General features: G+C 35.1%; 55 protein-coding genes and 2 tRNA genes (2 of these 57 only partly in view). 22 read left to right on the top strand and 35 right to left on the bottom strand.

The genetic code is table 11. The annotated features are described in order from the left end of the window. Positions 1-1,080, top strand: partial view of a BamG family beta-barrel-assembly machinery protein gene (gene bamG / locus OZP12_RS19940; RefSeq protein ID WP_281226842.1) — the 3' portion only. It extends 159 nt beyond the left edge of the window; 1,080 of the gene's 1,239 nt are visible here — the last part of the coding sequence; its start codon lies off the left edge, out of view; its stop codon occupies positions 1,078-1,080. Position 1,081: 1 nt separating this feature from the next. Here the strand turns inward: bamG and murI are convergent, their stop codons facing one another. The 8 genes from murI to OZP12_RS19900 all read right to left on the bottom strand — a co-directional run bounded on the left by murI (position 1,082) and on the right by OZP12_RS19900 (position 9,626). Continuing rightward, positions 1,082-1,858 (bottom strand): glutamate racemase, encoded by a 777-nt coding sequence (gene murI / locus OZP12_RS19935; protein ID WP_281226841.1) that lies wholly within the window; start codon positions 1,856-1,858, stop codon positions 1,082-1,084. Positions 1,859-1,967: 109 nt separating this feature from the next. Further along, on the bottom strand, positions 1,968-2,468 hold the full coding sequence (locus OZP12_RS19930) for an OmpH/Skp family outer membrane protein (protein ID WP_281226840.1): 501 nt from the start codon (positions 2,466-2,468) through the stop codon (positions 1,968-1,970). A 40-nt stretch (positions 2,469-2,508) separates the two neighbouring features. Continuing rightward, entirely contained in the window at positions 2,509-3,726 is a 1,218-nt protein-coding gene (locus tag OZP12_RS19925) for an OmpH/Skp family outer membrane protein (protein ID WP_349293562.1), read from the bottom strand. Between the two features lie 46 nt (positions 3,727-3,772). Then, the gene (locus tag OZP12_RS19920; protein ID WP_432419533.1) at positions 3,773-6,517 is read right to left on the bottom strand and encodes a BamA/OMP85 family outer membrane protein; all 2,745 of its coding nucleotides are present in this window, start codon (positions 6,515-6,517) and stop codon (positions 3,773-3,775) included. Next, a complete protein-coding gene (uppS, locus tag OZP12_RS19915) occupies positions 6,450-7,187 on the bottom strand; it encodes an undecaprenyl pyrophosphate synthase (RefSeq protein WP_281226837.1) in 738 nt (245 codons plus the stop codon). Before uppS ends, OZP12_RS19920 begins: the two co-directional genes overlap by 68 nt. Positions 7,188-7,194: 7 nt before the next feature. Continuing rightward, positions 7,195-7,872, bottom strand: a complete 678-nt coding sequence (gene porG / locus OZP12_RS19910) for a type IX secretion system protein PorG (protein WP_281226836.1) — start codon at positions 7,870-7,872, stop codon at positions 7,195-7,197. Between the two features lie 147 nt (positions 7,873-8,019). Next, positions 8,020-8,904 carry an NAD kinase gene (locus tag OZP12_RS19905; RefSeq protein WP_281226835.1) on the bottom strand — a complete coding sequence of 295 codons (885 nt, stop codon included), beginning with the start codon at positions 8,902-8,904 and terminating at the stop codon, positions 8,020-8,022. A gap of 62 nt (positions 8,905-8,966) precedes the next feature. Next, positions 8,967-9,626, bottom strand: a complete 660-nt coding sequence (locus OZP12_RS19900; RefSeq protein ID WP_281226833.1) for a CBS domain-containing protein — start codon at positions 9,624-9,626, stop codon at positions 8,967-8,969. A gap of 114 nt (positions 9,627-9,740) precedes the next feature. On the opposite strand from OZP12_RS19900, the gene OZP12_RS19895 reads away from it, so the two are divergent. The 5 genes from OZP12_RS19895 to OZP12_RS19875 all read left to right on the top strand — a co-directional run bounded on the left by OZP12_RS19895 (position 9,741) and on the right by OZP12_RS19875 (position 13,018). After that, positions 9,741-10,454: a pyridoxine 5'-phosphate synthase gene (locus tag OZP12_RS19895; protein WP_281226832.1), complete on the top strand. Its 714-nt coding sequence runs from the start codon at positions 9,741-9,743 to the stop codon at positions 10,452-10,454. 79 nt (positions 10,455-10,533) lie between these two features. Continuing rightward, positions 10,534-11,295 carry an alpha/beta fold hydrolase gene (locus OZP12_RS19890; RefSeq protein WP_281226830.1) on the top strand — a complete coding sequence of 254 codons (762 nt, stop codon included), beginning with the start codon at positions 10,534-10,536 and terminating at the stop codon, positions 11,293-11,295. Between the two features lie 55 nt (positions 11,296-11,350). Further along, the gene (locus tag OZP12_RS19885; RefSeq protein WP_281226829.1) at positions 11,351-11,695 is read left to right on the top strand and encodes a phage holin family protein; all 345 of its coding nucleotides are present in this window, start codon (positions 11,351-11,353) and stop codon (positions 11,693-11,695) included. 26 nt (positions 11,696-11,721) lie between these two features. Beyond that, positions 11,722-12,075: a heavy metal-binding domain-containing protein gene (locus OZP12_RS19880; protein ID WP_281226828.1), complete on the top strand. Its 354-nt coding sequence runs from the start codon at positions 11,722-11,724 to the stop codon at positions 12,073-12,075. 121 nt (positions 12,076-12,196) lie between these two features. Further along, positions 12,197-13,018: an MOSC domain-containing protein gene (locus tag OZP12_RS19875; RefSeq protein WP_281226827.1), complete on the top strand. Its 822-nt coding sequence runs from the start codon at positions 12,197-12,199 to the stop codon at positions 13,016-13,018. Positions 13,019-13,073: 55 nt separating this feature from the next. Here the strand turns inward: OZP12_RS19875 and OZP12_RS19870 are convergent, their stop codons facing one another. The 7 genes from OZP12_RS19870 to OZP12_RS19840 all read right to left on the bottom strand — a co-directional run bounded on the left by OZP12_RS19870 (position 13,074) and on the right by OZP12_RS19840 (position 21,084). After that, a complete protein-coding gene (locus OZP12_RS19870) occupies positions 13,074-13,604 on the bottom strand; it encodes an SRPBCC family protein (RefSeq protein WP_281226826.1) in 531 nt (176 codons plus the stop codon). A 114-nt stretch (positions 13,605-13,718) separates the two neighbouring features. Then, a complete protein-coding gene (locus OZP12_RS19865; RefSeq protein ID WP_281226825.1) occupies positions 13,719-14,159 on the bottom strand; it encodes a VOC family protein in 441 nt (146 codons plus the stop codon). 95 nt (positions 14,160-14,254) lie between these two features. Further along, a complete protein-coding gene (locus OZP12_RS19860) occupies positions 14,255-14,659 on the bottom strand; it encodes an SRPBCC family protein (RefSeq protein WP_281226824.1) in 405 nt (134 codons plus the stop codon). 147 nt (positions 14,660-14,806) lie between these two features. Next, positions 14,807-16,039, bottom strand: a complete 1,233-nt coding sequence (gene clpX, locus OZP12_RS19855) for an ATP-dependent Clp protease ATP-binding subunit ClpX (protein WP_281226823.1) — start codon at positions 16,037-16,039, stop codon at positions 14,807-14,809. Positions 16,040-16,128: 89 nt separating this feature from the next. Beyond that, complete coding sequence (gene clpP / locus OZP12_RS19850) at positions 16,129-16,800, bottom strand: ATP-dependent Clp endopeptidase proteolytic subunit ClpP (protein ID WP_281229098.1); 672 nt, start codon at positions 16,798-16,800, stop codon at positions 16,129-16,131. A 231-nt stretch (positions 16,801-17,031) separates the two neighbouring features. Continuing rightward, the gene (locus OZP12_RS19845; RefSeq protein WP_281226822.1) at positions 17,032-18,357 is read right to left on the bottom strand and encodes a trigger factor; all 1,326 of its coding nucleotides are present in this window, start codon (positions 18,355-18,357) and stop codon (positions 17,032-17,034) included. 183 nt (positions 18,358-18,540) lie between these two features. Beyond that, the gene (locus OZP12_RS19840) at positions 18,541-21,084 is read right to left on the bottom strand and encodes a PAS domain-containing sensor histidine kinase (protein WP_281226821.1); all 2,544 of its coding nucleotides are present in this window, start codon (positions 21,082-21,084) and stop codon (positions 18,541-18,543) included. Positions 21,085-21,356: 272 nt separating this feature from the next. Here OZP12_RS19840 and OZP12_RS19835 point away from each other — a divergent pair, with 272 nt between their 5' ends. Continuing rightward, positions 21,357-22,061, top strand: coding sequence for a type ISP restriction/modification enzyme (locus OZP12_RS19835; protein WP_281226820.1), 705 nt, complete (start codon positions 21,357-21,359; stop codon positions 22,059-22,061). A 15-nt stretch (positions 22,062-22,076) separates the two neighbouring features. Here OZP12_RS19835 and OZP12_RS19830 read toward each other — a convergent pair whose 3' ends face one another. Next, positions 22,077-23,591, bottom strand: a complete 1,515-nt coding sequence (locus tag OZP12_RS19830; protein WP_281226819.1) for a GH3 auxin-responsive promoter family protein — start codon at positions 23,589-23,591, stop codon at positions 22,077-22,079. 311 nt (positions 23,592-23,902) lie between these two features. Between OZP12_RS19830 and OZP12_RS19825 the strand changes: the two genes are divergently transcribed. After that, positions 23,903-24,697 (top strand): DUF2797 domain-containing protein, encoded by a 795-nt coding sequence (locus OZP12_RS19825; RefSeq protein WP_281226818.1) that lies wholly within the window; start codon positions 23,903-23,905, stop codon positions 24,695-24,697. A 94-nt stretch (positions 24,698-24,791) separates the two neighbouring features. Here the strand turns inward: OZP12_RS19825 and OZP12_RS19820 are convergent, their stop codons facing one another. From OZP12_RS19820 to sppA, 3 genes are all read right to left on the bottom strand, one after another. Then, positions 24,792-25,244 carry an Hsp20/alpha crystallin family protein gene (locus OZP12_RS19820; protein ID WP_281226817.1) on the bottom strand — a complete coding sequence of 151 codons (453 nt, stop codon included), beginning with the start codon at positions 25,242-25,244 and terminating at the stop codon, positions 24,792-24,794. 454 nt (positions 25,245-25,698) lie between these two features. Next, positions 25,699-28,320: an AsmA family protein gene (locus OZP12_RS19815; RefSeq protein WP_281226816.1), complete on the bottom strand. Its 2,622-nt coding sequence runs from the start codon at positions 28,318-28,320 to the stop codon at positions 25,699-25,701. Positions 28,321-28,532: 212 nt separating this feature from the next. Then, positions 28,533-30,287 carry a signal peptide peptidase SppA gene (gene sppA, locus OZP12_RS19810; protein ID WP_281226815.1) on the bottom strand — a complete coding sequence of 585 codons (1,755 nt, stop codon included), beginning with the start codon at positions 30,285-30,287 and terminating at the stop codon, positions 28,533-28,535. Positions 30,288-30,412: 125 nt separating this feature from the next. On the opposite strand from sppA, the gene folK reads away from it, so the two are divergent. Then, positions 30,413-31,546 carry a 2-amino-4-hydroxy-6-hydroxymethyldihydropteridine diphosphokinase gene (gene folK, locus OZP12_RS19805; protein ID WP_281226814.1) on the top strand — a complete coding sequence of 378 codons (1,134 nt, stop codon included), beginning with the start codon at positions 30,413-30,415 and terminating at the stop codon, positions 31,544-31,546. A gap of 2 nt (positions 31,547-31,548) precedes the next feature. On the opposite strand, the gene OZP12_RS19800 is transcribed toward folK, so the two are convergent. The 3 genes from OZP12_RS19800 to OZP12_RS19790 form a co-directional block, all read right to left on the bottom strand. Then, the gene (locus tag OZP12_RS19800; protein ID WP_281226812.1) at positions 31,549-33,690 is read right to left on the bottom strand and encodes a T9SS type B sorting domain-containing protein; all 2,142 of its coding nucleotides are present in this window, start codon (positions 33,688-33,690) and stop codon (positions 31,549-31,551) included. A gap of 69 nt (positions 33,691-33,759) precedes the next feature. After that, positions 33,760-34,290: an RNA methyltransferase gene (locus OZP12_RS19795; RefSeq protein ID WP_281226811.1), complete on the bottom strand. Its 531-nt coding sequence runs from the start codon at positions 34,288-34,290 to the stop codon at positions 33,760-33,762. Positions 34,291-34,367: 77 nt separating this feature from the next. Continuing rightward, positions 34,368-34,829 carry a DUF1573 domain-containing protein gene (locus OZP12_RS19790; RefSeq protein WP_281226810.1) on the bottom strand — a complete coding sequence of 154 codons (462 nt, stop codon included), beginning with the start codon at positions 34,827-34,829 and terminating at the stop codon, positions 34,368-34,370. Positions 34,830-34,984: 155 nt separating this feature from the next. Here OZP12_RS19790 and mutS point away from each other — a divergent pair, with 155 nt between their 5' ends. The 4 genes from mutS (at position 34,985) to OZP12_RS19770 (ending at position 38,462) form a co-directional block, all read left to right on the top strand. Beyond that, positions 34,985-37,591, top strand: a complete 2,607-nt coding sequence (mutS, locus tag OZP12_RS19785; RefSeq protein ID WP_281226809.1) for a DNA mismatch repair protein MutS — start codon at positions 34,985-34,987, stop codon at positions 37,589-37,591. Positions 37,592-37,816: 225 nt separating this feature from the next. Next, positions 37,817-37,889: transfer RNA gene (locus OZP12_RS19780), tRNA-Gly, on the top strand. A gap of 14 nt (positions 37,890-37,903) precedes the next feature. Next, positions 37,904-37,989, top strand: a tRNA-Leu gene (locus OZP12_RS19775). Positions 37,990-38,111: 122 nt separating this feature from the next. Continuing rightward, a complete protein-coding gene (locus OZP12_RS19770; RefSeq protein ID WP_281226808.1) occupies positions 38,112-38,462 on the top strand; it encodes a YegP family protein in 351 nt (116 codons plus the stop codon). A gap of 158 nt (positions 38,463-38,620) precedes the next feature. Here OZP12_RS19770 and OZP12_RS19765 read toward each other — a convergent pair whose 3' ends face one another. Continuing rightward, positions 38,621-38,827 (bottom strand): hypothetical protein, encoded by a 207-nt coding sequence (locus tag OZP12_RS19765; protein ID WP_281226807.1) that lies wholly within the window; start codon positions 38,825-38,827, stop codon positions 38,621-38,623. Between the two features lie 224 nt (positions 38,828-39,051). After that, positions 39,052-40,299, bottom strand: a complete 1,248-nt coding sequence (locus tag OZP12_RS19760) for a 3-deoxy-D-manno-octulosonic acid transferase (protein WP_281226806.1) — start codon at positions 40,297-40,299, stop codon at positions 39,052-39,054. Between the two features lie 180 nt (positions 40,300-40,479). On the opposite strand from OZP12_RS19760, the gene OZP12_RS19755 reads away from it, so the two are divergent. Together OZP12_RS19755 and galE are read left to right on the top strand one after the other, a co-directional pair. Then, positions 40,480-41,610 carry a DegT/DnrJ/EryC1/StrS family aminotransferase gene (locus tag OZP12_RS19755; protein ID WP_281226805.1) on the top strand — a complete coding sequence of 377 codons (1,131 nt, stop codon included), beginning with the start codon at positions 40,480-40,482 and terminating at the stop codon, positions 41,608-41,610. 81 nt (positions 41,611-41,691) lie between these two features. Then, complete coding sequence (gene galE, locus OZP12_RS19750) at positions 41,692-42,705, top strand: UDP-glucose 4-epimerase GalE (protein WP_281226804.1); 1,014 nt, start codon at positions 41,692-41,694, stop codon at positions 42,703-42,705. An 87-nt stretch (positions 42,706-42,792) separates the two neighbouring features. Here galE and fabD read toward each other — a convergent pair whose 3' ends face one another. Beyond that, complete coding sequence (gene fabD / locus OZP12_RS19745; protein WP_281226803.1) at positions 42,793-43,665, bottom strand: ACP S-malonyltransferase; 873 nt, start codon at positions 43,663-43,665, stop codon at positions 42,793-42,795. Positions 43,666-44,155: 490 nt separating this feature from the next. On the opposite strand from fabD, the gene OZP12_RS19740 reads away from it, so the two are divergent. The 3 genes from OZP12_RS19740 to OZP12_RS19730 all read left to right on the top strand — a co-directional run bounded on the left by OZP12_RS19740 (position 44,156) and on the right by OZP12_RS19730 (position 48,591). Continuing rightward, complete coding sequence (locus OZP12_RS19740) at positions 44,156-45,622, top strand: glycoside hydrolase family 130 protein (RefSeq protein WP_281226802.1); 1,467 nt, start codon at positions 44,156-44,158, stop codon at positions 45,620-45,622. 129 nt (positions 45,623-45,751) lie between these two features. Continuing rightward, positions 45,752-48,016, top strand: a complete 2,265-nt coding sequence (locus OZP12_RS19735) for a glycosyltransferase (protein WP_281226801.1) — start codon at positions 45,752-45,754, stop codon at positions 48,014-48,016. A gap of 14 nt (positions 48,017-48,030) precedes the next feature. Further along, the gene (locus tag OZP12_RS19730; RefSeq protein ID WP_281229096.1) at positions 48,031-48,591 is read left to right on the top strand and encodes a sugar O-acetyltransferase; all 561 of its coding nucleotides are present in this window, start codon (positions 48,031-48,033) and stop codon (positions 48,589-48,591) included. Between the two features lie 73 nt (positions 48,592-48,664). On the opposite strand, the gene OZP12_RS19725 is transcribed toward OZP12_RS19730, so the two are convergent. The 4 genes from OZP12_RS19725 to OZP12_RS19710 all read right to left on the bottom strand — a co-directional run bounded on the left by OZP12_RS19725 (position 48,665) and on the right by OZP12_RS19710 (position 50,431). Continuing rightward, positions 48,665-48,892, bottom strand: coding sequence for a (4Fe-4S)-binding protein (locus tag OZP12_RS19725; RefSeq protein ID WP_281226800.1), 228 nt, complete (start codon positions 48,890-48,892; stop codon positions 48,665-48,667). Between the two features lie 2 nt (positions 48,893-48,894). After that, complete coding sequence (locus OZP12_RS19720; protein ID WP_281226799.1) at positions 48,895-49,305, bottom strand: OsmC family protein; 411 nt, start codon at positions 49,303-49,305, stop codon at positions 48,895-48,897. Then, positions 49,305-49,589, bottom strand: a complete 285-nt coding sequence (locus OZP12_RS19715; protein ID WP_281226798.1) for a GNAT family N-acetyltransferase — start codon at positions 49,587-49,589, stop codon at positions 49,305-49,307. Before OZP12_RS19715 ends, OZP12_RS19720 begins: the two co-directional genes overlap by 1 nt. Positions 49,590-49,714: 125 nt before the next feature. Further along, on the bottom strand, positions 49,715-50,431 hold the full coding sequence (locus tag OZP12_RS19710) for a pirin family protein (protein WP_281226797.1): 717 nt from the start codon (positions 50,429-50,431) through the stop codon (positions 49,715-49,717). Between the two features lie 164 nt (positions 50,432-50,595). Between OZP12_RS19710 and OZP12_RS19705 the strand changes: the two genes are divergently transcribed. Beyond that, positions 50,596-50,997, top strand: a complete 402-nt coding sequence (locus OZP12_RS19705) for a hypothetical protein (protein WP_281226796.1) — start codon at positions 50,596-50,598, stop codon at positions 50,995-50,997. A 15-nt stretch (positions 50,998-51,012) separates the two neighbouring features. Here the strand turns inward: OZP12_RS19705 and OZP12_RS19700 are convergent, their stop codons facing one another. Genes OZP12_RS19700 through OZP12_RS19690 form a run of 3 tightly spaced genes read right to left on the bottom strand, consistent with a single transcriptional unit; the run spans position 51,013 to position 52,318 of the window. Further along, the gene (locus tag OZP12_RS19700) at positions 51,013-51,588 is read right to left on the bottom strand and encodes a Crp/Fnr family transcriptional regulator (RefSeq protein WP_281226795.1); all 576 of its coding nucleotides are present in this window, start codon (positions 51,586-51,588) and stop codon (positions 51,013-51,015) included. Next, positions 51,589-51,909, bottom strand: coding sequence for a DUF6370 family protein (locus OZP12_RS19695; protein ID WP_281226793.1), 321 nt, complete (start codon positions 51,907-51,909; stop codon positions 51,589-51,591). A 46-nt stretch (positions 51,910-51,955) separates the two neighbouring features. After that, complete coding sequence (locus tag OZP12_RS19690; protein ID WP_281226792.1) at positions 51,956-52,318, bottom strand: DUF983 domain-containing protein; 363 nt, start codon at positions 52,316-52,318, stop codon at positions 51,956-51,958. Positions 52,319-52,410: 92 nt separating this feature from the next. On the opposite strand from OZP12_RS19690, the gene OZP12_RS19685 reads away from it, so the two are divergent. Beyond that, on the top strand, positions 52,411-53,277 hold the full coding sequence (locus tag OZP12_RS19685) for an AraC family transcriptional regulator (protein ID WP_281226791.1): 867 nt from the start codon (positions 52,411-52,413) through the stop codon (positions 53,275-53,277). A gap of 158 nt (positions 53,278-53,435) precedes the next feature. Here OZP12_RS19685 and OZP12_RS19680 read toward each other — a convergent pair whose 3' ends face one another. Together OZP12_RS19680 and OZP12_RS19675 are read right to left on the bottom strand one after the other, a co-directional pair. Further along, positions 53,436-54,197: an SDR family NAD(P)-dependent oxidoreductase gene (locus tag OZP12_RS19680; protein WP_281226790.1), complete on the bottom strand. Its 762-nt coding sequence runs from the start codon at positions 54,195-54,197 to the stop codon at positions 53,436-53,438. 3 nt (positions 54,198-54,200) lie between these two features. After that, entirely contained in the window at positions 54,201-55,289 is a 1,089-nt protein-coding gene (locus OZP12_RS19675) for a mandelate racemase/muconate lactonizing enzyme family protein (protein ID WP_281226789.1), read from the bottom strand. A 135-nt stretch (positions 55,290-55,424) separates the two neighbouring features. Here OZP12_RS19675 and OZP12_RS19670 point away from each other — a divergent pair, with 135 nt between their 5' ends. Continuing rightward, a complete protein-coding gene (locus OZP12_RS19670; RefSeq protein ID WP_281226788.1) occupies positions 55,425-56,276 on the top strand; it encodes an AraC family transcriptional regulator in 852 nt (283 codons plus the stop codon). 9 nt (positions 56,277-56,285) lie between these two features. Next, entirely contained in the window at positions 56,286-56,465 is a 180-nt protein-coding gene (locus tag OZP12_RS19665) for a hypothetical protein (RefSeq protein ID WP_281226787.1), read from the top strand. A gap of 74 nt (positions 56,466-56,539) precedes the next feature. Here the strand turns inward: OZP12_RS19665 and OZP12_RS19660 are convergent, their stop codons facing one another. Continuing rightward, on the bottom strand, positions 56,540-57,671 hold the 3' portion of the coding sequence (locus tag OZP12_RS19660; RefSeq protein WP_281226786.1) for a pyridoxal phosphate-dependent aminotransferase. It continues 74 nt past the right edge of the window; 1,132 of the gene's 1,206 nt are visible here — the last part of the coding sequence; the start codon falls outside the window, past its right edge; the stop codon is at positions 56,540-56,542.

Here is a 57,671-nt window from a genome sequence, read left to right as displayed (position 1 = left end):
TTGTCTTCGGAAAATTTTATCAATAATAAGAATGCTGCTTCACTTGTTGATATTCCGGAGAACAATTTCTTTTTTGAAGTTGGAGGAAAAGGGATTCAGACCTCATTTGAAAATAGTCAACGGGTTGAAAATCGAAATAATTTTCAATTTTCTCATTTTGCTTTTGCTTTTCCAATCACTAAAAAATCGGCGGTTAGTGTAGCAATGATGCCTTATTCCAGCTCTTCTTTTAAGATTTCAGGACTTAAAATTCCAATAATAGATAGTAGTAATGAATATTATTATTTGGATGTATTGGGAACTGGAGGATTGAATAATTTGGATTTTTCGTATGCTTATAAAGTGAGTAATAAATTATCTTTTGGGTTAACTGGTTCCGTGTTATTTGGAAATACTACTGATAATAGAACTTATGAAATCAATAACTCGGTTACAACTATCGATAAAAAAGTAAGTTATAGCGGTATTCGTCCAATTTTAAGTACACAATTCAAAGCAGATCCATCGCTTACTTTTGGGTTGAATGTAAAATCACCATCAAGAGTAAATGCCAGCAAAATTCAATCGGTTACTGTTACAAACACTTCCGGAACTTACGATTTGGAGGATGAAGTAAAATCCAATACTGATGATTTTTATTTGCCACTGGAAATAGGAGTGGGGTTCAATAAGTCTTTTAAAAATAAGCTAAACATAACTTTTGATTATGAAAAAGACTTTTGGGATGCTACCAATCAATCAGATTTGTATGGGACTTTTTCCAATCAGGAAAAGTTTGGATTGGGATTTTCTTATCAAAAGAAAAAAGTGTCCAGAAATTATTTTGACAGGATAAAATATGCTACAGGTTTTAATTATGACACAGGTTATTTAGAGGTGGACAATAAAAAAATTGAAGACAAGAGTTTTTCTGTCGGGCTTTCATTGCCTTTAGATCAACTTTCATCCTCGTTATTTATTTCCTATTCTTATGGCCAAAAGGGACAAATAACAAATTCTTTAGTTCAGGAAAATTATCATAAATTGACCTTGAATCTTAATTTAGATGGGATTTGGTTCGTTAGGAAAAAGTTAGATTAGTTTAAAAATCTTTTTCTTCAACAGGATATTTGTTTTCTAGAATTTCGCTTAAAACTTTGGGGTTGGTGTTGGTGTAAAAGATTGGATTACTGTTTTTTGCAGTCGTAAAGCCAACTTTTTCACGTAGTACGTTTTGGGTTTGTTTGGCAACAGCTTGCCCTGAATCAATGATTTGGATGTGTTCCGGAAGGATTTTCTTTATTTGAGGAATTAAATAAGGATAGTGACTGCAACCTAAAACGAGATAGTCAATATTGGCCTCAATCATTGGTGTTAAATAGGAATATAATAGTTGTGTCATTTCTTGAGAATTGATCTGACCATCTTCAATTAACTGAACCAATCCGTAACCTATTTGCTCAATGATTTTGGTGTCTTGGTATTTCTCTGCTGTTTTATTAAAAAGTTCACTATTTAATGTTCCTTTTGTCGCCAAGATGCCAATTGTTTGGGTTTTGGAGTTTGTTGCTGCAGGTTTTATGGCTGGTTCTATGCCAATGAATGGAATATCATATTTGGCTCTTAATTCCTGTATGGCATTGGTTGTTGCAGTATTGCAGGCTACAACGATCAGTTTGCATCCCATTTCAATCAATAAGTCAGTGTTTTTCATGCTCAAGGCAACGATCTCTGCTTTTGATTTTTGTCCATAAGGAGCATTCTTGCTGTCGGCAAGGTAGATTGTTTGTTCATTTGGCATTAAATCATGAATGGCTTTCCAGATGGAAGTTCCTCCAATTCCTGAGTCAAAAACGCCAATTGGTCTATCGTTTGTCATGCTTGCAAATTTAAAAGCTACAGTTTAAATATACTATAATTTTTTATGTAAAAAAAAACTGCTCACACCAAATCTTTGGAGGAGCAGTTTGTTATTGATTCGTTTGATATTAAAAACCTAAATCTTTTTTTACGTCAACAGTGATGTTTGTTCCATCAGCAAGTAAAAGTGAAGATGAGTCAAGAACATATTGGAAACCTTTTGCTTTACCAATTTTTTGGATAGAAGCTTTTACTTTGTCATAAAGTGGTTTCATGATTTCTTCTTGCTTTTTTTGCAATTCTTTTTGAGCATTATCTCTATAGTCACCGATTCTTTTTTGCATATCTTGAACTTCTTTTTGACGCTCTACGTTAACAGCTTCAGTTACCTTTGATGCCTCAGCATCATAATTTTTTAATTTTGCTTGGTATTCATCAATCATCTTTTTGATCTCTGCATCATAAGTACCACTCAATTTTTCCAATTGTTTTTGAGCATCAAGCATAGCTGGCATCTTAGAGATGATTTCCTGTGTGTCGACATGAGCTACCTTAGTTTGAGCACTTGAAATTTGAGTTGCACCTAAAAATAGTATCGCAGCAATTAATAAAGTTTTGAATTGTTTCATTGTTTTAAAATATTAAATAATTAGAATTTGTTTAGTTAATTTATTTTACTTCATTAGCTTTTTTTAAAGCTTCTTTCTCTTGTATTTCTTTTAATCTTTTTTCTTCTGCTGCTTTTTTTGCAGCTTCTCTTTCTTCGAGTATTTTTTTTCTTTTTTCTTCTAAAGCTTTTTTGCGTTCCTCGTAGACGCTTGTTTTTGGTGCTTCAGTCTCAGGTTTTGCATCAACTGTTTTAACATCAGCAGGCTTAACTTCTTCTGTCGCTTTTTTAGAAGTCTCTGTTTTGTCTGTCACCGTACTTGGAGTGAAAGATTTTGCGTCTTCTGCTGTTTTAGCCGGTGCAACTCCAGTAGCTTTTTTATTAGCTTCTCTTTCTTCAAGCGTTTTTTTTCTTTTTTCTTCTAAGGCTTTTTTACGTTCCTCGTATATGTTTGCTTTGGACTCTTCGGTTGCTTTTTTGGCAGTATCTGTTCCTTCTGTTTTAGATGGAGCAACAACTGTGCCATTTTTTTTAGCATCTCTTTCCTGCAATAATTGTTGTCTTCTTTCTTCGTATTTTCTTTTGGTCTCTTCCTGAGCTGCTTTTTTGTCGGCAACTAATTTTTCCCTGGCCGCTTTTTTATCTAATAATGCTTTTTCTCTTTCGGCAACAGCTGGATTTTCATCTATTTCATCTTCTAACTTCTCTTTCGCTTCTTCCTCTTTCAGTTGCTTTTTGGATAATTGCTCTCTTTTATCGGTTCGATTCAACATTCGAATTACTTGATCACTAATATCAAATCTTTTCGCAGCAAAAAGAATAGTTAAATGGGATGATTTGTCAAATATGAAGTCGTATTTTTTTGCTTCTGCAATATCCTGAACAGCGGTAAAAACTTGATCTTGGATGGGTTTAACTAACCCTGCCTTTTGTATTACTAAATCGCCATTAGGGCCAAATCTTTTTTGTTGATAATCTAATTTTTCAGTTTCAAGGAACTTTATTTCCGTTTCTCTTTCCTCAATTAATTCAGCTGTCAATAATGGCTTTTCAGCTTTTAAAGCTTCAGAAAGTTTATTTATTTCTATTTTTTTGGCTTCAATTTCTTTTTTCCATTGTTCGGCTTTCTGCTCTAATTGAGCTTTAGCTTCAACATAGTTGGGGACATTTTGTAAAATATACTCCATGTCTATATATCCAACTTTGTTTCCTCTGGTTTGAGCTGTTATAGTAGTCTCAACAAAAAGGGCTAAAATTATAAATAAAAATTCTTTTCTCATAATTTTTAATTTTAGAAATTCTAAACCAAATTTAAGCCAAATTTACTTAAAATTGTTGACCTATGATAAAATGTGTTTGCCATCCACTTGGTTTTATCGCTCCTGGAACAGCATCGAATCCATAACCGAAATCAATTCCTAATAATCCAAATGCTGGCATAAATACTCTTAGCCCGGCACCAGCTGATCTAGCCAAATTAAACGGTTGATAATCGGATAAAGAGGCGTATGATTGACCTGCTTCTGCAAATGTTAATGCATAAATAGAGGCAGATTGTTTTAATGTAATAGGATAACGCAATTCCATAGAGAATTTATTGTAAATAGTAGCTCCATATGCATCTCCATTTGAATTTGCTGGTGTCAATGCACCGTTTTCATATCCTCTCAACTGTATGTTTTGTCTTCCGTCAATTGAGCTACCAGCCATACCGTCTCCTCCTAAATAATATCTTTCGAAAGGAATAACCCCTCGGTCTTGATTATAAGCTCCCAAAAATCCAAATTGCATTAAAGTACGCAATACTAATTTTTTGTATAAAGTTGTGTACCAGTCTCCTGTAAATTGAACTTTATAGTATTCTAGCCATTTGTATTTTTCCTGATCTACTTTAGCTGGATCGGCTACTGCGTCTTGATAGTTATCAACTTTATTTGGAACAGAACCAGTGGATGATGGCAGTTTGTCTAAGTAATCTCCTGCATTTACAACTCTATCATTATTATCTACATAAGAAGTTCCAGAGTAAATATATTTATATTTTTCTTGTTGTCCTAATGTCGCATAATTTATGCCGTTAAATAAGGAATAGGGTAGTGTAAACTCACCTGTTAGCCCAAAGGTAGCACCATAGGTTGGAAAGATCGGGTTGGCACCTCTACTATCTCTGGTTAAACCAATAGAATAGGACAGGTTTCTCGATTGACCATTTGCAAAGGTAAACAGTCCATAATAATAGTTGTGCAAATCGTAGCGTTGGAACCTAATAGACTGTGAAAGTGTAAAGAAATCATCAGGTACTGTAAGCCTTTTCGCCATTCCAACAGACAATGATAAAATATTGATGTATTTTGATTTATCTACATTTTGCAATTGATAGTTGGTACTGTATTGCTGGCTAAAAGCAAATGAGCTGCTAAAGCTAACAGGTTTTTTTCCTCCAAACCATGGCTCTGAAAAAGATAAACTATAGGTTTTGTAGTAAGAACTTGCTTGTAAACGTAAGGCTACTTTTTCTCCATCTCCCATAGGAACTGGTTTATAAGCATCTTTATGGAATAAATTTCTAGCCGAAAAGTTGTTGAATGAAAGTCCTAAAGTTCCCACGAAACCTCCACCACCGTATCCTCCTTGAAGTTCAATTTGACTGGCTCCTTTTTCTACTACGTTGTATTCGATATCAACTGTTCCTGCTCCAGCATCGACATTTTTGAATTTTGGTTCAATTTTTTCAGGATCAAAAAATCCTAATTGCCCAATTTCTCTTATGGTTCTAACTAATAGTGCTTTGTTGTATTTTTCTCCCGGATGTGTTCTTAATTCTCTATAAATAACTTCGTCGTTGGTTTTATCATTTCCAACAACGGTAATTTTATTGAAGTAGGCTATTGGTCCTTCTGTAATACGGATTTCAAAATCAATAACGTTATCAGTTGTTTTTGTTTCTACAGCATTGATGTTCGAAAATAAGTATCCGTTATTCTGGTATAAATTGGTAATGTCTTCTCCGTCTGGCTTTGATTTATCTGCAATCCTTTCTTGTAACAAAACACCGTTATAAACATCTCCTTTACGGATGCCAAGATAGCTTTTAAGTTGATCGTCAGAATAAACAGTGTTTCCAATGAATTTAATATCACCAAAATAATATTTAATTCCTTCTTCAACTTTTATTTTGATATAAACTGATTTCTTTTCTTTGTTATAGGTAACGGAATCGTTCACAACACGGGCGTCACGATAACCTATTTTTTTGTATGCTTCAACTATTTTTCCTAAGTCTTCTTGGTATTTATCTTCTATAAACTTTGATCTCTTTAAAACATGAGTAATGTTTTTCTCTTTTGTGTTTTTCATGGCAGCATGGAGTTTGTCACTTGAAACTTCTTTGTTGCCTTCGAAATCAATTTTATAGACTTTTACTTTTTCGCCTATGTCAACTTTTACAAGCATGTTAACATGATTGGCGTTTGCCGTGTCTTTTGTTGTGGTTATGTAAGTTTTTGCATTGAAAAAACCGTCTTTTTTATATTTTTTCTCAATATAATTTTTTGTGGTGGTGATTAAATTTTCGGTTACGATTTTGCCATTGGTCAAACCATTGTCTTTAATAAAAGATTCAGTTTTGCTTTTGGATACCCCTACAAACTTCACTTCGTTGATTTTTGGCAATTCTTTAATGTTCAAGTCCAAATAAATGCTATCGTTTTCTATTTTATTTACATAAAATGAAATTTCATCAAAAAGTCCCAGTTTTCCCAGTTTTTTTATAGAAGCACTAATTTGTTCCCCTGGCACTGTGATTTCTTGCCCTTTTTCCAAACCGGCAAAGGTAACTACCGTTTGAGGGTTGAAACTGATATCTCCAACTACTTTTACGTCCGCTAATATGTATTTTTTACCTTGGTCAAACGGTACTCTGTCTTGCGCCTTAATTTGAGTGAATACTCCTAAAATTAAAAAGGTAAGGACTAGTTTTATGCTTTTATGTAACACTAAAATATTATTTAATTTGTTCACTTGTTTTTCCAAATCGACGCTCTCTTTTTTGATAAGCAATGATTGCCTGATGTAAATCTTTTTCTTTAAAGTCTGGCCATAAGACATCGGTAAAGTATAATTCTGAATAAGCTATTTGCCAAAGTAGAAAATTACTTATTCTATACTCACCACTTGTTCTTATCAATAAATCAACATCTGGCAGATTATGCGTGTAAAGATGCTCATTTATAATTGAATCGTCAATATTGTCTATTGAAATTATATTATTTTTAACTTTATCGCTGATTATTCGTACTGCATTAACTAATTCTTCCCTAGATCCGTAGCTCAAGGCAAGTGTTATTGTTAATTTTGTATTGTCTTTTGTTTTTTCAATTACCTCAAATAATTGCTTTTGTGCATTTTCTGGGAGTTTGTCCAAATTGCCGATCGCATTCATCTTAACGTTGTCTTCCAGCATGGTTTTGAGTTCTTTTTTTAAAGTATTAATCAAAACCTTCATTAAGGTATCTACTTCAAGCTTAGGCCTGTTCCAGTTTTCAGTGGAAAACGCATATAGGGTCAGGTATTCGATTCCTATGTCCGAACTTTCTTTAATGATTTTTTTTAATGATTTTGAACCAGTTTTATGTCCAAGTGTTCTGATAAAACCTTGTTGTTTCGCCCAACGACCATTACCATCCATAATGATGGCTACATGTTTTGGGATATTGTCTTTATTTATTTGTTCTTTTAACATCTTAAATTTATTCTGCGCAGTAACACGGTTTTTCTCCGAAAGTATAGGTTAATGTTAATCCTGAGAAAACATACCAATCATTATTGTTTAAATTTCCAAATTTGGGTAAACTACCATCACTCGGATGACTTCCATCAAGATTATCTGTAAAAGTGTATCGAGCACCAACTTCTAAAGCTAAAACAAAACTTCTTGAAATATTTGATTTGATACCAACCGTCATTGGTATGGCAACATTGCTTTTTATGCCATTTTTATGTGTAACTCCCGAAATGATATATAGATCATCGTAAAAGAAATAACTTAAACCGGAATATACATAAGGAGTTAATTTTGTTTTTGATTCATGTAAGTTAAAATCAAAAAAATTAAATTCTAACCCCGCAGAGAACTCTTTAATGTTGTTTTTGAACTTATAACCTCTATTGTACCTTCCTGTTTCATCTGAATCACGGTCATCGCCGGACATTTGCGATTGTGTGTAGGAAAATCGGTATGCGTGTCTCGGACTTTTATTCCATTTGTATAAAATACCAAATGCAGGCTCATTCGGAGCTATGTAAGTTGTTGAACCTACGTCTCCTATGTGATTACTGCCTCCAAGAAAAACTCCTATTTCATTAATTTGGGAATGAATAGAAGTAAAGGTAAAAAAGCACAAAAATGAAATGAAAATTTTATTCATAAATTATAAAATTGCCTGCAAATATAATAATTATCAATAGGATTCAATACGTATCTTAGGAATACTGTCTTTTTTTAGACGAGATCCCTTTTTTTATATATAAAGGTTATGATATTAACGATTAAACGGAATAATTCGTATAGTAGTTTAATTCCTTCTATCCTCTCCCCAAAGCAATTTTGTTCTCAGGGTTTTTAAGAAAGTTTCTCCGGGAATCTCCACCATGTTTATTTCGAAATTCGTTTTTTTTATGGTCAAAATAGTGTCATTTGTGGCACTTGTAATTCTGGAATCGAGCGATACAAGGTATTGTTCTTCTCTTCCGGAAACTTTTATACGTATTTCAGTTGTATCTGGAATTACAAGAGGTCTTGCATTCAAATTGTGCGGAGCGATTGGGGTAATTACCAAACTTTTTACATCGGGAGTTAAAATTGGCCCGCCACAGCTCAATGAATAACCAGTTGTTCCTGTTGGAGTTGCAATAATTAAACCGTCTGCCCAATAAGAATTCAAAAATTCATCGTCCAAATACGTTTCTATAGTTATCATGGAAGTAGTGTCCTTTCTGCCCACGCTTATTTCATTCAAGGCAAAGTTAAGCCCTTCAATAGTTTTGTTTTCGGGATCAGAGGTAAGGCTTAATAATGCTCTTTTCGAGATTTTATATTTTTTGTCAATAACAATTTGCATAAAGGCAGCTATGTTTTCTTTTTGTACAGTTGCCAAAAATCCCAATCTCCCGGCGTTTATTCCCAAAATTGGAACTCCAGAATCGCGGACTAAAGTAACCGCTCTTAGCATAGTTCCGTCTCCACCAATACTAATCAACATGTCAAAACTAGAATCCAGCTCGTCATGGGAAGCAAAAGTGTTGTATTTGTTTTCTATGATTTTTTTTTCATACAACATGTTCAAGAAATTATCTTCTATAACCATTTCCACATTATTATTCTTGAAAAACAGAAAAATGTCTTTTATGATAGGTTCTGTACTCACTAAATAATATTGGCCAAAAATAGCTACTTTCATTTCTTTTGTTTTTGATTTGTGTTATTGGTGTCTTTGGATTTTAAATGTTGTAATCCAGAAAATTACATGTTCAGGTATTTGTCTAAATAATCCGAACGATCTTTTAGGGTTTTGATGTAATTGTCCTCGTTATGTTCCGAAATGATATCGTAGTTGTATCTTCTGAAAGTTTGAATAATTTCGTTTAATGAACCTACGCTAATTTTGATAGTTACTTCTGTGGTGTCAACATCCGAATTTGAGATAAAAAGGCCTAAAAGCTTACCATTATTGCTTTCGACAATTTGTGTAATTTGACTCATTGAATAATCAATAGTGTTTTTTCTCACTATAATAATGACTCCCGGCTCTTTTAAGAAAGGGGTTTCATGAAAAAACTTGATGATGTCCTCGATTTCATAATACCCAACATATTTATTGTTTTCGTCTAAGATAGGAACCAAGTTTGTGTGGTTTTTGGCAAAAACTTCTAAGACATCTAGCCAAATCATGTCGGTTCTGGCAAAAAAATGTTCCAGGACGTATTTGTAATCGTTGATTTTTTTGTCACTGTCGAAAGTTTCAATGTCTTCGGCAGCAATACTTCCGATGAAAATTTCATCTTCAATAATAGGGAAGTGGGAAAAGGATAAATCACCAAAAAAATCTTGAACGGATCCAATAGTTTCTTGAGCATCAATTGCTTTGTAGTCGTTTGTGATGTAATCTTTTAAATTTGTCATAAATCTATCCTCTATAATCGATGCAAAATAATCAAAAATATACAAAATATGCTACCTTTTACTTTGTATTTTTGCATTGTCAAAAATAATAATACACGATAAATAACTGTTTCTATGACAAAACTTAGTGTTAATATAAATAAAATAGCCACTTTGCGCAATGCTCGTGGCGGAAATGTGCCTGATTTACTGAAAGTAGCCACAGATATTCAGAAGTTTGGTGCTCAGGGAATCACAATTCATCCACGTCCAGATGAACGTCATATTCGTTATCAAGATGCTCGTGATTTAAAATCTATTGTTTATACCGAATATAACATTGAGGGAAATCCACAGCATAATTTTATTGATTTAGTGTTGGAATGTAAACCAGATCAAGTAACTCTTGTTCCAGATGCGATTGGAGCCATTACTTCTTCTGCAGGTTGGGACACAGTAAAAAATCAGGAATACTTAACTGAGATGATTCAAGAATTTCAACGTAACGGTATTAGAACTTCTATTTTTGTTGATCCTCAATTAGATATGATCGAAGGAGCGAAAAAAACCGGAACAGATAGAATCGAGTTATACACAGAATCCTTTGCCCATCAATACGGTTTAGGAAACGAAAAAGGGATTATTCCTTATGTTGAATCGGCAGTTTTGGCTAATGAATTAGGTTTAGGAATCAATGCAGGACACGATTTAAGTTTGGATAATATTCAGTTTTTTAAACAAAATATTCCTGGGTTATTAGAGGTTTCTATCGGTCATGCTTTGATTGCCGAGGCTTTGTATCTTGGTTTGGACAATGTGGTCAATATGTATCTGCAAAAATTAAAATAGTTAATAAACAAGATAGATGATTTTTAATGTAGGTTTTAATCTGCAATCTAAAATCTAAAATCTGCAATCTAAAATCGTAATGCTTTACTCAAAAATAGAAGGTTCAGGGAAACCTTTAGTTATTATTCATGGTTTTCTCGGAATGTCTGACAATTGGAAAACATTGGGAAGCCAATTTGCTGCTGACGGTTTTCAAGTGCATATGTTGGATTTGCGCAATCATGGACGAAGTTTTCATTCAGAAGAATTCAGTTATGAAGATATGGTTCAGGATGTTTTTGATTATTGTCAAGAAAACGGATTAGAATCCATTGATGTTATTGGTCATTCTATGGGCGGTAAAACGGCAATGCTTTTGGCGACATCCTATCCGGATTTGGTCAATAGATTGGTGGTGGCCGATATTGGACCTAAATTTTATGCACCTCACCATCAGGATATATTAGCTGGACTTAATGCAGTTGATTTTTCGGTTAAGCCAAGTAGAAATGAGGTTGAGGAGATTATGAAGAATTATATTCCCGACTTTGGAACACGCCAGTTTTTGATGAAAAGTTTATATTGGCAAGAGCCAGGGCAATTGGCTTTTCGATTTAATTTGGACGTTTTCAATAGAAAGATTGAAGAAATCGGTAAGGCATTAGGTTCTGGACTCACTTTTGATAAACCGACACTTTTTATTCGAGGTGGAAATTCCAATTATATTCTTGATAATGATTTTGATGGAATCAAAGAACATTTTCCATCTTCTGAGGTGGTTACAATTCCAAATGTGGGACATTGGCTTCATGCTGAAGATCCAGCAATGTTTTATGAATTAGTGAGTACTTTTTTAAAATAATTTAACAAAGTATTTAAAATTTATTATATTTATTGAAATTTAAAAAAACGGGGCTATGAATTTAATCATTAGAATTATTGTTACGGCAGGATTAGTTTTTGGGATTGCTCATTTTTTACCAGGTGTACATGTGGCTGGGCCATTTACGGCAATGGTAGTAGCTGTTGTTTTAGCTCTACTTAACGTCTTTATCAAGCCCATTATGGTATTGCTGACTTTGCCTTTTACAATAGTGACTTTAGGATTATTTTTATTGGTGGTAAATGGTTTGATGATACTGCTATGTACCAAAATTGTGGGTGGTTTTACTGTTGATTCGTTATGGGTTGCCATATTTTTCAGTATTATACTCTCCTTGTCACAGTCTATCGTTTATTCTATCGTTGGTAGCGATAAATAGTCTATTAATCAATTAAAACTAAAATAATGAAATCGATAATTATTGCATTAACCGTATTCTTTTTTACTATTGGAACTGCAGTGTCAGCTCAAACAACTGCCTTAGCTCCTAAAAAAGAAGTTCAAAAAACAATGTATGTTTGCCCAATGCATCCCAAAGAAATAAGTGATAAAAAAGGGAAATGTAGCAAGTGTGGAATGGATTTAGTAGCTAGTAAAGAAACAGTTCATAAACATGATGCTACTGCAAAAGCTGCTCCGGCTGCAACTGTCCAAAAAAGCAAATATGTTTGCACAATGGATGGTTCAAGTTCTGATAAACCAGGGAAATGCCCAAAATGTGGTATGGCAATGACTGAAAGGAAAACAGAGAAAAAATAAATAAAACTGAAATTATAGATTTCTAACAGCCTTTTGATAAGGCTGTTTTTTGTTTAAAATAGGGAAGACTTGAATATGTCAGTAATAGTTGATTATTTGTAGATTTGAAAAAAATAATGATATGATGGAACTGTCAGAAATCTGGGTGTATCCAGTAAAATCGTTAGGAGGTATTTCGTTGAAAGAAGCCTTTGTAACCGATCGTGGTTTGGAATTGGATAGAAGATGGTTGTTGGTGGATGATAATGGTCGGTTTTTATCCCAAAGGGAATATCCCGAATTAGCTCTTTTTCGTCCTGAAATTGCTGGTGATTTCTTGAGAATTACTCATCGGGAATTGTCGGATTCAATTGAAATTCCGCTTCGACCTATTTTTTTGGATACAACATTCAAAATTGAAGTTACGGTTTGGGATGATACGATTGATGCTTTTGAAGTAAGCCAAAAGGCGACAGAGTGGTTTACTAAACGATTAGGATTCTCAGTGCGGTTAGTGTATATGCCTGATGAGAGTGAGAGAAAGGTTGATCCTGATTATGCAATCACAGGCGATGAAAATACTTCTTTTTCGGATGCTTATCCTTTTTTGATTATAGGCCAGTCTTCATTGGATGATTTGAACGGGAGGCTGGAAGTTAAGGTTCCGATGAATCGATTCCGACCTAATTTTGTTTTTACCAATGGAGAAGCTTTTGAAGAGGATACTTGGCGTGAATTTAGAATCGGGAATGTGCCTTTTGTTGGGGTGAAACCTTGTTCCCGATGTGTGATGACAACTGTAGATCAGGAAAAGGGTGTTGTTTCTGGTAAAGACCCTTTGAAAACATTGTCACAGTATAGAAATTTTGGGAATAATGTGTTGTTTGGCGAAAATCTTATTGGATTGGGGCTAGGGACAGTTATGGTTGGTGATATTGTCCGGGTTTTGAGTTTTAAGAAATAAAAAAAAACTGCCAGTTTTTCAAATGTGGCAGGTTTAATATGTGTTCTTTAAGGAATTATTTCTCCAGAATCTTTTTCAAATTGGCTAAATTTTTGTTTTCAGCTTCGCTAATGTATTTCTCTCCCATGAAGTTCATTAAATTCATTGGATAAGACGAATGCCCGTAAAATTCAGCGGTAATTTTTGTTTGATTTTCAGATACTGATTCTAACATTGTACTTGCTTTGGCTTCACCTTCCATTGGTCTTACAAAATGCAAATCGACATCGATTCTTTCTTCAGAAATGGCTGTTATTTGTTGAGATCCAGCTCCTACATTGTCATCTTTACTGTCCCAAGAAGCTTTGAAACCGGTAGTTCCGTCAACACCTTCGTATTTCATGTTTACATTCGGATCCTGCATTACCCAAACACTATAGTATTCCTGGTTTTTAACCAATTTCACATAATCAAAAACCTCTTTTTTCGGTTTGTCAATGGTTGTTGAAACCGAAACCGTATAATCGTTTGGAATGAAAAGTGCAACGAGTAACAACAGCACAATAATTCCAACTATCCCTAAGCCTAAAAATTTAAGTATTTTCATATGTTGATATTTATTGTTTTTATCGGTCTCCCGATAGCTATCGGGAGTAATTCGCATATCATCATTGGTATTTTTGACCAATTTGCAGTCATGCTCATTTCATAAAGCTTCAGATTATTTATTTGGAGTCTCATCAAAGTTTACCATCCAGTGAATCCCGAATTTGTCCACAAACATCCCAAAATAAGCTCCCCAAAAAGTTTGGCTCATTGGCATAAAAGGGCTTCCTCCGGCAGATAATCCGTTAAAGAGCTTGTCGGCTTCGTCTCTGCTTTCAGTGTTGATTGAAATAGAAATATTGGAACCAAACGCAACCGGACCACTAGCAGAATTACTATCGCTTCCCATCAAAATAGAATCTTTTCCTATTGGTAGGGAAATATGCATGATTCTGTTTTTATCTTCTTCAGATATTGATCCACCACCAGCTGCATCTGCGGGCATGTCACTAAACTTTCCTACATAAGGGAATTCTCCCCCAAAAACCGACTGATAAAACAAAAAAGCTTCTTCACAGTTGCCATTAAAAAGTAAATACGGATTGATTGCTGCCATAACATTTAAAAATTTAGATTAGTTTTTCTTTAAGTTTTTAAGGCTCTAAGTTTGAGATTCTAAGTGTCTTTGTAGTTTGGAATCTTAGGAACTCATTAGAGGCTTTCAGTATATTTTTTGAAATTATCCAAAATAGCCTGCCAACCGCCTCGTTGCATTTCCTCTGGATTTAGGGTTTCTGGATCAAAACTTTCGATAATTTCAACGCCATTTGAAGTTTCTTTGAAACTTACTTCGACTTTTCTTCCGTCGGCCATTAGATATTGAATGTCTTTATTTTGGCTCACTAAAGTATATTCACCTTCAAAATCAAAACTCATGGATCCGTCTTTGGCAGCCATAGTTGATTTGAATTTCCCTCCGGTACGCAAATCGTTTTCGGCATAAGGTGTGTGCCAATCATCTGAGGCATTGTTCCATTTGGTTATGTGTTCCGGGCTTGTCCAGCATTCCCAAACTTTGTCTATTGGGGCGTTGATGTTCGATTGAACTGTTATCATAATTATTTAAGTTTTTTTGTTTGTCTAAAATTTGCGTTTCTGCTTTTTTATTAAAATTACAAATAATCTTATATGTTATTCATTTTTAGGCATAAAAAAACCTGCTTCAATGAATGAGCAGGTTTTTATGTGTTTTATTTTCAATGTCTAAGAAGCAATTTCTAAGCGTTTCAATAAATTTTTGTTCAATGTAACCTTAGCATATTCCATGTTAATTTCTAATTTTTTATCATCGGAACTTGGCAATTCATACATGGCATCGGTAAGGATGGCTTCGCATAACGAACGTAATCCGCGGGCGCCCAATTTGTATTCCAATGCTTTTTCAACAATAAAATCAAGTGCTTCATCAGTAATGGTGAACTCTACTTCGTCCATCAAAAACAGTTTTTGATATTGTTTGATCAAAGCATTTTTTGGTTGGGTTAAAATTGCACGCAACGTTTCCCTGTCCAAAGGATCCATGTGTGTCAAAACGGGCAAACGCCCAATGATTTCAGGAATTAATCCAAAATCCTTGATGTCTTTTGGGATAATGTATTGCAACAAATTGTCCTTGTCGATATTGTCCACATTTTTCGATGTAGAATAACCTACTGCCTGACGATTCAAACGTTTTGAAATAATGCGCTCAACACCATCAAAAGCACCACCGGCAATGAACAAAATATTTTGTGTGTTTACTTCAACAAATTTTTGATCAGGATGTTTACGGCCACCTTTTGGCGGTACATTCACCACTGTTCCTTCCAATAATTTCAATAAAGCCTGTTGCACTCCCTCTCCCGAAACATCACGGGTGATGGAAGGGTTATCGCTTTTACGGGCAATTTTGTCGATTTCATCAATGAAAACAATTCCTCTTTCAGCTTTGGTTACATCATAATCGGCAGCTTGTAAAAGACGAGTCAAAATACTTTCAACATCTTCTCCTACATAACCGGCTTCGGTAAGTACAGTTGCATCAACAATGGCAAGCGGCACGTCCAGCATTTTGGCTATGGTTTTGGCAACCAATGTTTTTCCTGTACCGGTTTGCCCAACCATAATGATGTTACTTTTTTCAATCTCTACCTCGTCGTCCAATTGCTGTTGCATTAAACGTTTGTAGTGATTGTAAACCGCAACCGACATTACTTTTTTGGTTTGTTCCTGTCCAATAACGTATTGGTCCAAAAATGCCCTGATTTCTTTTGGTTTCTTTAAAATCAAATCACCAACCAGTTTCGAACCTCGGTTTGTTTTTAATTCCTCCAGAACAATTCCGTGTGCCTGCTCGATGCATTTATCACAAATGTGTGCATCGATTCCAGCAATCAATAAATTGGTTTCCGGTTTTTTCCTTCCGCAGAAAGAACATTGTAATACTTGTTTTGCCATCTTTTGAGCTTAGAAGTTGGAAGTTAGAAGTTAGAAGTTAGCTGTTTCTTTTCATCTTCTAACTTCTAATTTCTAATTTCTAACTTTATTTATCTTCTTAAAACTTCATCAATCATTCCGTATTCTTTGGCTTCGTCAGCAATCATCCAATAATCGCGTTCGCTGTCTTTGTGTACTCTTTCGAAAGTTTGCCCTGAATGGTGAGAAATAATTTGGTATAACTCATCTTTCAATTTCAACATTTCACGTAGGTTTATTTCCATATCGGTAGCAACACCTTGTGCTCCTCCTGACGGTTGATGAATCATAACGCGTGAATGCGGCAAAGCCGAACGTTTACCTGCTGCTCCTGCACACAAAAGTACTGCTCCCATCGAAGCGGCCATTCCTGTACAAATTGTTGCAACATCAGGTTTAATGTATTGCATCGTGTCATAAATTCCCAAACCGGCATAAACACTTCCTCCGGGTGAATTCAAATAAATCTGAATATCTTTTGAAGCATCGGCACTTTCCAGGAATAATAATTGGGCCTGAACGATGTTTGCGATTTGATCGTCAATTCCTGTTCCAAGGAAAATAATTCTGTCCATCATTAATCTCGAAAATACATCCAATTGTGAAATGTTCAATTGGCGTTCTTCAATGATGTATGGGGTCATACTTTTTGGGTTCATGGCTGCAATCATTTTGTCATAATACATTGCGTTTACTCCCTGACCCTTAATTGCAAATTTTTTGAATTCTTTTCCGTAGTCCATTTTAAAAAAGTTTATAAGTTTATAAGGTATATTTTCTAATGTTTTTTGTCTAAAAGGTAAAGCAAAGGTTGTTCCTTTTTGTTTTTTGTGACAAACTGTCTCGTTTGTCATTTTTTAATAAACAAACAGAACTCTTTTTTAAATCATTTTAGTTTTATTAGACCTAATTTAAACAAAAGAGCGTCAAAACAAAATATCTTTTGACGCTCAAATATACTTATTTTTTATAATTTATTCTCCGTAAGAAGCTGCAATAAATTCTTCGTAAGTTACTTCTTTAGTAGTTGGATTCGCCTTTTCTTTGAATAAATCAAGTAATTTAGCTGCTACAACTTGGTCAGAAAGTCTTTTTACTTCATCTTGATTAGATAATACTCTAGCTACAATTCCCTGAACTTCTTCGTCAGTTGGGTTTGTTTGTCCAAATTGAGCCATTTGCTGTCTGATAGCGTTTGTTGTAAATGCTTTCAAATCTTCAAAAGTGATTTGGATATTGCTAGAAGCCATTGCTTTTCCTTCGATCAATTGGAAACGTAAACCTCTTTCAGATCTTGCGTATTCAACTATAGCCTCTTCTTGAGTCAATTGTTTTTCTCCAACTGTTTGCAACCATTTGATTAAGAATTCAGATGGTAAATCAAATTTTGTATTTTCAATCAAGAAGTTTTGAACGTCAGCCAATAATTTTTGGTCTGCTTGTACAGCAAATTGAGACTCAGCATCTTCTTTGATTTTTAATTTTAATTCATCCAATGAAGCTACTTTTCCTTCTCCGAACAATTTGTCGAACAATTCTTGGTTCAATTCAGCTGGTTCAGAAACATTGATAGCACTGATTGTAAAATCTACATCGACTGCCAAAGTGTGAACGTTATCATGACCCACTTTCAAATAGTCCATCAATTGGTGGTCATCTTCAAATAAACCTTTAGTGTTTACGGTTACAACATCTCCAACTTCTTTACCAATAAACAAATCAGCAGTAGCTTTGTCTTTAAATACGTCTAAAGAGAAAGTCGTTTTGTTGTCAATTCCGTTTTCAGCATTTGTAAAAGTTCCTGTAACATCAGCATCAGCGGTAATTTTTTCAACAGGATTTGCGTTTCCAAATTGTTTTTGGATACGTGCTACTTGACCGTCAATTAATTTGTCATCGGCAGTAACAATATATTTTACGATATCATTTTTAGCTTCAAGGTCTAATTCAAAGTTTGGCACCAAACCAATTTCGAATTCGAAAACTAATTCTTCAGCATTCCAATCCAAGTTTTCGTTTTCTTTAGCAAGGGGAGTACCCAAAAGGTTCAATCTTTCAGATTGCACAAAACGCTCCAATGCCAAATCAACAACTTTCTTAACTTCTTCCTTCTTAATTTCTTTTCCGTATTGTTTTTCAACTAGGTCTTTAGGTACTTGCCCTTTTCTGAAACCTTTCACTTGAGCCAAAGGCATTTTTTCGTTCAGTCTTTTTGCAACTTGTCCTTTGTAATCCATGTGAACAACTGTCATCACAATTGTTTCATTTACAGCGTCTATTGCTACTCTTTTGATATCCATCTTCTTCTTTAATTTACATTATAAAATTGGGTTGCAAAATTATGAAATTTTTGCAACCCAAACAAGTATTTTAAGATTTTGAATTTTAGACAATTATTTGTTGAAAATATGAGCTTGAACCTATCGTTTGTTGATCAAATAAATAATTATCCCTAGCTGTTTTAAATTCAAAACAGATTAGTTTTATTTTGCATTTGGCAATGAAAAATAAAAAGTAGTTCCGATCTCAACTTCACTTTCAACCCAAATTTTACCGCCATGCTTTTCAACGAATTCCTGGCAGAGTTTCAATCCAAAACCGGTTCCTTTTTCTTCATTGGTTCCTATTGAACTGAATAATTGTGATTTGTCAAAGATTTTACTAATGTCTTTCGCAGAAATACCTACGCCATTATCGGTAATGGATATGATAGTTTTTTCATTATCTTTTTGAGTTTTTAAAATAATTTTTCCATGGTCATGGGTGAACTTTATGGCATTTGATATCAAATTTCTTATGATTGTATCCAACATGTTTTTATCGGCGTAAACTTCTAATGAGGGTTCGCTAACCAGTTCGACTTCTATATTTTTGGATTTGGCTGTGAATTGAAGTAATTCGATAATTGTCTGGCAGTTTTCCGTAAAATTCAAATTTTGTGGATTGAAGTTCATTTTACCTGACTTAGCTGTAGCCCATAATAATACATCATCTAGTAGCTTGGAAGTGTTTCTTGCCGAGTGATTGACTAAAGAAATAATTTCTTTGATTTCCCCCTCCTTCATATCGTTCATGTTCATATTCAAAATATCTAATAGTCCGATGATTGAGTTTACAGGGCCTCTTAAATCGTGTCCAAGAATAGATATAAAACGGTCTTTGTCAAGATTCAGTTTTTGTAGCTCCAATTCTACCTGCTTACGTTCTGTAACATCTTGCATATTGATATACAGGAAAGGTTTATCATCAATATAAAGACGAGTAACTGTCAGCAATAGGTGTAAATCCATTCCGGATTTGTGACGCCCTGAGATTTCCATATTTTGGATATGCCCATAATTTTTTAAGGAGTTAAGTATTTTTTCACGAAAAGCTAGGTTTCTGTAAAAATTCAGTTCTAAAGAGGTCTTTCCTAAAATTTCGTCTTGACTGTATCCAAATATTTTTGCGGTCGAAGCATTGGCTTCCAAATATCTTCCAGTTTGTTCATCTTGTATCAAAATAGCATTGGTGCTGGAATTGAATGCAAGTTCAAATTTTTCCTGTGAAACTCTCAGTTTTTCTTCTGCTTTTTTACGTTCTGTTATGTCGCGGGCAATTCCAAATAAACCAACGATTTTACCATCAGGATCTTTAATTGGTCCTTTGGTAGTCAAAAAGGTGCCATTTCCAGATGATGAGGTTAATTGCTCTTCAAAAGTCTGGGTTTTACCAGATTTCATAATCTCAAAGTCCTTTTCCAATGTTTTATTCGCTTGATGCGGAAGAAAAATGGTACTGTTGTTTTTTCCCAAAAGTTCTTGACGAGTTTTATTTGCCCTTCTTGCCAATGCGGAATTAACAAACAAATAGCATCCATTCAGATCCTTTGCAAAAATACTGTCGGGTAATCCATCGGTTATGCTTTCCAGCAAGAATTGATTTTGAAACAGATCATCTTGTGCTTTTTTTAAATCTGTTATATCAAGTTCAATTCCGTCCCAACTTACTGAGCCATCTTCCATAATAGTTGGTGTTGACACAAATCGGGACACACGGATAGATCCATCAGGATTGATCATGCGGACTTCAACTCGGTAAGTCGATAAATTTCTTTTAGATTCAGCCTCAGCATCCAATAAAGTTTGAATGTCTTCCTTAACGACACGGCCAAATATAAGAAAAGGATCAGCAATTCCTTCTTCGGGTGAGTAACCATATATTTTTTGAAATGAACCACTTAAATAGGTAAACTTTCTGGAACCTTTATCGTCAGTAATAAGACGGAAAATCATTCCTTCAGGCAAGTTGGTACTTATCGAGGTTATTAGTGATTCTTTTTCCGAAATCTGATTGCTTTTGCTGAAATTTTCATTAAGAGTAGCAGTCAGGCGTTCTGTTAATTGGGAAACAGAATCAATTATAGTGTTAATTTCAACGCTGTGAAACAATTTTGTTTCTGGCATCTTTTCACCAAGATTAATTGAGGTTACCCAGTTTTTTAAAGCTGAAAGAGGGTTGATAACCACTATCTTAAGTACCAAAAAGAGTATAACGGCAACAATCAAAAAAAAGGCCAATAATTCAAGGAAGAAAATGAATTTCAGTTTTCCTACATATTGTTTCAAAGGTTCTTCGTTAATGTAAAGAACAACTTTTCCTATCGTTTTTCCTTGATACAAGATCGGTCTGATAATGGAATCCTGATGTAAAGGAAGGAATTGATTATTACTTATTGGACGAATACTATTTTTAGTACGCAATACTCCTGCATAAAGCTTATTGTTTTGATCTAAAATCTGGATGGAAAGAATATTTTCATCTAAAGCTTCAATATTAATATCTTCTTTAATTAGATTAATGTCTTTGTTCAGAATCGGTTTCTCGGAAAAGATAGCTAGGCGTTTGATTGCACGAGCATAATTTTCGTTTAACTTTTCCGTCTCGTGTTGGGTTCTTATATGAATCGCATAAAAAAAGTGCGCTGTAAAAACAATACATAACGAAATTAAAATATACGCTAAAATCTGGTTAGAAATTGATTTCATTTAATGGTCTTTAATTATTAACTGATTACGATTTGTTTTAAACGTTTGTATAAACAAAATAAATTGTAAGAATTACATTCTTTTCATTTTTAGGCTGATAATAAATCAATTTTTTAACATAATTAAGTGTTAATATCAACATCTGTGCCAGTAGTTAAATATTTTTTTAAAATGTTAATATTTTCTTCGTTGATTCTTTTGTCCTACAGAACCAAATAAATCAAACATAAAATCTATCTTTGTAAAAGCCAATGCTTTAAATTAATGTTGCAATGGAGCTAGACCAATATCTTTCTACTATAAATTCTTTATACAAACTCGATATGGTAACCGAATTGTTTGGTAGGAAAATTCCAGTTTTAACCCAGGAAATAATTAATCAAATGGCTAAAAAAACGGGTTTATATTTTGTTTTAACGAAAAATCCCGAAGGAAATGTATGCATGGCGAATAATAAAGAGGTTCGTCCTGAATTTAGGCAGAATTTTTCCGCTGTTGATAGTTTAGATTATATGTATGCGATATTCCATTCTTCAAATTTCAGTTCGGCAGAAAAAGAATCTTTTGGAATGGGTTTTCAATATCCGGGTAATGCCGAAGTCTTTTGGGTATTGACAGAATTAGGTTCGCAACTCAAACAGATTCATTCGCTAAAAAAAATAAAAAGCGATATGTTTATTACAGAATTTAGTGTAAAGGGCAATTGTATCATCAGCAATCCGCATTTTGAAATGTATTCTTCAAAGGAAAAGAATTACGGTCACGTGTATATTAACGAATCACAATTTTTTGAAAATGTTCCTGAAACGACATGGATTTTTACTATTCAAAATCATCAACCAGCCCAAAAATGGCTTGAGAATAAAAAAGGTCAAAAAATGAATCCTGACGACATTATTTATTATCAAAAAATACTATTTGCATTATCAGAAACCGAGCAATTAGTTTCTAAAATAAATGAAATCAAGTTGCAATAGTTGCCAATTTTGAGTTTAATTCTGCATCTTTTTCAATTGTTCCAGATAATCTCTTTTGTTAGATAATCTCGGAATTTTGTGCTGGCCACCCAGTTTGTCGCTTTCTTTTAGCCAATCATAAAACAGTCGTTCCCGGGCAACATTAATCACTAGTGGGTTAAGAGTCATGTTGTTGTAGCGTTTGGCTTCGTAATCAGAATTTAAGGATTGCAGGGTTTCATCGAGTGTTTTTTGAAAAGCCGCAATGTCTTTTGGTTTTTTCTTAAATTCAATCATCCATTCGTGACCGCCTTTTTCTTTGTCTTTCATAAAAATTGGGGCAACGGTATAATCGACTACTTCTGTTTCGGTAATTTGACAGGTTTTGGCAATTGCCTGATCGGTATTTTCGACCATTAACTCTTCACCAAAAACATTGATATGATGTTTGGTTCTTCCCGTAATTCGAATACGATATGGATTTAATGAAGTGAATCGAACGGTGTCTCCAATCAAATAACGCCATAAGCCACCATTGGTAGTAATTACCATAGCATAATTCTTAAACAACTGAACATCGGACAATCGAACGGCTTTTTGATCAGGAGTGCCAAAAGTGTCCATCGGGATGAATTCATAAAAAATTCCATAATCCAGCATTAGCAATAAATCACTGGAATTGTTCAAGTCCTGAATGGCAAAGAACCCTTCAGAAGCATTATAAATTTCGTAGTATTTGAATTGGTTATGTGGCAGAATTTTGTGATATTGTTCCCTGTAAGGGTCAAAACTCACACCTCCGTGGAAATAGACTTCCAGGTTAGGCCAGACTTCCATCAAGTTTGGTTTTCCGGTTTCTTCCAGTATTTTATTCAATAAAACCAGCATCCAGGATGGAACACCGGCAAAACTGGTTACATTTTCATTTATGGTTTCGTTGATGATGGCGCTAAGTTTGGTTTCCCATTCGCTCATCAAAGAAATTTTACTGCTAGGTGTGCTGCTGAATTCTGCCCAAATTGGCATGTTTTCTATCAAAATAGCCGATAAGTCACCAAAAAAAGTATTGTTGTTTTCGTAAATCTGCGAACTTCCTCCTAATCGAAGGCTTTTGCCCACAAACAGCTCTGATTCTTCGTTGTTGTTCAAATACAAACACAATAAATCTTTGCTTCCTTTGTAATGGCAATCTTCCAGTGCTTCGTTACTTACGGGGATGAATTTACTTTTTGCATTGGTAGTTCCGCTGGATTTGGCAAACCATTTTATTGGGGTTTCCCATAACACATTCTGCTCGCCTTTTCTGGTGCGTTCAATATAAGGTTCTAAATCTTCGTATGTCGAAATCGGAATTCTTTCGGTAAAGGTTTTGTATGATTTTATCGATTCATAATCGTATTTTTTGCCAAAAACAGTTTCTTCAGAGGAACGAATTAAATTCATTAACAATTCTTCCTGAACCTCATTTGGATATTTCAGAAAAAGTTCAATCTGGTGAATTCTTTGTTTCAAAAACCAAGAAGCGATGGAATTGATAATTGATAATGGCATAGGTTTGTGATTATTGATTAACGATTTCAGATTTTGATTTTTTCCCTCTTGTACAAAAAGACAATAATTTAAGATTTGAATATCGATATACAAATATTAACTTTGCAATAATACCAAAAATAGTATATTTTTATAAAAAACGGCTTTATTTTTGGGAAAGATTCTATTTAAAGATAGAAATTCAGCAATCTAAAAAACGTTAATCTACAATCAAAAATCTTAGTTTCGGACCTTAAAAATAAAAATTCGAAGTTTAAAATATTGAGCGTAAATCTAAAATCAGAAATCGTAATCTTCAATCTAAAATAATAATGACTTACCAAGGAGTACTTTCTAAAATGCAAACCGAATTTGGGGATCCCATTCAATATTATTTGGTTTTCGAAAACAGTTTTTTGAACATGAATCAGGTGTTGAACAAAGAGTTGGAAATTAACTTCGAGGGTTATCAATGTTTGAATTGCGGTAAAAAGAAAAAAATATTCCGTCAGGGATTTTGTTACGATTGTTTCTATTCAAGTCCCGCAGTAGGTGATTGGATTATGAAACCGGAGTTGAGCACTGCTCATCTTGGAATTGAAGATCGTGATTTGGAATACGAGAAGCAAGTACAGCTACAACCTCACATTGTTTATTTGGCATTGTCGAGTGAAGTAAAAGTAGGGGTGACCCGAAAATCTCAAATGCCTACTCGATGGATTGACCAAGGAGCAAGTCAGGCCATATCCATTGTTGAGGTACCAAATCGTTATTTGGCAGGAATTACCGAGGTGGCACTTAAAAGTCATTATACCGATAAAACCAATTGGCGAAAAATGGTTCAAAATGAATTAGCACATGCTGATCTTGTTGCCGAGCGATCCAAGTTGGAAAGTTTAATCCCCGCTGAGGTGCAGGAGTTTTATCATCCGGATAAAAATGATGTTTACGATATGCATTTTCCGGTATTGCATTACCCAAAAAAAGTCAACAGTCTGAATCTGGATAAAACACCAAATTACAAAGGAAAACTGATGGGAATCAAAGGGCAGTACCTTATTTTTGAAGACGGAACTGTTTTTAATGTTCGAAGCTTTGAGGGATATGTCGTGTCGATTAATTTGTAGAATTCATTAATCTTAACTTGTTAGTTTTTATTGATAGTAAAGCGTTTGTATATAAAACAAAAAGTTGCCCGGGAAAAGGGCAACTTTTTTTAGTTTAAGAAATTTCAATCTGTCTAATTGTATTGTTAGTTGTGTTTTCTCTTTTTGGAATCGTGATATACAAGATACCATCTTTGTATTTTGCTTCAATTCGGTCTTTGTCAACGATATCCTGAGGGAAAGTGAAACTTCTGCGCAGTGACTGATATGAAAATTCTTTTCTGGAATAAACTCCTTCATCAGCGTCTGAGTTTTGAGTACTTTTTTCAGCGGTAATGGTAAGGACATCATTTTCTAGTTCGATTTTGAAGTCTGTTTTTTCCATTCCCGGAGCTATCATTTCAAGAGCATAGGCCTTTGGATTGTCTTTGATGTTAACCGCAGGGATTGAGGTACGGTCATCATAAAAATTTAAATTACCTTCCTTAAATGCATCGCGATTAAAAAAATTGTCAAACAACATTGGCCATGCAGAATTAATTGCCGAGTTACGTTTTACAAGGTTCATAATAACAAAAATTTAAAGTTAATATTAATTTTATAAATGAATACCAAATTTTGTGCCACTGAAAAAAAAATTTCATTTGTAAAACAATCAAAAGCTGACAAATTTTTTATGATGATTTGGTAACCACGTTTGTTTTATGATTTCATAACTTGTTGAATAATAGTTAAAAAAAAGACTCGCATTACGATTACAAAACGAATAAAAATTATAGAAGGTTGATAAAACAATAATATAACTTTCTTGAAATAGTGTAATTAAAAAAGCAACGCGTATAATAATATTTTTCTTTTTATAAACAGCTCAACTGGAACTAGAGGGGTATGAAAAAGATATGGGATTAATGTTAATGAAAGGGATTTCATTTTTGAATTCAGACCTTTAAAAAAAAAAACTAATCAATTAAAAATACCGTCACAATTTATGTTATATGACGGTATTTTTAATTGATTAGTTTTTAAGGTGTTGTAGTTTCAGTGGTTTTTTTCTTTTTAAACAAACCATTAAGTAAATCACCGGCTTTCTTTTTAATGTCCTCTTTTTGGGCATTGGTTTTAGTGGTGTCGGTGTCTGGTTTGGTGTTTTTATTGATTAATTTGTCAAGTTCAGAACCTCCTTTTTTAAGCAATTTATCCGATTGTTGTTTGGCTAATTGCATGGTTAAATTGCTTGCCACCGTTTTCATATCAGTAGATATTTTCGGATTGCTAAAGGTTCCGGTCATCAATGCTGTTACTGGAATGTTCTCGAATTTGGCTGCGTCACTTGGCGACATTTTTGAGATATAGGCATTGATTTCTTTGCCTAGATATTTGGCAGGAACGTTGAATTTGATGTTATAGTTCATGCTTTGGTCAAAACCGTGTGAACCTCCAACAACTGCTTCAATGTCTTGGTATTTGACCGTAAACGGTTTTACATTTACTTTTCCATTTTCAAAAGTAAGAGCCGCTTTGATATCATTAAGATTTATTTTGTTTACATCAATAAATTTCAAATTGGAGCCTAATGCTTTTAACATAGTGGAGCTGTTTGTATTTATGGTTGAAGATAGTAATTGTCCAATCAAATCTCCAGAAATAGATTTTAAGTCCGGGGTCATTTCAACAGCATCAAGATTTCCGTTCAATTTGACGTTGGTATTGATTTTTCCATTGACAACACCCGCAATTGGAGCTATTTTTTTGAACATATCCAATTGAGTGAAACTTTGCTGAATATCAACTTGATTCAAGTTTAAATTCATATCAAATACAGGAGTTTTTGTTTTTGTTGAGACAGAACCACTCAAACCAACTACTCCCCCAAAAATGGATGTTTTTACATTTTCTAAAGTAACTTTCTCATCTTTGATAATCATTTTTCCAGAAGCATTCTTTAATGTTAGGTTGTCATACAAAACGGTATTGGCTTTTGCTGTTAGCGAACAATTTAAGAAAGCCGGTATTTTTAAAGGTTCTTCTTTTTTAGTTTTGGCAGTTGTAGTTTCTGTTTTGCCGGTAGAAGCAGGAGCAGTGCTGGTGGTCATGAAATCATCAACAACCAATTGATTGGAAGTTAAATTGAAGTTTCCTTTCAGTTCTTGTTTGCGGAACATAAAACCATAGAAATTTTCCAAAACCCCTGTTACACTAAGGTCACTTTTCCCGGTTTTGGCATTGAATTGTTTCAAATGAACCTGACTCGGGTTAAATTGAACTAATGCATTACTGATAATCATGTTTTTACCATTGGCATCGGCATAATTAAATCCGGTAAGACCGATAGTTCCTGCATTTTTTATGTTTTGGTACTGACTTTTTTCAACCGAAGCCATATCAAATTTGGTAGTTACATCTGCTTTCAAAATTCCGGTAAGTGGTTTGTCCATTTTTACCGGATAGGCTTTGGTGACATTTGCCAAATTGATGGTTCCTTTCAAAGCAGCATCAATCACTGCATTGGTGCTGATGTTTTTTATATTGGCTTTAGCATTAAATACATCTTGGTCGATTCGGAATGAAAGATTATCAAGATTCACATAGGTGTCATTCATTACCCCAGTTTCGTTTATGATTTTGGTGTCGATGATAATGCTTTGAACCGATTTAGGCAAGTTCGGATATTGGAATGAAGCGTTGTTCGAAGCAATTGCAATGTTGAATTTTGGGACAGTGGTATCCGTAAGCATACCTTTGGCAAATCCATTAACTGTAAAGTCTCCGGTTGTTTTTACGCCGGCCAAACTTGATGAATAAGCCGCAGGAATTAATCCCAAGAAGTTTTTGAATGAAGAAGTTGGGGTTTTGAATTTCAAGTCATAAACTTGTCCAGCATCAACCATTTGAATAAACCCGTCAAATTCCAACGGCAATTGATTGATTAAAGCTTTGTTTTGCTTAAATGTGTATTTGCTTTTCTCCAAATCAATTCCAAGAACAGCGTCCAATGATAGGGCAACATTTCTCATATAATTGATTTTGCCCATGTCAAATGATACTTTGGCTGTTGACTTGGTGTCTAAATCCAATTTTGAGGCATTGAAATCTCCAGTTCCTTCGTGGTTGAGACTGTCGATAACTAATTTTATTTGCGAAGCTTCATCAAAGTATTTGAATTTGAAATTTTCAACTTGGTATTTTTGGATTTTAAAAGACATTGGTTTGCTTTTTTCCTCTTCTTTGGGATTGTTTTCTTTCAAAGCGATGTCAAAATTTCCAACTCCATCTTTATTGAAAATGATATTAATGAAACCGTTTTTAGAAGTGATTCCTTCAATCGCCATAGGTTCTCCTTCACCTTTGAATAATTCTTTTACAGACATATTCAAATTTAATTCGCCCAAAGATACTAGGGTGTCTCCCTCAAAAGGGGCCTTGTTAATAATCAATAATTTATTGAGTGTTACTGTTGCCTTAGGGAAATTTTTGAAAAGACTCAAATCGGCATCCGAAAAGGAAATTTTGGCATCTACTTTCTTGTTGATGGCCTCGGTAATTTTTGCTTTTATTTGATCTTTAAAAAAATAGGGAATGGCAAATAGGGAAGCTGCCATTAAGACCAATACAATTCCGGTGATTTTTAAAATTTTCTTTAACATAATAGAGTAGGTAAATTGGGTTACTTTTTTTACAAAAATAATCGTTTACGGATTAATTGTTTTGTAAAACTTTCATACGAATATAACGTTTGTTTTTCAAAAGGATTATGGAAATGCTATTCTTTAGTTTTATTTTATGATTTTTTAACACGAGGTTTTTTGAAAAAAGAAACCCTTTCGTTTTGATTTGAAAGGGTTTATGATTTGTAGAATTAATGGATTGTAATTTCAAAGGGCATTCGAGCCTGTATTCCTTTTTGCATTTGTATTTTTTTAATTTGCTGCAAAACAAAATAATTTTCTTCGCCCAATTCTTCTTTGATAAGCTCTTCTTTTGATTTAGCGAAAGGTAATTTTTCAAATAATTCGCTAAAATCTTTTTCGTATTCAGGGAAGTTTTGTGTGTAGTAATCTTTGATTTTTGCCAAGGAAGCAGCTTCTTTTATGGCGTCATTTAAATTCCCGATTTTATCAACCAAACCAATTTTTTTGGCTTCAGTCCCTGTCCAAACACGGCCTTGAGCAATTGAATCTACTTGGGCAAAAGTCATTTTTCGTCCTTCGGCAACATGCGTTACAAATGTTTTGTAAACTCTCTCAACACCTTCCAATGTTACAGCTTTGAATTTTTCATTTAAAGGAACGAATGGACTGTATTTTGCATTTTCATTGGTCATTATTTGTTCGGTATTGATCCCGATTTTTGTTGTCAAACGGCTGAAGTTTGGTAAAACCCCAAAAACTCCAATAGAACCAGTAATGGTGTTGCGCTCTGCAAAAATGGTGTTGGCGTTGCACGCAATGTAATAACCTCCTGACGCTGCATAATTACCCATCGATACTACAACTGGTTTTACTTTTTTGGTCAATTCGATTTCTCTCCAAATCAAATCGGATGTCAAGGCACTTCCCCCGGGACTGTCTATACGAAGGACAACAGCTTTGATGTCTTTGTTTTTTCTTGCTTCCTGAAAAGAACGACGCATGGAGCCTTCGCCAATTTCATTGACATCACCTTCACCACCGTGAATTTCACCTTGCGCATAAATCACAGCAATTTGATTGTCTGACTCTGAAATTACGGCAGTTGTTGCTGTTTTTTTTGTGTAATCGGTTATTGATACTTTGTTGTAATCTTCATCTCCCTTTACTTTTAATGCTTTTTTGATGGCATCATGATAAACGTCTTCGTAGGCGATAACGTCAATAAGTTTGTTTTCTTTAGCCATTTCCGGAGTGCGGGCCAATAATCCTGTCGCGATTTCATTCAATCTGGCTGTAGAAATATGACGGCTTTCTGAAATATCCTCAAGAATAGAACTCCAAACGGAATGCAATAAAGCAGTAGTTTGTTCTCTGTTGGCGTCACTCATTTTGTTTTCAAGGAAAGGCTCAACGGCACTTTTGTATTTTCCGTGACGAATGACTTCCATTTTAACTCCTGTTTTTTCCTGTAGATCCTTAAAGAACATTATCTCGGTCGATAGTCCTTTGAAATCAAAATCTCCTGCTGGATTCAAATAAATGGTATTAGCAACGGAGTTTAGATAATAATCCCTTTGTGAATAGTCATTGGCGTAAGCCATAACAAACTTCCCTGATTTTTTGAAATCATTCAAAGCTTCTCTTAGTTCCTTACTTTGAGCCAAGCCTAATGAAGAATCTTGATTTAAGATCGAAATTCCTTTAATATCGCTATCTGTTTTTGCAATAGCTATGGCATTGATGATATCGGATAGTCCAACACTTTTTTTCTCTGAAAAGACATCCATCCAAGGGTCTTTATATTTACCGGCATAATCATTGGAAATATCTTTTAAGTTTAATTCGATAACCGAATTACTTTTGACTTCAACCCCTTCTTCTTCACCAAAAATGGTTCCGATTAAGATTATTCCAAAGAAAAACAACATGAAAAAAATAAAAATACCAATAATGGTAGCCATTACATTCCCTAAAAATCTCATATACAATATTTTTTGATAAGTTGTTAGAAGTGTTTATTTGTTACAGTTAATGCTGAAAATAAATTAAAACACTATGGGCAAATATACTGCTATTCTAAAATTCTTTTGCTTAATTTGTGCCTAATATGGAATTACAGCATCAAGTTATTTTATCCTTGGGGAGCAATCAAGGCAACCGTTTGAAAAACATTGAATTGTGTCTCGAATTGATTCATCAGGAAATTGGAACCATTATAAAAGTTTCTCATTTGTATGAAACTCCTGCTTGGGGTTTTGAAAGTGAGGCGTTTTATAATTGTGCTTTACTTATGCATTCTACGAATTCTGCTCAAAAAATCTTGGAACTTGTTTTGCAGGTAGAAAAAAAGCTGGGGCGTATCCGCAACGAAAATGCGGGTTACCAATCCAGAATAATTGATATTGATTTGATTGCTTTTGATGATGAAATCCTTGAATTGGATCATCTTCAAATTCCGCATCCGCTAATGCAAAACCGAAAATTTGTTTTGTTGCCTGTTCAGGATTTGAGTATAGACTGGGTTCATCCCGTTCTGAAAAAAACAATTCCGGAACTCATTCAGACAACTCCAGATGACAGTATTTGCGAAATAGTCCAAAAGTTAGAACGTCCTTTGGATGGAATAAAATTAAACCAATACAACTACATTGCGATAGAAGGGAATATCGGTGCCGGAAAATCAACCTTGGCGTTAAAAATGGCCGAAGATTTTAATGCCAAGACAGTTTTGGAGCGCTTTGCGGATAATCCATTTTTGCCAAAATTTTATGAAGATCAAAGCCGTTATGCTTTTTCCTTAGAAATGTCTTTTCTGGCCGATAGGTATCAGCAGTTATCCGATGATTTGTCGCAATTTGACTTGTTCAAAGATTTTATTATAGCCGATTATCATATTTTTAAATCTTTGCTTTTTTCAAAAATCACGTTGGAGGAGGACGAGTTCAGATTGTATCGTACGATGTTTGATATTATTTATAAAGAAATGCCAAAGCCCGATTTGTATATTTATCTTTATCAAAATACAAACCGACTGCTGCAAAATATAAAAACCCGAGGCAGAAGTTACGAGCAAGATATCACCGCTGAATACTTGGAAAAAATAAGCAAAGGATATCTGGAATATATAAAAACCCAAACCGATTTGAATGTTTTAATCATCGATATTTCTGATCGTGATTTTGTAAACAAACAAGAGGATTATCTTTTTATTTTAAAATCTATCCAAGAAAAAAGCAACTAGTATTATCTTTTTAAAGAGAAATGGCCTTTCACTTCAGGGCTTTGCGGATCCAATTTTAGCACATACCAATAGTCGGTTGCGGGTAAGGCTCTTTTGTTCAAAGTTCCGTCCCAGCTTCGGTTGTAACTATTGAGTTGGGTAATCAATTTTCCGTAACGGTCAAAAAGTGTAACCTCACCGAGAGGATAATCTGCCAATCCTTTTACTTCCCATACATCATTATATCCATCATTGTTTGGCGTGAAAAACTTAGGAACAATGATAACGATGAAAGTCTTCGTATCGGTCGTACATTGGTTGCGGTCACGAACATAAGCGGTTTGTAATCCACTAGGGGCATTCGTGAATACATTAGAATCTTGATAGTTAAGTCCGTCAATCGAGAATTCAAAATGATTTTCGGCTTTTACCAATTCTATAGTAACTGTTGTATCATCAACTGTTATGTTTTTTATTTCAGGTTTGTTGTTTTCGATAACTGTAATTGTTTTTTTGCTAGTGCAGTTTTGGGGCGCTGGGCTTGTTACATCCACTGTATAAATACCTGTTGTTGAAACAGTAATTGTTTGTGTAGTTTCGCCTGTACTCCAAAGATATTTCATGTTAGGAATCGATGCGTCCAAGGTGATAGAACTGGAGTTGCATTTTTCGACGGTTTGATCAGTGACTGCGGGTAATGGGTATACAATCAATTGGATAGGGACTTTTGTATTGTTAGTACAACCGTTGTTTATGGCTTCGGCATAATAAGTCGTATTACTGTTGATTGTAGGAGTAATATAAGATGTTCCGTTGCCGACAACTGTTCCTCCTATTTGTGAATACCAATTTATTGTTCCAACAGAAGGTGTGGCCATTAATGTAAATAAGCCATGGCCACAATTGGTAACAGGTGAGTTTGTGTTTGTGACTGTTGGTGTAATAATTATTTTGGCCTCTACAGCTGTTCTTTTGCTTGTGCAGTTTGTAGTGGTGGTTTCAACATAATAAGTGGTGGTTGTATTTATTATTGGAGTGGTGAAATTCGATCCAGTTCCCATAAAATTGCCCCCAGTTAAAGAGTCATACCAATTGATTGTCCCAATAGTGGCTGTTGCTTTAAGCGTTACGGTTCCTGCATCACATCTTGATGCTGGTGTTGTACTACTTATTGATGCGACGGTTAATTTAGTACTGGCTGAAAGTTGTAAAACGGGATCTCCGGGAGTTCCTCCATATTCTACAATATATCCTTTGGCTTGGTAACTGCCGCTTGGATTACCTGCTTCTTGTAAATCGTTCCAAGAACCTGGAATTCCAACTCCTGGTGCTGTGATATGGGCATAATCTTCGTCTCCTGCTTGATTGGGTTCACCAGTATTCCAAAAAGCAAAATTGGGAGTTGAGCCATTCGTTAGTCCATTCCAAAAAATGGTACCTGCTTCTGGTCCTGTCATCCATTTCCAAACTCCTTCAGTCTCTGAATCGCTTCCTCCAATCCAGCCTGCTCCAGGTGCTTGTTTTCCTGCTAATTGAGCTTCATCTGCTGCTGTAAGCGTAGCTAAATAGCCTTTAAGTCCATAATAGGTTCTAATGTCAGCTGCGGCTCTTGCATTTGTCCAGCTAATGCCTAAACTTGGCACGTATTCGTAATAATGGCCGTTTCTGGGTAAATAATTGGCTTGTCCAATACTGATTGAGAAATTTTTGATTCCAGAAGGGGTTGCTGATGAACTGCTGAATTGAATGTCCTTTATGGCGTTCTCAAAATCGATATAAGTTACCGGGATTCCTGTGGGGCTTTTTAGTGTCAGTTTGCCTTCAGTTGAACTCCAGCTACTTGTGATTGTGGTATGGGATAAAGCATTATTAAGAGTTAATATATCTTCTCCATTGACATAACCCGATGAAATCTGAATATAAACAGCATCAGTACCGGAGTCGTCAGGGTCAGTAATGGTTATAGAGGTTACAATATTGATATTACTTAAAGGGCAATAAGCCTGATCTCCCGTTGCGGTTATTGTTGGGGCAACATTGGCAAGAAAATAATTTGATTTTATAAATCCTTTTTTTGGAGGATTGAGGTTAGGTGTTGCATTACTATAATTAAAAAATAAAAATGCAAAAAGTAATACTATGTTTATGTGGGGGATAGTTTTCATTTTATAAAAATAAACTTTTAAATCAAAATGCAAAACTTTGTTTAGAAGTTTATTAGATAAAATGATTAGTTAAAAATTGAATTGTTTGAACAGATCCCAAACCACAATTCCGGCGCTTACCGAAATATTCAGCGAGTGTTTTGTTCCCAATTGCGGAATTTCGATGCAGCCGTCACATAAAGCTACGGCTTCCTGAGCAACGCCATAAACTTCATTTCCGAATATTAGAGCATATTTTTGGTTTTTATCTACTTTGAAATCTTGTAGAAAATAAGCACTTTCTACCTGTTCGATGGCAAGAGTAATTACATTTTCTTCTTTTAAATTTGAAATAACTTCCAGTATATTTTCATGATGTTCCCATGCGACTGTTTCGGTTGCTCCCAAAGCAGTTTTGTGGATTTCCTTATTTGGGGGAGTGGCGGTGATGCCGCAAAGGATTATTTTTTCGATTAAAAATGCATCAGCGGTTCTAAAAACAGAACCAATATTGTGTAAACTGCGGATATCGTCCAAAACTAAAATCAAAGGTGTCTTTTCGGATTTTTTGAAATCTTCAATTGATTTTCTTTCTAGTTCGCTGTTTTCAAGTTTTCTCATTGTTTTGGTAATTGCTTTTATAAAAAAAGCTTCCCAAAAAATCAGGAAGCCTTTTTTTATTTTATTAAAAAGTAATATTAGCTTTTTGTTGCAGCAGGTGCAGCATCTGGTAAAACAGTTCCTTTTATGGTAAGGACTTTAGTTGGTTGCCCTTCAGCATTCGAAGTTACAGTTACTTGTTTTGTAAAAGGACCTACTCTGTCAGTAGCATATTTTACTCCAATAACTCCTTTTGCTCCTGGAGCAATTGGTTCTTTTGGTGTAGTTGGAACTGTACATCCACAAGATCCTTGAGTGTTTGTGATAATCAATGGTTTGTTACCATTGTTAGTGAAAACAAATTGACGGTTACCATCAGCATTGTGGGCGATTGTTCCGTAGTCGATAGTTTCGTTTTCAAAAACCATTCCTGCACCTTCTACTTTTGGTAATGCAGCTGCAGTTGTTTTTGCTTTTTTAGCCTTTTTTGAAGTCTCTTGGGCGTTAGAAACTGTTGTTCCTAAGATGGTTAGCATAGCTAATAGAAGTAATTTTTTCATAGTATTTCCTAGTATTTGATTCAGATTTTGTACAAATTAACAAAATTGTATTGTAACTTTTTCTTAAAAGTAATTTAATTTTTTTCCATCTTAGCTTTTTGCGGTATAAAATTATAAATTCGCTGCATTTTATATTCATTTTAATTAGTACAATTTTGGCAACAAAAGAAAAGACAGTCAAAGAGACTCCGTTAATGAAGCAATACAACGAAATCAAAGGGAAATATCCCGATGCCTGTTTGTTGTTTAGAGTTGGTGATTTTTATGAGACTTTTGGGGAAGATGCTATTAGAGCTTCAAAAATTTTAGGGATTACATTGACTAAAAGAGGAGCGGGTTCTGAGACTGAAACGGCATTGGCTGGTTTTCCGCATCACTCAATCAATACTTATTTGCCTAAATTGGTTAAAGCAGGGCTTCGTGTGGCTATTTGTGATCAATTGGAAGACCCCAAAATGACCAAAACTATTGTTAAACGTGGAGTAACCGAACTTGTGACTCCTGGAGTTTCGATGAATGATGAGGTTTTACATTCTAAAACCAACAACTTTTTGGCCGCGGTTTATTTAGCCAATAAAACTATCGGTGTTTCCTTTTTGGATGTTTCTACAGGCGAATTTCTTGTTGCCCAAGGTAATTCGGAGTATGTGGATAAATTGCTTCAAAATTTCAACCCGAGTGAGGTTTTGGTTCCAAAAAATAATAAAAGTGAATTCCGAGAGATTTTCGGAGAGGATTTTCATAATTTTTATTTAGAAGATTGGATTTTCAAAGAAGATTATGCGCTTGAAACATTGACTAAACATTTTCAAACCGTTTCTTTAAAAGGGTTTGGTGTCGAGGAATTAAAGGAAGGGATTATTGCGTCGGGAGCCATTCTTTATTATTTGTCCGAAACGCAGCATAACAAAGTGCAGCATATTACGGCAATCCACCGAATTGCCGAAGATGCTTATGTTTGGATGGATCGATTTACGATTCGCAATCTCGAATTGTATCACAGTTATAATCCGAATGCCGTTACGCTACTTGATGTAATTGATAAAACGCTTTCGCCAATGGGTGGACGTTTATTGAAACGTTGGCTTGCTTTGCCTTTGAAGGATAGTAATAAAATTAAAAGCCGTCATCAGGTGGTTTCTTATTTGAAAGAAAATCAAGATATTTTAAAAAATATTCAAAATCAAATCAAGCAGATTTCAGATTTAGAGCGTTTGATTTCCAAAATTGCGACCGGGAAAGTTTCGCCTCGCGAAGTAGTGTACCTGAAAGAGTCGTTGGATGCTATTATTCCGATCAAATCATTGGCTTTGGAAAGTCCTCAGGAAGCAGTTAAAGTAATTGGAGACAATTTGCATAGTTGTGATTTGTTACGCGAAAAAATACAGACTACCTTAAATCAGGATGCACCTGTGGCAATTGCCAAAGGAAATGCGATTGCTAAAGGGATTAATGCCGAATTGGATGAGTTGCGTGAAATATCGACTTCCGGGAAACAGTTTTTGGAAGGTATCGAAAAGAGAGAGTCGGAACGTACAGGAATTTCTTCATTAAAAATATCATTCAATAATGTGTTTGGTTATTATATCGAAGTTCGAAATACGCATAAAGATAAAGTTCCTGCCGAGTGGATCAGAAAACAAACGCTGGTAAGTGCGGAACGCTATATTACCGAAGAGCTGAAGGAATACGAAACCAAAATTCTGGGAGCGGAGGAAAGAATCCAAAAGATAGAAAACGATTTGTTTGAACAATTGGTGAGTTGGGTGGCTACCTATATCAAACCGGTTCAGATGAATGCTAATTTGGTAGCGCAATTGGATTGTTTGTGTTGTTTTACGCAACTGGCAATCGAAAATAAATATGTTTGTCCGGAAATAGACGAAACTTTCGAATTGGATATTAAAGAGGGAAGACATCCTGTAATTGAGAAGCAATTACCTGTCGGGGTTCCGTATATCACGAATGACGTTTATTTGGATAGGGAAACCCAACAATTGATTATGATTACCGGGCCCAATATGTCGGGTAAGTCGGCAATATTGCGTCAAACGGCTTTGATTGTGTTGCTGGCGCAAATGGGAAGTTTTGTGCCTGCTGAAAGTGTGAGAATGGGGATTGTCGATAAAATATTCACAAGAGTAGGGGCATCGGATAATATTTCGATGGGAGAATCTACTTTTATGGTGGAGATGAACGAAACAGCTTCTATTTTGAATAATATTTCCGAACGTAGTTTAGTGTTGTTGGACGAAATCGGAAGAGGTACGAGCACGTATGACGGAATCTCGATCGCTTGGGCAATTGCCGAGTTTTTGCATGAACATCCATCTAAGGCCAAAACATTGTTTGCGACTCATTATCACGAATTAAACGAGATGACCGAGACAATGTCCCGAATTCAGAATTACAATGTTTCCGTAAAAGAATTGAAAGATACGGTGCTTTTTATCCGAAAACTGGTAAAAGGAGGAAGTGCGCATAGTTTTGGTATTCATGTGGCAAAAATGGCCGGAATGCCTCAGTTAGTGATTTCAAGAGCGCAAAAGATGTTGAAGAAATTGGAGAAAAACCATTCGAGCGACGTACTGAACGGCATAAAATTGGAAAAAGAGGAAATGCAGATGAGTTTCTTTAATCTGGATGATCCTTTGTTGGAAGAAATCAAGGAAGAGATTGTAAATTTGGATATAAATGCTATTACACCGGTGGAAGCATTAATGAAACTGAATGAAATTAAACGGATGTTGACGAGGAAATAGGTTTCTATATTTTTAGTCGAAGTCACAGTTTTCAGTTTGTATTGTGATTAAAGCTGAAAACTATGACTTGAATCTAATTTTTCTTTTTTCTTTAAATTAAAGGTTGTCAGAATGTTAAATTTTATCTTCGTTTTTTTTAGAAAAAAGGTTTGTGTAATTGAATAAAAGTTCTAAATTTGCATCCGCAATGTGAAACAAACATTGTGGTTCTTTTAAGAATGAAATGCGAAAATAGCTCAGTTGGTAGAGCGCGACCTTGCCAAGGTCGAGGTCGCGGGTTCGAGCCCCGTTTTTCGCTCAAAATCGTCTTATGCTCGGATGGTGAAATTGGTAGACACGCTGGACTTAAAATCCAGTGAACAGCAATGTTCGTGCGGGTTCAAGTCCCGCTCTGAGTACAAAAAGCTTCAAACAATGTTTGGAGCTTTTTTTATTGGTACAAATAACGCTGACTGATTATTTTGGATGTCAGTAGTTTAATGTCTTTGAAATCGATAATCTAAATTCTAAAATCAAAATAATGGGGGCTTTTGTGATTAGTAAAAGATTTGATGATACATACAAATTTGTGTTTACTTCTAAGAAAGGTAAAGTGATTTTCACAAGTTTGAAGTATGAGCTCAAATTTGAATGCGAGGAGGCGATAGAGTATTTTAAAGCCAATGTTGCTTTAGCGTCTTTCGATAAGCATAAATCAGCTGGGGGGAAGTATTTTTTCAGATTATTTTTGGATGGGGCGCCTTTTGCTTTAAGTAGAAAATATACGACCGAATTGAGGGTTCAGAAGGGGATTGATGAAATTGTGAAATCTGCATCTGTTTCCGAAATTCTGGACTTTTCGGATAATAATGATTTGGTCTTTTTAGACTGATTTTTTTGAAATTGAAAAGAAAAAAAATACCGTTCCAAGTTGGAGCGGTATTTTTTTTGGAACACTGTGTTGTAGAAATAAAATATAATTTTTTTTAACTTTATTTCATAAAAAAAGCTGCATTTAAGCAGCTTATTTTTTTCTAGTGTAATTTGAAATTACTTAGCTGGAGCAGCAGCTGGAGCAGCAGCAGTAGTGTCAGCAGCTGGAGCAGCAGTAGTGTCAGCAGCTGGAGCAGCAGTAGTGTCAGCAGCAACAGCAGTAGTGTCAGCAGCTACAGCCTCTTCAGCAGGAGCATCAGCTTTTTTACAAGATACAACAGTTAATACAGCAACAACAGCTAAACTTAAAAATACTTTTTTCATCTTAATTTAATATAAAGGTTAATTATTAATTCGTGGCAAAGATATAAAATTTTTAATACGTAAAATATTTTTTCATTTATTTTTTAAAAATTATTTCCAATCAGGAGGTTAGCTTTTTCTTTTAAGTAATAAAAAATAAGTAAATAACTATAAAAAATAAAAAATCTCTATATTTTTATGGGATTGGACTGCCTTTTTAAGGGTCTAAAATGGCTCTAATTTTTTTATTTTGAGCTTTTATTGTGAGTAATTTTTTCCAAAATACGGTTAGTTGCTCCTTTATTTTCTTGTACAAAATTGTAGCATATTTCTCCTTTTTCTTTTTTCAAATTTGGATTTTGGATCAGTGTTGAAAATGTGGTTTCGAGTTCTTTAAAATCAGATATTGAGATGCAACCTTCGATTTTTACCAAACTGACGGCTTCATCAAAATGAGAATAATTCGGACCAATTACTATAGGGATTCCAAAAGTAGCAGGCTCCAGTATATTATGAATTCCAGGGTTTCCAAAACCACCTCCTACGTAGGCTATGTCAGCATAACTATAAATTTTGGTCAAAATGCCAATGGTGTCCACAATAAACACGTCAAACTGAGATAAATCCTTGTTTTCCTTTTCTGAGAAAAGTGCTGTTTTTTTAGTGATACTATTTTGCAGCTGTTTGATTTGTTCCGGTTTTATGTTGTGCGGTGCGATAATGAATTTGACTTCATCTTTGCAGGAATTGATGTATTCTGCTAGTATTGCTTCATCTTTTGGCCATGAACTTCCTATTACTATTGTGGTTTTGTTGTTTTTAAATTGGGCTATAAAATCCAAAGTGTTGTCTTTTTCCAGAATAGTAACAACTCTGTCAAATCGGGTGTCGCCGGAAACAATAACATTTGTTTTGCCTAATTCGGTGATCAGTTTTTTTGAATTTTCATTTTGTACAAAGAAATAGGTAAAGTTGTCTAATGCTTTTCTATAAAAACCGCCATACCATTTGAAGAATAATTGCTTTTTCCTAAAAATGCCCGAAATCAAATAAGTGGGAATCTTTTGTTTTTGCAATTGATTTAAATAGTTAATCCAAAACTCATATTTGATAAAGAAAACAAGTTCCGGATGTACCAGTTCTAAGAAGCGTTTGGCATTTTTTTGAGTGTCCAATGGCAGGTAGACAGTAACGTCGGCAATAGTGTTATTTTTTCTGACTTCATAACCCGAAGGCGAAAAAAAAGTAACTATGATTTTATGGGCTGGATGGCTTTTTTTGATTTCTTCAATCACTGGTAAACCTTGTTCGTATTCGCCTAAAGATGCAGCATGAAACCATATTGTCTGGTCATTGAGTGCTATTTTTTGTTCCAAAATGGCAAAAACATTTTTTCTTCCATCAACAAAAAGTTTCATTTTTGGATTGAAAAGTGCGACGAATTTTAATAAAAGGGAAGTAAATAGAATGGTTAAATTATAAAGAAAATGCATCGATATTTTTTTTTGTAAAAATACATTTTCTTTGTATTATTTGATTGGTTTAAACTCATTAAATAACTAATTTTGTTGCGCTTGTTTTGGTAGCCCTGATTGGTGATAAATTTGGACTTAAAAACTTGTTACTTCTATTAATTGTTCCTGTGAAAAGCATAGGATGCTAAAAGAGAATACATGAAAAAATTACAAATGGTTGACTTAAAAGGTCAATATGATAAAATCGCGGCAACCGTTAATGCTTCGATTCAAGAAGTTTTGGATACCAACACTTACATTAATGGGCCACAGGTTCATAGTTTTCAAAAATCATTAGAAGAATATTTAGATGTGAAGCATGTAATTCCATGTGCTAATGGAACTGATGCTTTGCAGATTGCCATGATGGGATTGGGATTGAAACCAGGAGATGAAGTTATTACTGCCGATTTTACATTTGCTGCTACAGTTGAGGTAATTGCTTTGTTGCAATTGACTCCGGTTTTGGTTGATGTTGATCTAGATAATATGAATATTTCGACTGAAGCGATCAAAAAAGCGATTACTCCAAGAACCAAAGCTATTGTGCCAGTTCATTTATTTGGACGCGCTGCCAATATGGAAGCTATTATGGCTATTGCCAATGAACATAAATTATATGTAATTGAGGATAATGCTCAGGCTATCGGAGCAAATTGTACTTTCTCTGACGGGACTAAAAAGAAAGCCGGAACTATCGGTCATGTGAGTTCAACTTCTTTCTTCCCTTCTAAGAATTTAGGTTGTTACGGTGATGGTGGAGCTATTTTTACCAATGATGATGCATTGGCACACAAAATCAGAGGAATAGTGAACCACGGTATGTATGAGCGTTATCATCATGATGTTGTGGGAGTGAATTCTCGTTTGGACAGTGTTCAGGCAGCGGTGCTAAATGCTAAATTGCCTTTTTTGAATACTTACAATAAAGCCCGTCGTGAAGCGGCTGCTAAATATAATGCAGCTTTATCAAGTCATTCCAATATTATTACTCCTGAGTTTGATTCTAATGGAGACGATCATGTTTTTCATCAATACACATTGCGAATTATTGGAAAAGATCGTGACGGATTGATGCAGCATTTGTTGAATAAAGGAATTCCATGTGCTATTTATTATCCGATTCCGTTGCATTTGCAAAAGGCTTATCTAGATGTTCGTTACAAAGAAGAAGATTTCACAGTAACAAATCAATTGGTAAAAGAGGTGATTTCGTTGCCAATGCATACAGAGCTTGATGATGAGCAAATTAAATTTATAACAGATTCTGTTTTAGAATATTTAAAATAATTTTATTCAAAATACGCTTATTGTTAAAACCCCACAAAAAACAAAAGCAATAACTATTAAAAACTAACAAAAAAACAAATTATGAAAGTACTTGTTACGGGAGGTTTGGGATTTATTGGTTCCCATACAGTGGTTGAATTGCAAAATGAGGGGTTTGACGTTGTGATTGTTGATAATCTTTCTAATTCTTCTGAGGAAGTTTTAAAAGGCATTGTCGCGATTACAGGTAAATTGCCAATTTTTGAAAAATTGGATTTGCGCGATAAAAAAAGCGTTCAGGACTTTTTCCAAAAACATAATGATGTAAAAGGTGTTATTCATTTTGCAGCATCCAAAGCAGTTGGGGAAAGCGTTGAAAATCCGTTGTTGTATTATGAAAACAACATAGCCGCTTTGGTTTATATTTTACAGGAATTAGAGAAAAAGGAAGAGGCTAATTTTATTTTTAGTTCATCTTGTACCGTTTATGGCCAAGCCGAAGTAATGCCGATTACCGAAAATGCACCTGTTCAAACAGCGATGTCTCCTTATGGAAACACTAAGCAAATAGGTGAAGAAATTATAACCGAAGTGACCAGAGTGAGTAACATTAATGCAATTTTGTTGCGTTATTTCAACCCGATTGGGTCGCATCCTTCTGCTGAAATTGGGGAATTGCCTTTGGGAGTACCACAAAATTTAGTGCCTTTTATTACCCAAACCGGTTTTGGATTGCGTAAGGAATTATCGGTTTTTGGAGACGATTATCCTACGCCTGACGGAACAGCAATTAGGGATTATATTCACGTAGTAGATTTGGCGAAAGCTCATGTAATTGCTTTGCAACGTTTGTTGAACAAAAAGAATGTTGAAAAAGTTGAAACTTTCAATCTAGGAACTGGAAAAGGAAGTTCTGTATTGGAAGTGATTAAAAGTTTTGAAAAAGTAAGCGGAAAAAAACTTCCATATAAAATTTGTCCAAGAAGAGAAGGTGATATCACCGAAGCTTATGCTAATACTGATAAAGCCAATAATGTATTAGGTTGGAAAGCAAAATCAACTTTAGACGAAGCTATGGCCAGTGCTTGGAAATGGGAACAGAAGATTCGTTCTTAGGTTATAGTTTTCAGATAAAAAGAATCCCAAATGATCAATTTGATTATTTGGGATTTTTATTTATAGTCAGTAACTGAATACTAAAGATTACGCATTAGCAGTAGCTGCTTCTTTATCAATTTTTGCAATTAAACCAGCCAATACTTTTCCTGGGCCAACTTCTGTAAACAAAGTCGCTCCATCGGCAATCATTTGTTGTACAGATTGTGTCCATTTTACAGGAGCCGTCAATTGAATAATTAAGTTTTTCTTGATTTCGTTAGCGTCCGAAACTGCATTTGCTGTTACGTTTTGATAAACAGGGCAAATAGGAGCAGAGAAAGTTGTCGCCTCAATCGCTGCGGCCAATTCTTCTCTTGCAGGTTCCATCATCGGTGAGTGGAAAGCACCACCAACAGGTAATAATAAGGCACGTTTTGCACCAGCAGCTTTCATTGCTTCGCATGCTTTTTCTACAGCCGTGGTTTCTCCCGAAATTACCAATTGCCCAGGGCAATTGTAATTAGCAGCAACCACAACTCCGTCTATAGAGGCACAAACTTCCTCAACGATATTATCAGCCAATCCCAATACTGCAGCCATAGTTGAAGGAGTAATTTCACAGGCTTTTTGCATTGCCAAAGCTCTTTGCGAAACTAATTTTAACCCATCTTCGAAAGACAAAGCTCCATTGGCAACCAATGCCGAAAATTCTCCCAAAGAGTGACCTGCCACCATTTCCGGTTTGAAATCCTCTAATGTTTTGGCCAAAATAACCGAATGTAAAAAAACCGCTGGTTGAGTAACTTTAGTTTCTTTCAATTGCTCGGCAGTTCCTTCAAACATGATGTCGGTAATGCGGAAACCTAGTATTTCATTGGCCTTTTCGAATAATTCTTTTGCCAATGGGGAATTTTCATATAGGTCTTTGCCCATTCCTGTGAATTGCGCACCTTGACCTGGAAATACGTATGCCTTCATATTTTTTTGTTTAATGTTTATAAGATTTCGGTTTTATAAGTGAAAACCAAAAAGCGACTGCAAAAGTACTATTTTTTTTAGGAGCAGCAATTTTTTGCATTCAAAGAACATTTTCCCTGCTGTCATTCCAATCGATATCTGAAATAAAGGGATTCTATCTTTCTGTAAAGGGTAAATGAGATTGTTTTGTTTTTATAAGAATATAGTCCTTGGTTGGGTTTAATATGATAATTATCATGCGTTTAACTAATTTATTATTCGTAAATTTGGTTGAGTTTGATTATATTTAGCATAATAAGTGATTTTTTAAATCCATTCTTTTTCTAAAAAGATAAGACTATTTAGTCTGGATTGATAACATTATGCAAGCCCCGATTTTATGAAGTTGAATTTATTTTATCAAGATAATAAAATAGAATAAAGACAAAAAAGCCTTTCTACCGCAACCAAAATACTTTTACTTGTTATAAAATAATTAAAAAATAATTTTATGAAAGTTTCTGTTACCCGAAAAAAAATAAAGTTCTTGCCTGATTCCAGTAGAGTTGTTGCTCGATATTTTATGAGCGGAGAAGAGAGAACCAAAGAATTGATAGGTCGAATATTGATCATGAGTGATCAACAGGTTAGCCATACTTTGGAACAGATAAATAGGGAGTTTGCTAGACGCCACCGAAATATTTCGTCTTTATTTTATAAACATTGTGGAAATGTTAAGTCAATAATTGAAGAGATGCAGGTAAATTATGAGCAACTCTCAGACGAAAGAAAGATGCTTATTGGATCGTATCTTACTATGGAATATTCTATAGAATCATCCGCATTTTTTAATCCTTCGATGGTGGAAGATTTTGATCAATCGGGTTTGGAAAAGGGAGAGAAACGTGTCGTTATTTCGTTTCGGGCTACGGGTGAAGGGCATGTGTCGTCTATCGTATTCAGAAGAGGGGTTATTGATAAGGAGAATAATCTAAGGATGATGCGAATTGGTGATAATATTGAAAAGGCCGAGGTTTCGCATAAAATGATGTTTAATAAAAATCGAGTTTTGTCTAAATTGACGGAAATGCATACGCTGGATATTTATTCTTCTATCATGTGCAATTTGCCAGATGTCTTTGAATATTCTGTATTTAAGGATTTGATAAACAAGGAACTATCCTGCGAAAACATCGGTAAAGAAAAAAAAGAAGCTTATGAAGAGGTGATTTGGTTGTTGGATTCGTTTTATGATGTACAATTTAAGCATGATTCCGATATCTCCGAGCGTGTTATATTTCCGGTATCTGATACAGAAAGCCGTGGGATTGAAGATGCCCGTTTTGTTCGTTTTGTTGATGATGATGGTTCCGAAAGTGTGATGGGAACTTATACTGCCTATAATGGGCATTCCATTCTTTCTAAATTAATTACAACAGAAGATTTTTATACCTTCCGCATAATGCCTTTGCATGGTGAAGGATCGCAAAGCAAGGGTATGGCATTGTTCCCTAAAAAGATTAATGGTAAATATGCGATGTTGGGCAGGGTAGACGGAGTCAATAATTTTTTAATGTATTCGACACGAACCAATCAATGGGAATCCCCACAGATTATTCAGAGACCCAAATATCCATGGGAATATACTCAAATAGGGAATTGTGGTTCCCCCTTATGGACTCAGGAAGGTTGGTTGGTCATTACACATGGAGTAGGGGCAATGAGACGTTATTGTATAGGCGTGTCATTGTTTGACTTGGATGATCCCTCCAAAGAAATCGGGAGGTTGTCCGAGCCATTGTTAGCCCCTTTGGAGGATGAACGTGAGGGATACGTGCCGAATGTGGTGTATTCCTGTGGTTCGATAATTCATAATAACAGTCTGATATTGCCTTATGCAGTTTCGGATTATTCTTCTACCTATGCGGTGGTGGATATGGTAGAATTAATGGTTGCCTTGAAAAACAGTAAGAAATAATTTTTTCGAAAAGAGTCTGATCAAAAAATGAATTGTAATTGAAAATATTTTGTCATTTCATTTTCCGATTCGAGGTATCGAATACTAGTGAAATAGTAAAAGGTTAAATAGACAAAATAAAAAATAAAAGTGAAAACCAAAAAAAGCAAAACAATTCTATTGATGAGTTCTTATCCGCCAAGAGAGTGTGGATTAGCAACTTTTTCCAGCGATGTCGTTAATTCCATTAAGTTGGTCTTTGGGGATTCGTTGCCGATAGAGGTTTGTGCTTTGCAAAAAGAAGAAAATCAATTCGAATACGGACTTGATGTGCATTATGCTTTAACAGTTTCTTCCATCGAAGAGTATCGCATTTTGGCCGAAAAAATCAACACTCGGGACGATATAGGTATGATTTGTATCGAGCATGAGTTTGGCCTTTTTGATGGAGATTATGGAAATTACCTATTGTCTTTTTTATTGGCAGTAAACAAGCCTATTGCAACGGTTTTTCATACGGTTTTGCCGGGGCCAAATGATAAGTTAAAGAAAATAGTTCAGGCCATCATTGATTTGTCTAATAAAATTGTGGTACTGACTAAAAGATCCCAAGAGGTTTTGATAAGGGATTACGATTGTGAAGAATCTAAATTAAGGATAATTCCGCATGGCACACATATGGTGCTTTGGGACCAAAAGGAAAAATTAAAAAGAGAATATGATTATTCCGATAAGATTGTGTTGTCAACTTTCGGCTTGATAAGTGAGAATAAAAACATTGAAACTGTTTTGTATGCTTTGCCCGATATTATTACAAAACATCCCGAAGTTATTTATTTGATAATTGGAAAAACTCATCCGGAGATTCTAAAAAAAGAAGGGGAGAAATATCGAAACACGCTAATTGAGATTACCAAAAAACTTCAAATTGAGAATAATGTTGTTTTTGTCAATAAATTTTTGGATTTGAAACAATTGTTGGATTATTTGATTTTATCAGACATCTATTTGTTTGCTTCCAAAGATCCTAATCAGGCGGTAAGTGGCACATTTGCGTATGCAATGAGTTGTGGCTGTGCGGTTATTTCCACGCCGATAGCCCATGCAGTTGAGGCTTTAAATAGTGATGTCGGAATCTTGTTGGAAGGATTCGACAAACCAGACCAATTTAAAAATGCTATTTTGGAATTGGTTGAAAACAAAGAAAAAAGGCTGGAAATGGGGCGTAACGGCTACGCTTTTACCCACGAAACAACTTGGGAAAATATTGCTTTGAAGTATGGTTTTCTCTTTGCTGAAGTCACCGAAAGTAAAGGAAAATTAAGTTTTAATTTTCCGCCAATTAAATTAGATCACATCAAAGAGTTGACAACTGATTATGGAATTCTCCAGTTTTCAAAGTTTAGTCAACCCGATTTGTCTTCAGGTTATACCTTAGATGATAATGCCCGTGCATTAATTAATATATTGATGTATTATGATATGGTTGATGATCCTATTGCTTTGGATCTGGCTAAAATTTATTTGAATTTTATTGCCGAGATACAGCGGGAAGATGGACAATTTGATAATTACAAAGACATTAACCGTCAGTTGACAAAACAAAATGAGTTGGTCAATCTTGAGGATTCTAATGGAAGGGCTTTGTGGAGTTTAGGATATATGCTCTCACTACAGAAAAAACTTCCGTTAGATTTTGTTCAACAAGCCCAAAAAATATGGGATAAGGCCGTGTTGCACATCGATAAGGTTTCTTCACCAAGGGCAATCGCATATTCCCTCAAAGGACTTTGTTATTACTATCAGATTAGTTTTGAGAAAAATATCAAAACTTGTATTGCTCAACTTGCAGACAAATTGTTAAATCATTACCATATTAATTCTGATGATGAGTGGTGTTGGTACGAAGATTATATGACGTATGCCAATAATGTACTTCCCGAAGCTATGCTTTATAGTTATCTGGCGACCCGTGATTTGAAATACAAAAAAATAGCATTGATTACTTTTGATTTTCTTTTATCACATTATTTTATGAAAGGGGAAATTAGTGTGATTTCAAATAGAGGATGGTTTGTCAAAGGCGAGAAAAAAAACACTTATGGGGAACAGCCTATTGAAGTTGCCACAACAATTATTACCTTGCATTTGTTTTATCAGGTAACAGGAAATGCCAAATATAGAAATCAGATGAATTTGGCTTTTTCATGGTTTTTAGGAAACAATCATTTGAACCAAATTATTTATAATCCGGTGAATGGAGCTTCTTATGATGGACTTGAAGACAAAAATGTCAATATCAATCAAGGTGCCGAATCGACACTTTGTTTCTTTAAAGCACAGCTTATCATGAATGAATATAAGGGGGATAATGAGTATAGTCATTTGAATACTGCAATGACATTTGAAATTTGAAAAAGAGTTTTTAAATAATGACCGAAAAAGAAAAAATGCTTTTGGGCGAAATTTATTTTGCCAATGATAAACAGCTCGTTGAAGAGCGAACCAAAGCCAAAAAATTACTGCATAAACTGAATGTCACCGAATATTTGATGAACGGAAGATCTCGTGCCATTCTTCGGGAATTAATGCCCAATTCCCACAAACGATTGTATATCGAACCGCCATTTCATTGTGATTATGGGTATAACATCCATTCGGGGGAGAATGTGTATTTCAATGTCAATTGTGTGGTTTTGGACACCATGAAAGTGACTATCGGGAACAATGTTTTCTTTGCACCGGGCGTGCATATTTATACGGCAACGCATCCGCTAAATGCGATCGAAAGAAGGACTGTCGAAAGTTCAAAACCCGTATCTATTGGTGACGATTGTTGGATTGGAGGGAATTCTGTAATCTGTCCGGGAGTTACTATTGGCAACGGTTGCGTAATCGGAGCAGGGTCGGTGGTAACCAAAGATATTCCCGAGAATTCTTTAGCAGTTGGTAATCCTGCTAAAGTGATTCGGAAATTAAATGAGGAATAAGAGAGTTTAAAATTGTTTAATCGTTTGGATTGTTTAAGTTCTTTTGTGCTAAGGACTAATTACTAGTAACTAATTACTTCTTGTTCATATAAAAACTCAACGCGCCTGATGGGCATTTATTGACCGTTTCGATAATTTTTTCGGTAGTTGAATTTTCGGGTGTAATCCAAGGTTGTTCTTTAGGTTTGAAAACGTCAGGATTGTTGCGCACGCAATTTCCGGAATGAATACATTTTCCGGATTGCCACACGATGGTTACTTCACCATTGGTGTATTCTTTTTTGATGTTTTTTGGATCCATTGCTAAAGTGTTGTGTTAATGTTTACTTTTCCTTTAAGTAATTTTGAAATGGGACATTTGTCAGCAATAATAAGTAATCGTTCCCTAATCTCGGCACTGACTTCTTCAGGGAAAGTGATGCTTCTTCTGATTGTAGTTGTTAATTCACCGTTCAAAGTTTCCTGATATAAATTTAGTGAAATATTTATTTCGGGAATGATCCATTCTTTTCTGTCGATGTACATTCTCAGGGTAGAAAGTGTACAACCGGCCAAAGAAGCCATTAAGGTCGAAAACGGATCCATTCCTAAATCTTTTCCGCCTTTGTCTACAGGCTCATCCATTTGGTATTGCCCGTTTCGCCAAGTAATGGTACACAAGTATTTCTGACTGCCTATGTGACCAAGTATGTCATTTTCAAAAAAATCTTCCATTATAATACGTCTCTAAATTCAGGAGTTTTGTCAAATACTTTTTTTGCAAATGGACAAAGCGGAATGATTTTGATGTTTTTTTCTCTAGTATATTCTACCGCTTTGGCCACCATTTTTTTTCCATAACCTTTTCCGTTATTACCTTCGTTTACTTCGGTATGGTCTATTATGATTTTATCCGGACCGGCGAATACAAAAGTCATTTTTGCTTCGGTTTTGCCGTTAATGTCTATGTGGAAAAAACCTTTTCTGTCGTTTATTTCTAATTGTACTTCTTCGTTCATTTTTTCTAAAGTTGCTAAGTTGCTAAGTTTTTTTCTAAAGTTTCTATTCCGATAGTTATCGGGACTAAGTTACTAAGATTCTAAGTCTTTTCTTAATGACTTAGAATCTTAGCGACTCAGGATCTTTAGTAGCTCATTGGAATTTCCATTAACAGAAATTTTGCGTCTGTTGTAGCTTTGAATTCCAAATTTCTAAAATCAGTTATTCCAAAACCATCACGGGTTTCCAATTCTTGACCATCAACAGTAATTTTTCCTGAAATTACAAAAATATAAATTCCGTTTCCTTCTTTTTTTAGTTCATAATTTTTAGAAAAACCTGCCTCAAAATCGGCTAAATGAAACCAAGCATCTTGGTGAATCCAAACTCCGGCATCATCAGGATTTGGAGACAATATTTGGGCAAAATTATTTTTTTGTTCAGTGGTGTCTAAAGTAATTTGTTGGTAACGAGGTTCAACGTTTCTAGTTTTTGGGAATAACCAAATTTGGAAAAGTTTTGTTTGTTGATCTGCGTTCGGATTAAATTCACTGTGTTGGATTCCGGTTCCGGCACTCATTACTTGAACGTCTCCTGTTTTTATGGTAGCGGCATTACCCATGCTGTCTTTGTGTGCCAAATCACCTTCCAAAGGAATTGTGATAATTTCCATATTGTCGTGAGGGTGAGTTCCAAAACCCATTCCGGCTGCAATAGTATCGTCATTCAAAACGCGTAAAGCACCAAATTGAACTCTATCGGGATTGTACCAACTAGCAAAGCTGAAACTGTGATAAGCGTTTAACCATCCGTGATTTGCGTGTCCTCTTGTTTCTGCTTTGTGTAAAACTGTATTTTTCATGATTGTATATGTTTAGTGATTTTTGTTATACAAATGTACAATCGATTTGGGCCGAGGACACTTAATCTAGGTTAAGAAATCATTTTTGGAGCATTTTGCTTTTCATTTTATTGAAAAACTCTAGAGTCACGTCCATATTGGATATATTTGTTTAAAAAAGTGTTATGGAAATATTAATAGGTTTAATAGGGGTTGTTATTGCTTGGCTAACTTATCACAAAACTTTTAATTCAATTCCTGATGTTACTGAGGAAAGAAATAATTTATTGGGCGTTTTTAAAGTTACACAAAAGCTTCATTTAGAAGTTCAATCATTAATCCAAAAATATATAGATGAAAATAATGGAGCTAATCATGAGTTATACCCAAATATTACTTTTCAGCAATATTTGGATATTGCTAAAGAGGAATTTGAAAAAGGGTTGTCTGATAAGGTATATGATGATTTAAGAAATAATAAAAACTACACTAAAAGTAATATTACCACTTTTCAAAATATGATTGATATACAACATAATGCTTTATTTCAATTTCGAACTCAATTATTATTTTTAAATAAAACTTAGTGTAGAGTGAGTTTACTATTTTCTCAACATTTTACTTTTCATCTTACTGAAAAACTCCGGCGTAACGCCTAAGTAGGATGCGATTTGTTTTTGAGCCACTTTTTGAATGAGCGTTGGGTATTTTTTACAGAATTTCTCGAAACGTTCTTCGGCGGTGAGGCTAAGGTTGTCCATTAAGCGCTCTTGGTTGGCTACTAATGAATTTTCGGTAAGTATCCTGAAGAATCGCTCCAACTTCGGAATTTCACGATACAGTATTTCTTGGTTTTCTTTGGATAACAAAACCACTTCGGCATCTTCCAAGACTTCTATGAACAGGTTGCCCGGCTTTTGCGAAAGCAAACTGTACATGTCTCCAATCCACCAACCCTCGCAGGCGAAAGTCAATACGTGTTCTACAATATTGTCATTAATGTTAAAACTGCGCAAAATCCCTGAATTTACAAAATAAGAATGTTTACAAATTTCGCCGCTATTCAGTAAAATGGTTTTTGCTTTGTATTGATGTGTTACAATTTTGGACAGGAAAAGTTCCTGCTCCTGCTGCGTAAGCGTTACATGCTGCGCAATATTTTCGAGTATCAATGCCATTTATTTCTTTGCAGGAAGCAGTTTGAAAGTAACAGCTTTGAAACGGTCATTTACTATCGTTCCGGTAACTTCGGCTTTTCGGATGGTTTCGCAAAAACCGTCTTTGGCATGTGCGTCTCCGTGCTCATCGATTTTTGTTCCGTCCACAAAATAGGACTTTCCGTCAATACGAACGGCAAGGTCGCAGCTTTTTTCTTTCATTCCAAATTGACACTCGCCACAGGAAACTTCTACTATTTGTGGTTTTAATAGTTCTTTTTTGTCTTGGGCATTAGCCAAAAACACGGTAAATAATATTGCGATCGAAAATAGATTTTTCATTAGAACGAATTTAGAGAGTCCTAAGTTACGTATTTTAGACTTAACTCTAAACGGAATAGTTTTTAAACATATAAATCCACAGTAATCTTGAAAGACGAATGTTGAAAGAGGACATAGCTATTATGACAAAAGCAATAATGGCAATGATCCTTAAATCGAATAGTGTTGGGAAAAAAGGTTGAGAAATCAAGTAGGTAGCGATTCCCTGTGCAACGGTTAAGCCATAGTTTACATACATCGCGCCAAAGAAATAACCGGGTTCTTTTTCGAATTTATAATGACAATGCGAACAATACTGATTCATTTTTGGGAAACCGATAGTCATAAAGGTGTTTTTTTCGTTAAATACTTTTCCTTTGTGACAATGAGGGCATTCGTTATTTAGGATGTGGACAAGTGCGTGTGACATTTTATTTATTTTTTTTCAAAGGTATTTTTAATTAGTATCACAGCTATTTTCTATATTCGCTAATTATAGCACAAAAAAGACATTTAGGTCTTATGAGTAAATATCCAATATATTCCATTCAACGATTCAATTGCAATGATGTCAATAGTGATTTCTATATTAATACTTTCAAAAATCACTTGGTCAACCATAGTTTTGTCGAAGAACCACATAGACACAATTCGTATGTGCTAGTTATTTTTACAAAAGGATCCGGGACTCATGACATCGATTTTGATAGTTTTAAGATTCTTCCCGGAAGTATGTTTTTTATGCAGCCCGGACAAATGCATCACTGGGTTTTGTCTGATGATATTGATGGGTTTGTCGTTTTTTATTCCCAAGAAATGTATAATCTTTATTTTAGGCAAAAGACAATTGATATTTTTCCTTTTTATTCTTCGTTGGGAAATTCACCCGAAATGTTTTTTGGAGCCAAAGAATTAAAGGGAATTGAGCCTTATTTTCATAATATGCTTGAAGAATATCAAGGTGATAAAATCATGAAGCAGGATAAAATCATGAATATTTTGGATAGCATTCACATTGAAATTGCCAGAAAATATCAAGAGCAACATGTTTTGGAAACGCATTCATATAATGCGAAAATTAAAGATTTTAATGTGCTTTTGGAAAAATATTTTTGGACCGAAAAGGGACCCTCATTCTATGCGTCGCAACTCCATATCACGCTCAAGCATTTGAACAGGATATGCAACGAAATTCTAAAGAAGACCACTACTCAGGTCATAACCGACAGAATCATTTTGGAAGCGAAAAGAATGCTGATGGATAAAAAAAGAACCGTCAACGAAATTGCAACTGACTTAGGTTTCGATGACTATTCTTATTTTGTCCGATTGTTCAAGAAGACTGCAGGAGTGACACCGACAGTTTTTCGAGGGGGTAAAAATATTTGAGAAAAACTTATTATATGGAGCTGTAGATTTTAACTAACTCTGAAAGGATAATATTGTTGACTATTTTTCGGTTTAGCTAGAAGTGATAAATCCTTTTGTTTTTCTTAAAAAAAAACAAAAGGATTTATTAAATAGGGCTTGTGTGACTATAAATATTTTTAAAAATTAACGGTAGCTCCCCCATCTACAGGTAGAATAACACCGGTTATATAACGAGCTGCTTCAGAGCTTAGGAAAACCGCCGCGTTGCCAATATCTTCAGGTTTTCCGAAATGATCCATGGCGATACGATTCGTAATTTGCTGTTTTCGTTTTTCATCTTGATTTATTGCGTTCAAAAACATATTCGATTCAATCCATCCCGGAGCAATGGCATTAACACGGACATTGGATTTTGAATATTCAGTAACCAAGGTGTTGACTAGGCCAGTCAGGGCTGTTTTTGAAACACTGTAAGCAACCACCTTGTCAATTCCGAAAAGCCCTGCCATGGAACTAATCATAATTATGGAACCGCTTTTTCGTTCCAGCATATAGTTGGCACATTCACGGGTTAGCGAAAATACGCTCAACAGATTGGTCTGTATGATGCGCTCAAAGTCAAAATCGGAAGTGTCTTGTGCCAAAGCTTTGTGGTGGATTCCGGCGTTGTTTACCAAAATGTCTATTGGACCAATATTGGTCTCAATGTCTTTTACTAATTGCGGAATTGCCGTTTTGTCGGTTATGTCATTCACTCGATAAAAAGCTTGGTCACCCAATTCTTTTACTGCTTCCTGCAAAACGGTTTCTCGTCTTCCGGTTATGACTACTTGTGCTCCGGCGTCAATAAGAGCTTTTGAAATTCCCAATCCAATTCCGGTTCCGCCTCCAGTAACCAAAGCGATTTTGCCTGCTAATGAAAATGCTTCTAGTGCCATGATTTATAATTTAATTTCGGTCATTCGATCATCTATAAAACTAAATCCCCATCCCGGTAAATCGTGCGGTTTTGCAAAACCATCTTGGATAATCATAGGGTTGTCGATTAAAGGGTCAACCCAATCGAAAGATTCCACTCCCACACCGTTTGAAATAGTACATAATAAAGGGACATCATAATCTTTATAATAATGGGGCAATACTGGTAAATTGAAGCTTTTGGCCAATGCGGCACTTTCTCTCCAAGCTTCCACACCGCCAATTCTTAAGATATCTGGCTGCCAAATATCTAAGGCATTTCGAGTTGCCAATTCTCTTAAAGGCAAAGTGTCAAATTCTCTTTCTCCCATGGCTAATGAAATTCCCGTTTGGTTTTTGAGAATTTCGTAACCTTGAAAATTTTGGTGATGAATGGGTTCCTCAAACCAATGAATGTTTAAATCTCGGGCTTCACGGGCCAATTTCATCGCTGATGGCAAGTCCATTCCCTGATTCGCATCCATCATAATATCAACTTTGTCCCCAACGGCTTCACGAACAAGGCGCAAACGCTCTACATCAGTACTTACTTTTGGTGAACCTACTTTGATTTTTACAGCTTTGAAGCCTCGATTAGCATAATTGGTCACTTCTTCAATAAGTTCGTCGATAGAATAGGAAATCCAGCCACCACTTCCGTAAATGGATACTTTTTCTTTGTGTGTGCCTAATATTTTGTGGATGGGTTGCCCTAAAGTTTTACCCCAAGCATCCCACATGGCAATATTGATGGCTGCTTGTGCCCATCGTAAGACTCCTTGGTTTCCAAAATACTCGGCTAAATCATCCAGTTTTTGATAAACTGCTCCTGTTTCATTGGCTTTGTATCCTTTTATCACCGGAATGATATCTTTCAACGCCCCAATAATTGCATTTGGTGAGTATTGAAAAGATAATAAATAGGATTCTCCAATAACACCATTTTCTAATTGAATACGCATAACGATAAATGCAATTTCGGTTAGCGTATGTGTCGCATCTGCAATGGGTTTTTTGAGCGTTGTGGATGCCTTGAATAATTTTATGTCTCTGATAGCAATATCTGATGTCATTTTAATACGGTTTTTATTTTTACAATATTACAAATCTAAAACACACACTATTTACACAATAAAAGTAATTTATGACACTATTTTGACTCAAAATAGTGTTTTTTTATTATTTTAGAATTTTAAAACCGATTCCTTATGAAAGCCGAATACAGAAGCATCAGTCCCTCTCCGGGGAGTTCCTTTAAAACGAGTGTTTTTGAGGGAAAAGAATTTATTGCCTCTTGGCATTTCCATCCGCAATATGAACTTACTTATATTCTTGGAAGTAGTGGCATTCGTTATGTGGGAGATAATATGGGAAGTTTTGAGTACGGCGATTTGGTTTTGGTAGGTTCAAATTTACCGCATTGTTGGAAAACCATTGGAGAGCAAAAAGAGGATGTGAGGTGCATTATCATTCAGTGGGATGAGGATTTACTGTTGCCCTGGTTGGAGAAAGAAGAATTTCAGCATATCCGGCAACTGATTCGGTTGGCAGTCAGGGGGATTCATTTTGAAAAAGAGGATGCCATCCAAATGGAATCTAAATTATTGCAATTGGTAGATTTGCCTCCTTTTGAAAGGCTTTTGTCTTTTTTGCAAATTATACAGGATTTAGCCGCCAATGCAAGTTATAAATGTTTGGCGGGTCAGGGTTTTACAAGTAATCTGACTGTAATGGAAAGTGAGCGGATTAATTTGATTTATAATTTTGTGAAAGAAAATCATTCTCAACAAATCAGTTTGGAAGAGGTTTCTAAAAAAGTGGTAATGAGTAAAGAGTCATTTTGTCGTTTTTTCAAAAAGACTTTCCGTAAATCTTTTTTTGAATTCATAAACGAATATAAAATTAGCATGGCGAGTAAAATGCTAATTGCAACAGATTTAAGTATTTCTGAAATTGGGTATAAAGTGGGGTATAATAATTTGAGTTTCTTTAACAGACAATTCCAGAAATTTATGAATATGTCTCCTTCTAAATATAGAAAAATGTATAGGGATATTTAAAAAGTTTCGGTGTTTTATATCTTCAATGGGAATTTAGCTTGCGTAGTTGCTTCTTTGGATAGTGTTTCTGGAATTGAAGGTTTTATTTTGAAACGAAAGACTTCTCATATTCCGTATGGGTTAGGGATAGAAGAGGAAATCCTTTTGTTCCTTTTTTTGGAACAAAAGATTGAAACGGATAGACCGTAGGGAACCCCATAAAAAAATCCCAGATTTCAAGCGGTAAACCTGAAACCTGGGATTTTAAATTTTTTAAAAATATATTAAGCTGTTACTTCAGAAAAAGATAAAGCTTCTTTGATTCTTCTTAATGCTTCTTTCAACAAGTCGTCGCTGGTTGCGTAAGAGAAACGGATACAGTTTGGATTTCCAAAAGCGTCTCCTGTTACAGTTGCAACACAAGCTTCTGCCAAAAGGTACATAGAAACGTCGTTTGCATCTTTGATTAAGTTTCCTTTTAATGTTTTTCCGAAGAAAGAAGAAACGTCTGGGAATACATAGAAAGCTCCTTCTGGAACGTTGATTTTAATTCCTGGGATTTCTTTCAACAATCCAACAACTAAATCTCTACGACTGTGGAATGCCTGAACCATGTGGTTCAACACGCTTGGATCAGCATCTACAGCAGTAATTGTAGCGCGTTGTGCTACTGAATTTGCTCCTGAAGTTACTTGACCTTGGATTTTTGTACACGCTTTTGCGATGAATTCCGGTGCTCCGATATAACCGATTCTGTATCCTGTCATTGCGAATGCTTTTGCAACTCCATTTACAGTGATTGTTTTTTCCAACATTCCAGGAATAGATCCGATACTGCAGAAAGTACCTGAGAAATTGATGTGTTCGTAGATTTCGTCGGCAACTACATAAATGTTTGGATATTTCTCCAAAACTTTAGCCAAAGCTGTTAATTCTTCTCTGTTGTAAACAGACCCAGAAGGGTTACAAGGAGAAGAGAACCACATCATTTTTGTTTTTGGTGTGATAGCTGCTTCCAATTGCTCTGGAGTGATTTTAAAATCAGTATCTACAGAAGTTGGAACTTCTACAGGAACTCCGCCTGATAATTTTACGATTTCGAAATAAGATACCCAATACGGAGCAGGCAAGATTACCTCATCACCGTCATTAAGCATTACTTGTGCAATGTTGTATAAAGATTGTTTGGCTCCTGTTGAAACCACAATTTGAGATGGTTTATAATCCAATCCGTTGTCTCTTTTGAATTTTCTGCAGATGGCATCTTTTAAGTCGCCATAACCATCAACTGGAGAGTAAGTGCTGTAATTTTCATCGATAGCTTTTTTAGCAGCTTCTTTGATGAAATCAGGCGTGTTGAAGTCAGGCTCACCTAAACTTAAACTGATGATGTCTTTTCCTTGCGCTTTTAATTCT

Source organism: Flavobacterium aquiphilum, assembly GCF_027111335.1.
Lineage (GTDB): Bacteria > Bacteroidota > Bacteroidia > Flavobacteriales > Flavobacteriaceae > Flavobacterium > Flavobacterium aquiphilum.
This window is presented reverse-complemented; position numbering and strand designations above follow the sequence as displayed.

What these genes read in the sequence shown, in the direction of transcription:
- sppA (WP_281226815.1), bottom strand. Translation starts at nt 30,287, where the DNA reads ATGAGATTTTTAGGGAATGTAATGGCTACCATTATTGGTATTTTTATT.
- OZP12_RS19900 (WP_281226833.1), bottom strand. Translation starts at nt 9,626, where the DNA reads ATGACAAATTTAAAAGATTACATCACAAACGACTACAAAGCAATTGAT.
- OZP12_RS19675 (WP_281226789.1), bottom strand. Translation starts at nt 55,289, where the DNA reads ATGACATCAGATATTGCTATCAGAGACATAAAATTATTCAAGGCATCC.
- galE (WP_281226804.1), top strand. Translation starts at nt 41,692, where the DNA reads ATGAAAGTACTTGTTACGGGAGGTTTGGGATTTATTGGTTCCCATACA.
- OZP12_RS19700 (WP_281226795.1), bottom strand. Translation starts at nt 51,588, where the DNA reads ATGGCATTGATACTCGAAAATATTGCGCAGCATGTAACGCTTACGCAG.
- fabD (WP_281226803.1), bottom strand. Translation starts at nt 43,665, where the DNA reads ATGAAGGCATACGTATTTCCAGGTCAAGGTGCGCAATTCACAGGAATG.
- OZP12_RS19770 (WP_281226808.1), top strand. Translation starts at nt 38,112, where the DNA reads ATGGGGGCTTTTGTGATTAGTAAAAGATTTGATGATACATACAAATTT.
- OZP12_RS19765 (WP_281226807.1), bottom strand. Translation starts at nt 38,827, where the DNA reads ATGAAAAAAGTATTTTTAAGTTTAGCTGTTGTTGCTGTATTAACTGTT.
- folK (WP_281226814.1), top strand. Translation starts at nt 30,413, where the DNA reads ATGGAATTACAGCATCAAGTTATTTTATCCTTGGGGAGCAATCAAGGC.
- murI (WP_281226841.1), bottom strand. Translation starts at nt 1,858, where the DNA reads ATGACAAACGATAGACCAATTGGCGTTTTTGACTCAGGAATTGGAGGA.
- porG (WP_281226836.1), bottom strand. Translation starts at nt 7,872, where the DNA reads ATGAATAAAATTTTCATTTCATTTTTGTGCTTTTTTACCTTTACTTCT.
- OZP12_RS19720 (WP_281226799.1), bottom strand. Translation starts at nt 49,305, where the DNA reads ATGGAAGATTTTTTTGAAAATGACATACTTGGTCACATAGGCAGTCAG.
- OZP12_RS19895 (WP_281226832.1), top strand. Translation starts at nt 9,741, where the DNA reads ATGACAAAACTTAGTGTTAATATAAATAAAATAGCCACTTTGCGCAAT.
- OZP12_RS19865 (WP_281226825.1), bottom strand. Translation starts at nt 14,159, where the DNA reads ATGGCAGCAATCAATCCGTATTTACTTTTTAATGGCAACTGTGAAGAA.
- OZP12_RS19875 (WP_281226827.1), top strand. Translation starts at nt 12,197, where the DNA reads ATGATGGAACTGTCAGAAATCTGGGTGTATCCAGTAAAATCGTTAGGA.
- OZP12_RS19760 (WP_281226806.1), bottom strand. Translation starts at nt 40,299, where the DNA reads ATGCATTTTCTTTATAATTTAACCATTCTATTTACTTCCCTTTTATTA.
- OZP12_RS19820 (WP_281226817.1), bottom strand. Translation starts at nt 25,244, where the DNA reads ATGAACCTTGTAAAACGTAACTCGGCAATTAATTCTGCATGGCCAATG.
- OZP12_RS19930 (WP_281226840.1), bottom strand. Translation starts at nt 2,468, where the DNA reads ATGAAACAATTCAAAACTTTATTAATTGCTGCGATACTATTTTTAGGT.
- OZP12_RS19795 (WP_281226811.1), bottom strand. Translation starts at nt 34,290, where the DNA reads ATGAGAAAACTTGAAAACAGCGAACTAGAAAGAAAATCAATTGAAGAT.
- OZP12_RS19790 (WP_281226810.1), bottom strand. Translation starts at nt 34,829, where the DNA reads ATGAAAAAATTACTTCTATTAGCTATGCTAACCATCTTAGGAACAACA.
- OZP12_RS19860 (WP_281226824.1), bottom strand. Translation starts at nt 14,659, where the DNA reads ATGATAACAGTTCAATCGAACATCAACGCCCCAATAGACAAAGTTTGG.
- OZP12_RS19800 (WP_281226812.1), bottom strand. Translation starts at nt 33,690, where the DNA reads ATGAAAACTATCCCCCACATAAACATAGTATTACTTTTTGCATTTTTA.
- OZP12_RS19705 (WP_281226796.1), top strand. Translation starts at nt 50,596, where the DNA reads ATGGAAATATTAATAGGTTTAATAGGGGTTGTTATTGCTTGGCTAACT.
- OZP12_RS19695 (WP_281226793.1), bottom strand. Translation starts at nt 51,909, where the DNA reads ATGAAAAATCTATTTTCGATCGCAATATTATTTACCGTGTTTTTGGCT.
- OZP12_RS19880 (WP_281226828.1), top strand. Translation starts at nt 11,722, where the DNA reads ATGAAATCGATAATTATTGCATTAACCGTATTCTTTTTTACTATTGGA.
- OZP12_RS19670 (WP_281226788.1), top strand. Translation starts at nt 55,425, where the DNA reads ATGAAAGCCGAATACAGAAGCATCAGTCCCTCTCCGGGGAGTTCCTTT.
- OZP12_RS19870 (WP_281226826.1), bottom strand. Translation starts at nt 13,604, where the DNA reads ATGAAAATACTTAAATTTTTAGGCTTAGGGATAGTTGGAATTATTGTG.
- OZP12_RS19710 (WP_281226797.1), bottom strand. Translation starts at nt 50,431, where the DNA reads ATGAAAAATACAGTTTTACACAAAGCAGAAACAAGAGGACACGCAAAT.
- OZP12_RS19830 (WP_281226819.1), bottom strand. Translation starts at nt 23,591, where the DNA reads ATGCCATTATCAATTATCAATTCCATCGCTTCTTGGTTTTTGAAACAA.
- OZP12_RS19725 (WP_281226800.1), bottom strand. Translation starts at nt 48,892, where the DNA reads ATGGATCCAAAAAACATCAAAAAAGAATACACCAATGGTGAAGTAACC.
- OZP12_RS19815 (WP_281226816.1), bottom strand. Translation starts at nt 28,320, where the DNA reads ATGTTAAAGAAAATTTTAAAAATCACCGGAATTGTATTGGTCTTAATG.
- OZP12_RS19885 (WP_281226829.1), top strand. Translation starts at nt 11,351, where the DNA reads ATGAATTTAATCATTAGAATTATTGTTACGGCAGGATTAGTTTTTGGG.
- OZP12_RS19685 (WP_281226791.1), top strand. Translation starts at nt 52,411, where the DNA reads ATGAGTAAATATCCAATATATTCCATTCAACGATTCAATTGCAATGAT.
- clpP (WP_281229098.1), bottom strand. Translation starts at nt 16,800, where the DNA reads ATGGACTACGGAAAAGAATTCAAAAAATTTGCAATTAAGGGTCAGGGA.
- OZP12_RS19690 (WP_281226792.1), bottom strand. Translation starts at nt 52,318, where the DNA reads ATGTCACACGCACTTGTCCACATCCTAAATAACGAATGCCCTCATTGT.
- OZP12_RS19840 (WP_281226821.1), bottom strand. Translation starts at nt 21,084, where the DNA reads ATGAAATCAATTTCTAACCAGATTTTAGCGTATATTTTAATTTCGTTA.
- OZP12_RS19835 (WP_281226820.1), top strand. Translation starts at nt 21,357, where the DNA reads ATGGAGCTAGACCAATATCTTTCTACTATAAATTCTTTATACAAACTC.
- OZP12_RS19925 (WP_349293562.1), bottom strand. Translation starts at nt 3,726, where the DNA reads ATGAGAAAAGAATTTTTATTTATAATTTTAGCCCTTTTTGTTGAGACT.
- OZP12_RS19825 (WP_281226818.1), top strand. Translation starts at nt 23,903, where the DNA reads ATGACTTACCAAGGAGTACTTTCTAAAATGCAAACCGAATTTGGGGAT.
- OZP12_RS19890 (WP_281226830.1), top strand. Translation starts at nt 10,534, where the DNA reads ATGCTTTACTCAAAAATAGAAGGTTCAGGGAAACCTTTAGTTATTATT.
- OZP12_RS19680 (WP_281226790.1), bottom strand. Translation starts at nt 54,197, where the DNA reads ATGGCACTAGAAGCATTTTCATTAGCAGGCAAAATCGCTTTGGTTACT.
- OZP12_RS19740 (WP_281226802.1), top strand. Translation starts at nt 44,156, where the DNA reads ATGAAAGTTTCTGTTACCCGAAAAAAAATAAAGTTCTTGCCTGATTCC.
- OZP12_RS19755 (WP_281226805.1), top strand. Translation starts at nt 40,480, where the DNA reads ATGAAAAAATTACAAATGGTTGACTTAAAAGGTCAATATGATAAAATC.
- OZP12_RS19715 (WP_281226798.1), bottom strand. Translation starts at nt 49,589, where the DNA reads ATGAACGAAGAAGTACAATTAGAAATAAACGACAGAAAAGGTTTTTTC.
- OZP12_RS19905 (WP_281226835.1), bottom strand. Translation starts at nt 8,904, where the DNA reads ATGAAAGTAGCTATTTTTGGCCAATATTATTTAGTGAGTACAGAACCT.
- clpX (WP_281226823.1), bottom strand. Translation starts at nt 16,039, where the DNA reads ATGGCAAAACAAGTATTACAATGTTCTTTCTGCGGAAGGAAAAAACCG.
- uppS (WP_281226837.1), bottom strand. Translation starts at nt 7,187, where the DNA reads ATGTTAAAAGAACAAATAAATAAAGACAATATCCCAAAACATGTAGCC.
- OZP12_RS19845 (WP_281226822.1), bottom strand. Translation starts at nt 18,357, where the DNA reads ATGGATATCAAAAGAGTAGCAATAGACGCTGTAAATGAAACAATTGTG.